The organism is Parasphingorhabdus sp. (genome assembly GCF_041748495.1).
Classification (GTDB): Bacteria; Pseudomonadota; Alphaproteobacteria; order Sphingomonadales; family Sphingomonadaceae; genus Parasphingorhabdus.
In genome coordinates, this window is sequence record NZ_JBGTDD010000009.1 from 1 (window position 1) to 40379 (window position 40379).

47 protein-coding genes are annotated in these 40379 nt (G+C 58.1%); 26 read left to right on the plus strand and 21 right to left on the minus strand.

Features of this window, described 5'->3' with window-relative positions:
• The 3 genes from ACEW8J_RS00590 to ACEW8J_RS00600 form a co-directional block, all read left to right on the plus strand.
• On the plus strand, positions 1–669 hold a 669-nt coding region (locus ACEW8J_RS00590; RefSeq protein WP_373489687.1), incomplete at its 5' end, for a retropepsin-like aspartic protease.
• 230 nt (positions 670–899) lie between these two features.
• On the plus strand, positions 900–1652 hold the full coding sequence (locus ACEW8J_RS00595; protein WP_373489688.1) for a carbonic anhydrase: 753 nt from the start codon (positions 900–902) through the stop codon (positions 1650–1652).
• Between the two features lie 315 nt (positions 1653–1967).
• Positions 1968–2789 carry a transporter gene (locus ACEW8J_RS00600; RefSeq protein ID WP_373489689.1) on the plus strand — a complete coding sequence of 274 codons (822 nt, stop codon included), beginning with the start codon at positions 1968–1970 and terminating at the stop codon, positions 2787–2789.
• A 333-nt stretch (positions 2790–3122) separates the two neighbouring features.
• Here ACEW8J_RS00600 and ACEW8J_RS00605 read toward each other — a convergent pair whose 3' ends face one another.
• Together ACEW8J_RS00605 and ACEW8J_RS00610 are read right to left on the minus strand one after the other, a co-directional pair.
• The gene (locus ACEW8J_RS00605) at positions 3123–3773 is read right to left on the minus strand and encodes a glutathione S-transferase (protein ID WP_373489732.1); all 651 of its coding nucleotides are present in this window, start codon (positions 3771–3773) and stop codon (positions 3123–3125) included.
• 5 nt (positions 3774–3778) lie between these two features.
• Positions 3779–4717: a rhodanese-related sulfurtransferase gene (locus ACEW8J_RS00610; RefSeq protein WP_373489690.1), complete on the minus strand. Its 939-nt coding sequence runs from the start codon at positions 4715–4717 to the stop codon at positions 3779–3781.
• 81 nt (positions 4718–4798) lie between these two features.
• Here ACEW8J_RS00610 and pdeM point away from each other — a divergent pair, with 81 nt between their 5' ends.
• The 5 genes from pdeM to ACEW8J_RS00635 are packed head-to-tail and all read left to right on the plus strand — an operon-like array spanning position 4799 to position 10495.
• A complete protein-coding gene (gene pdeM / locus ACEW8J_RS00615; protein WP_373489691.1) occupies positions 4799–5527 on the plus strand; it encodes a ligase-associated DNA damage response endonuclease PdeM in 729 nt (242 codons plus the stop codon).
• A gap of 17 nt (positions 5528–5544) precedes the next feature.
• Positions 5545–6687 (plus strand): 8-amino-7-oxononanoate synthase, encoded by a 1143-nt coding sequence (locus tag ACEW8J_RS00620; protein ID WP_373489692.1) that lies wholly within the window; start codon positions 5545–5547, stop codon positions 6685–6687.
• Positions 6684–7313 carry a dethiobiotin synthase gene (gene bioD, locus ACEW8J_RS00625; RefSeq protein ID WP_373489693.1) on the plus strand — a complete coding sequence of 210 codons (630 nt, stop codon included), beginning with the start codon at positions 6684–6686 and terminating at the stop codon, positions 7311–7313. Before ACEW8J_RS00620 ends, bioD begins: the two co-directional genes overlap by 4 nt.
• Complete coding sequence (locus ACEW8J_RS00630; protein WP_373489694.1) at positions 7310–8575, plus strand: adenosylmethionine--8-amino-7-oxononanoate transaminase; 1266 nt, start codon at positions 7310–7312, stop codon at positions 8573–8575. Before bioD ends, ACEW8J_RS00630 begins: the two co-directional genes overlap by 4 nt.
• Before the next feature lie 57 nt (positions 8576–8632).
• Positions 8633–10495 (plus strand): cation:proton antiporter, encoded by a 1863-nt coding sequence (locus ACEW8J_RS00635; protein WP_373489695.1) that lies wholly within the window; start codon positions 8633–8635, stop codon positions 10493–10495.
• Here ACEW8J_RS00635 and ACEW8J_RS00640 read toward each other — a convergent pair whose 3' ends face one another.
• Positions 10496–11179: a YggS family pyridoxal phosphate-dependent enzyme gene (locus ACEW8J_RS00640; RefSeq protein WP_373489696.1), complete on the minus strand. Its 684-nt coding sequence runs from the start codon at positions 11177–11179 to the stop codon at positions 10496–10498.
• Between the two features lie 35 nt (positions 11180–11214).
• Between ACEW8J_RS00640 and ACEW8J_RS00645 the strand changes: the two genes are divergently transcribed.
• Positions 11215–11790, plus strand: a complete 576-nt coding sequence (locus ACEW8J_RS00645) for a thiamine phosphate synthase (protein ID WP_373489697.1) — start codon at positions 11215–11217, stop codon at positions 11788–11790.
• Between the two features lie 9 nt (positions 11791–11799).
• On the opposite strand, the gene ACEW8J_RS00650 is transcribed toward ACEW8J_RS00645, so the two are convergent.
• Positions 11800–12543, minus strand: coding sequence for a hypothetical protein (locus tag ACEW8J_RS00650; RefSeq protein ID WP_373489698.1), 744 nt, complete (start codon positions 12541–12543; stop codon positions 11800–11802).
• A gap of 350 nt (positions 12544–12893) precedes the next feature.
• Between ACEW8J_RS00650 and ACEW8J_RS00655 the strand changes: the two genes are divergently transcribed.
• From ACEW8J_RS00655 to holA, 4 genes are read left to right on the plus strand one after another with little or no spacing between them, the layout of a single operon-like run.
• Complete coding sequence (locus tag ACEW8J_RS00655) at positions 12894–13343, plus strand: DUF3576 domain-containing protein (protein WP_373489699.1); 450 nt, start codon at positions 12894–12896, stop codon at positions 13341–13343.
• A gap of 27 nt (positions 13344–13370) precedes the next feature.
• Positions 13371–15905: a leucine--tRNA ligase gene (leuS, locus tag ACEW8J_RS00660; RefSeq protein ID WP_373489700.1), complete on the plus strand. Its 2535-nt coding sequence runs from the start codon at positions 13371–13373 to the stop codon at positions 15903–15905.
• Positions 15902–16423: an LPS assembly lipoprotein LptE gene (gene lptE, locus ACEW8J_RS00665; RefSeq protein WP_373489701.1), complete on the plus strand. Its 522-nt coding sequence runs from the start codon at positions 15902–15904 to the stop codon at positions 16421–16423. Before leuS ends, lptE begins: the two co-directional genes overlap by 4 nt.
• Positions 16420–17448: a DNA polymerase III subunit delta gene (holA, locus tag ACEW8J_RS00670; RefSeq protein WP_373489702.1), complete on the plus strand. Its 1029-nt coding sequence runs from the start codon at positions 16420–16422 to the stop codon at positions 17446–17448. The genes lptE and holA overlap by 4 nt, the downstream gene beginning before the upstream one ends.
• A 12-nt stretch (positions 17449–17460) precedes the next feature.
• On the opposite strand, the gene ACEW8J_RS00675 is transcribed toward holA, so the two are convergent.
• On the minus strand, positions 17461–17985 hold the full coding sequence (locus ACEW8J_RS00675; protein WP_373489703.1) for a DUF4402 domain-containing protein: 525 nt from the start codon (positions 17983–17985) through the stop codon (positions 17461–17463).
• Between the two features lie 135 nt (positions 17986–18120).
• Here ACEW8J_RS00675 and msrB point away from each other — a divergent pair, with 135 nt between their 5' ends.
• Positions 18121–18519 (plus strand): peptide-methionine (R)-S-oxide reductase MsrB, encoded by a 399-nt coding sequence (gene msrB, locus ACEW8J_RS00680; RefSeq protein ID WP_373489704.1) that lies wholly within the window; start codon positions 18121–18123, stop codon positions 18517–18519.
• An 87-nt stretch (positions 18520–18606) separates the two neighbouring features.
• Positions 18607–20721, plus strand: coding sequence for a transglycosylase domain-containing protein (locus tag ACEW8J_RS00685; protein WP_373489705.1), 2115 nt, complete (start codon positions 18607–18609; stop codon positions 20719–20721).
• Positions 20722–20730: 9 nt separating this feature from the next.
• Here the strand turns inward: ACEW8J_RS00685 and ACEW8J_RS00690 are convergent, their stop codons facing one another.
• From ACEW8J_RS00690 to ACEW8J_RS00700, 3 genes are read right to left on the minus strand one after another with little or no spacing between them, the layout of a single operon-like run.
• Positions 20731–21477: a M48 family metallopeptidase gene (locus ACEW8J_RS00690; protein WP_373489706.1), complete on the minus strand. Its 747-nt coding sequence runs from the start codon at positions 21475–21477 to the stop codon at positions 20731–20733.
• On the minus strand, positions 21464–21910 hold the full coding sequence (locus ACEW8J_RS00695; protein ID WP_373489707.1) for a YcgN family cysteine cluster protein: 447 nt from the start codon (positions 21908–21910) through the stop codon (positions 21464–21466). The genes ACEW8J_RS00690 and ACEW8J_RS00695 overlap by 14 nt, the downstream gene beginning before the upstream one ends.
• Positions 21898–22530 (minus strand): SCO family protein, encoded by a 633-nt coding sequence (locus ACEW8J_RS00700; protein ID WP_373489708.1) that lies wholly within the window; start codon positions 22528–22530, stop codon positions 21898–21900. Before ACEW8J_RS00700 ends, ACEW8J_RS00695 begins: the two co-directional genes overlap by 13 nt.
• A 95-nt stretch (positions 22531–22625) precedes the next feature.
• On the opposite strand from ACEW8J_RS00700, the gene ACEW8J_RS00705 reads away from it, so the two are divergent.
• On the plus strand, positions 22626–23279 hold the full coding sequence (locus ACEW8J_RS00705; RefSeq protein ID WP_373489709.1) for an ankyrin repeat domain-containing protein: 654 nt from the start codon (positions 22626–22628) through the stop codon (positions 23277–23279).
• Between the two features lie 7 nt (positions 23280–23286).
• Here ACEW8J_RS00705 and ACEW8J_RS00710 read toward each other — a convergent pair whose 3' ends face one another.
• The 11 genes from ACEW8J_RS00710 to ACEW8J_RS00760 all read right to left on the minus strand — a co-directional run bounded on the left by ACEW8J_RS00710 (position 23287) and on the right by ACEW8J_RS00760 (position 30421).
• The gene (locus ACEW8J_RS00710) at positions 23287–23805 is read right to left on the minus strand and encodes an MmcB family DNA repair protein (RefSeq protein ID WP_373489710.1); all 519 of its coding nucleotides are present in this window, start codon (positions 23803–23805) and stop codon (positions 23287–23289) included.
• A gap of 80 nt (positions 23806–23885) precedes the next feature.
• Positions 23886–24593, minus strand: coding sequence for a cell wall hydrolase (locus tag ACEW8J_RS00715; RefSeq protein ID WP_373489711.1), 708 nt, complete (start codon positions 24591–24593; stop codon positions 23886–23888).
• A gap of 202 nt (positions 24594–24795) precedes the next feature.
• Positions 24796–25107 carry a DUF1491 family protein gene (locus ACEW8J_RS00720; RefSeq protein ID WP_373489712.1) on the minus strand — a complete coding sequence of 104 codons (312 nt, stop codon included), beginning with the start codon at positions 25105–25107 and terminating at the stop codon, positions 24796–24798.
• A gap of 19 nt (positions 25108–25126) precedes the next feature.
• The gene (locus tag ACEW8J_RS00725; RefSeq protein WP_373489713.1) at positions 25127–25582 is read right to left on the minus strand and encodes a PaaI family thioesterase; all 456 of its coding nucleotides are present in this window, start codon (positions 25580–25582) and stop codon (positions 25127–25129) included.
• 33 nt (positions 25583–25615) lie between these two features.
• Positions 25616–26083, minus strand: coding sequence for a PTS sugar transporter subunit IIA (locus ACEW8J_RS00730; protein ID WP_373489714.1), 468 nt, complete (start codon positions 26081–26083; stop codon positions 25616–25618).
• Between the two features lie 128 nt (positions 26084–26211).
• Positions 26212–26784 (minus strand): ribosome hibernation-promoting factor, HPF/YfiA family, encoded by a 573-nt coding sequence (hpf, locus tag ACEW8J_RS00735; RefSeq protein WP_373489715.1) that lies wholly within the window; start codon positions 26782–26784, stop codon positions 26212–26214.
• A gap of 47 nt (positions 26785–26831) precedes the next feature.
• Complete coding sequence (gene dnaQ, locus ACEW8J_RS00740) at positions 26832–27530, minus strand: DNA polymerase III subunit epsilon (RefSeq protein ID WP_373489716.1); 699 nt, start codon at positions 27528–27530, stop codon at positions 26832–26834.
• A gap of 27 nt (positions 27531–27557) precedes the next feature.
• On the minus strand, positions 27558–28163 hold the full coding sequence (gene coaE, locus ACEW8J_RS00745) for a dephospho-CoA kinase (protein ID WP_373489717.1): 606 nt from the start codon (positions 28161–28163) through the stop codon (positions 27558–27560).
• Positions 28163–28981: a shikimate dehydrogenase gene (gene aroE / locus ACEW8J_RS00750; protein WP_373489718.1), complete on the minus strand. Its 819-nt coding sequence runs from the start codon at positions 28979–28981 to the stop codon at positions 28163–28165. The genes coaE and aroE overlap by 1 nt, the downstream gene beginning before the upstream one ends.
• A complete protein-coding gene (locus tag ACEW8J_RS00755) occupies positions 28978–29583 on the minus strand; it encodes a nucleoside triphosphate pyrophosphatase (protein ID WP_373489719.1) in 606 nt (201 codons plus the stop codon). Before ACEW8J_RS00755 ends, aroE begins: the two co-directional genes overlap by 4 nt.
• Positions 29576–30421: a pyruvate, water dikinase regulatory protein gene (locus ACEW8J_RS00760; protein WP_373489720.1), complete on the minus strand. Its 846-nt coding sequence runs from the start codon at positions 30419–30421 to the stop codon at positions 29576–29578. Before ACEW8J_RS00760 ends, ACEW8J_RS00755 begins: the two co-directional genes overlap by 8 nt.
• Positions 30422–30703: 282 nt before the next feature.
• Here ACEW8J_RS00760 and hemE point away from each other — a divergent pair, with 282 nt between their 5' ends.
• The 6 genes from hemE (at position 30704) to ACEW8J_RS00790 (ending at position 35047) form a co-directional block, all read left to right on the plus strand.
• On the plus strand, positions 30704–31756 hold the full coding sequence (hemE, locus tag ACEW8J_RS00765; protein ID WP_373489721.1) for a uroporphyrinogen decarboxylase: 1053 nt from the start codon (positions 30704–30706) through the stop codon (positions 31754–31756).
• Positions 31753–32196: a CopD family protein gene (locus ACEW8J_RS00770; RefSeq protein ID WP_373489722.1), complete on the plus strand. Its 444-nt coding sequence runs from the start codon at positions 31753–31755 to the stop codon at positions 32194–32196. The genes hemE and ACEW8J_RS00770 overlap by 4 nt, the downstream gene beginning before the upstream one ends.
• 145 nt (positions 32197–32341) lie before the next feature.
• Entirely contained in the window at positions 32342–33598 is a 1257-nt protein-coding gene (rho, locus tag ACEW8J_RS00775) for a transcription termination factor Rho (RefSeq protein ID WP_373489723.1), read from the plus strand.
• 13 nt (positions 33599–33611) lie between these two features.
• Positions 33612–33911: an antibiotic biosynthesis monooxygenase gene (locus ACEW8J_RS00780; RefSeq protein ID WP_373489724.1), complete on the plus strand. Its 300-nt coding sequence runs from the start codon at positions 33612–33614 to the stop codon at positions 33909–33911.
• Positions 33904–34632 (plus strand): YjbE family putative metal transport protein, encoded by a 729-nt coding sequence (locus ACEW8J_RS00785; protein ID WP_373489725.1) that lies wholly within the window; start codon positions 33904–33906, stop codon positions 34630–34632. The genes ACEW8J_RS00780 and ACEW8J_RS00785 overlap by 8 nt, the downstream gene beginning before the upstream one ends.
• Positions 34633–34666: 34 nt before the next feature.
• A complete protein-coding gene (locus ACEW8J_RS00790; protein WP_373489726.1) occupies positions 34667–35047 on the plus strand; it encodes a hypothetical protein in 381 nt (126 codons plus the stop codon).
• A 50-nt stretch (positions 35048–35097) separates the two neighbouring features.
• On the opposite strand, the gene ACEW8J_RS00795 is transcribed toward ACEW8J_RS00790, so the two are convergent.
• Complete coding sequence (locus ACEW8J_RS00795; RefSeq protein ID WP_373489727.1) at positions 35098–35499, minus strand: nuclear transport factor 2 family protein; 402 nt, start codon at positions 35497–35499, stop codon at positions 35098–35100.
• The gene (locus tag ACEW8J_RS00800; protein WP_373489733.1) at positions 35496–36194 is read right to left on the minus strand and encodes a dienelactone hydrolase family protein; all 699 of its coding nucleotides are present in this window, start codon (positions 36192–36194) and stop codon (positions 35496–35498) included. The genes ACEW8J_RS00795 and ACEW8J_RS00800 overlap by 4 nt, the downstream gene beginning before the upstream one ends.
• Positions 36195–36327: 133 nt before the next feature.
• Here ACEW8J_RS00800 and ACEW8J_RS00805 point away from each other — a divergent pair, with 133 nt between their 5' ends.
• From ACEW8J_RS00805 to rsmG, 4 genes are all read left to right on the plus strand, one after another.
• Positions 36328–36600, plus strand: coding sequence for a DUF6489 family protein (locus ACEW8J_RS00805; RefSeq protein ID WP_373489728.1), 273 nt, complete (start codon positions 36328–36330; stop codon positions 36598–36600).
• 18 nt (positions 36601–36618) lie between these two features.
• Positions 36619–37914 carry a tRNA uridine-5-carboxymethylaminomethyl(34) synthesis GTPase MnmE gene (mnmE, locus tag ACEW8J_RS00810; protein ID WP_373489729.1) on the plus strand — a complete coding sequence of 432 codons (1296 nt, stop codon included), beginning with the start codon at positions 36619–36621 and terminating at the stop codon, positions 37912–37914.
• Positions 37915–37988: 74 nt separating this feature from the next.
• The gene (mnmG, locus tag ACEW8J_RS00815; RefSeq protein WP_373489730.1) at positions 37989–39854 is read left to right on the plus strand and encodes a tRNA uridine-5-carboxymethylaminomethyl(34) synthesis enzyme MnmG; all 1866 of its coding nucleotides are present in this window, start codon (positions 37989–37991) and stop codon (positions 39852–39854) included.
• On the plus strand, positions 39851–40379 hold a 529-nt coding region (gene rsmG, locus ACEW8J_RS00820; RefSeq protein ID WP_373489731.1), incomplete at its 3' end, for a 16S rRNA (guanine(527)-N(7))-methyltransferase RsmG. The genes mnmG and rsmG, both read left to right, overlap by 4 nt.

Sequence of the window (40379 nt, forward strand, 5' to 3'; positions counted from 1 at the left end):
ATGGTCGACATGGTCTATGTGCCGCGCCTGACTCTGGGCCAGAAAAGCTATGAAGGGCTGATTTCCCCGGTGCTGGCGGCGCAGCATATCGGCGCCGATGGCATATTGGGCCTCGACGGCCTGCAGAATCAGCGGATCCTGTTCGATTTCGTGTTGAACCAGATCGTCATCGAGGATGCGGATCAGGAGCGCAGCCGCCCGACATCGCGGGAAATCGTCGTCACCGCCAAGCGGCGGTCCGGCCAGCTGATCTTCACCGACGCCACGATCTCGGGCGTCAAGGTCAATGTCATTGTCGACACCGGTGCGCAGATTTCCATCGCCAACAAGGCCTTGCAGAAGCGCTTGCTGAGCCGCGCCAGGGAATTGGGCGATGACAAGCTGCTGATTGCCGTCACCGGACAGACGCTGGGTGTCGAATTTGGCCGGGTCCGCGATTTCCGGATCGGCAAGGCGCGCTTTGCCAGCCTGTCGGTGGCCGTTGCCGACGCCCCGCCCTTTGCCCGCTTCGGGATGGCCGACCAGCCGACCCTGCTGTTGGGGATGGATGTGCTGCGCAAGTTCGATCAGGTTGCGATCGACTTTCCGAAACGGAAAATCCATTTTCTGACCCCGAGAAATGCCCGGCTGCATGTCGACGAGCCGCCAACCGGCCGGATCAGATCCTGAACCGGTAGCGCTGCCGCACGTGGCGGTTGTTGGGATCAGCGGGTTGGTTGGTGGTCTTGTAGCGTCACAAGCCGCAGGCTGTGGGTGGAATGTGGCCGTAATTCTCAAGCTAGGTTCCAGGCTTGCATTGGCAACGCGGGCCTTGCATTTCCCGGCAAAATGACCCGCCAGCTTGCCAATTGCGGTGCGCTCTGCTTAACTATGGTCAATGGATTTTAGGAGAGTGACCCATGAAAGCAACCGATGAAAACAAGACTGGCCTGACCCGGCGAACCATGCTCGGCAGTGGCATGGTCGGGCTGGCAGCCGCTTCGGGTGCCAGCCTTGGTGGCGCAGCTTATGCGGCCGATCCGGTGGATCCGGCCAATCCTGCTGCATCCGAACTTTCTCCTGACCACGCATTGAAGATGCTCAAGCAAGGCAATCGTGACTTCCTGGCGGGCAGGACGCCAGCGACAGATCCTGATGGTCGCCGCCGGCTTGAGATCGCGCGGTCGCAATCTCCCTTCGCGGTCCTGGTGTCCTGTTCAGACAGCAGAGTGCCGCCCGAGCTTTTGTTCGGGCGAGGCCTGGGCGAGTTGTTCATCATCCGCAATGCCGGAAACACGATCGACACGGTCGCGATGGGAAGCCTGGAATATGCGGTGGCGGAGTTGAAGGTGCCTCTGGTGGTCATCATGGGTCACGAGCGCTGCGGTGCGGTGGCGGCTGCGGTATCGGTGGTCGAACAGGGAACCATTTTCCCGGGCAGTATCGGCCAGATGGTGGAACCGATCATCCCGGCGGTCCTGCAAGCACGGCGTAACAAGGCAGAGGATCTGTTGGACGCATCGGTGCGGACCAACGTGCAGCGAACGGTGACGCGGCTGCGCGAGCATGCAGAACCGATGATATTGGAACGGGTGCAGTCCGGGCAGCTGAAGATTGTCGGGGCGCGATACGATCTCGATGACGGAAGCGTTGACTTCTTCGATGAAGGCTAGGCGCTGCCAGCTCGAATTATCGTGAAATTACAGCAGAAGTAGCAACAATCCGCGATATTTATTGAACCTGTATCCCGGTTTCTCCTGCCTCTGTTCGGGCCATAAGCCCGCACCCGATTCAGTGCGCCACAGGCATGTGCAAATGGCCGGGCCCTGGCAATGGCGGACAGGAGACCGCTTGAATCGGGGGCATGTTGCAACTGTACCTGTCATAGATGATTCAAAACAACATGGATTAAACCGCCGCCCTCGTTCGTTCCCTCCCCATACAGGCAAGCACGCAGGTGCTTTGCGATATCTTGATGGAGTGAACCAATGATGCGCCTTTTTGTTACTCTGCCAATTCTTCTCGCCACTGCCAGCCCTTCGCTCGCTCAGAATGCGCCCGTTCACGAGCCTCAAGAAGATAGCATCGCCAGAGACGAAACGCGGTTCGAGCTGCTCGCTGGCGTTGACCATGTGCAAGGGGACGTGGGCGAAGACCTCGACTATGAAACCGTCTTCGCTACCACCGGCGTGGCAATGACGAGCGGCCGGTTCAGCGCGTCCGCTTCCATACCCTATATCTCTTCCACCGCGCCGCGGGAGGTGATCATCAATCAGGGCGGGCTTTTCGGTACGCCTTTGCTGGCTTCGGATAGCACCCAGACAGGACAGGTGAAGCGCGAAGGCATCGGCGACCTCTCGCTCAATGCGGCCTATCAGCTGCCCGTCTCTGGTGTGAACGCCAGCATCGGAGCTTCCGTCAAAATTCCCACAGCCTCACGGGACAAGGGGCTGGGGACCGGCAAGCTTGATTATGGCGTGTCCGGCCAGCTCTCGAAGAAAATCGGTCCAATCGTGCCATTTGTCGGCGCTGGCTACACGATCATCGGCGAGCCGGATAATTTTGAAACGCGAAACATTGTCTCAGGAGCTGCCGGGAGCCATGTCCTGCTTGGCAAGAGCAGTTCGCTGACGGCCTCTTATTCCTATGAACAGTCGGCTGCATCCAGCATCGGCGACAGCCAGAGCATCAATATGGGATTGGGAACAAATCTTTCGCGCTCGGTCCGAATTGGTGTTGATGGCGCTGTCGGTCTGTCGGATGCCGCGCCGGACACGAGAGTAGGACTGAAGCTTCGCGTGGGAATCTGAACTGGGCTTTGCTTGATAAGCGCTTTCCTACAGCTTCCCCCGTCTGATATACCGGCACCATGACTGTGCAGCATCTTGATCTGTCTGGTTTGCCCGTCCGCGCATCTGCCAGGAAAGCCCTTGGACTCCTGGGTGGCTGTTCCATCGCCAGGAAGGAGTTGCAATCTATGGCAAAATAGCCCGTTTCAGCAGTCACCGGTTTTTCCGCTTCAGGGGGTGTGACCCTGTGTAACCTTCGAATTATTTTATCGCCGGCCAATCGCGTGTTTGATGATATTATCGCGACGGTCATTTGCCGGGCCCAGGCGCAAAGACCAGATCCTGACCAGCCGTCTAAACGGTCGTGTCCAGACCGAAAACCGGTTCCGGATCGCCGCTTTGCCATTGCGGATATTTTTTCATCGTGGTGGCAAACAGCGGCGAGGCCAGATGTCCGGCAAGCCATTGCTGCAAGGCGGGCAGCGGCAAAGCATCGAACCAGTCTCGATCATGGTTGGCGAACTGGCGGACAAAGGGAAATATCGCGTGGTCGGCCAGACTGGGGCGTTCCCCGATCAGCTGTCCTGACGGTTGAACCAGGCGGTCGAGTTTCTCGAGAAAGGCCCGCCCGGCGGCGCGATGCTCCAGCGGATCGACATTGTCGTAGCGGACGGGATATTTATAGCGGTCGAGAGCATGTTTGAACGGGCCATCGGCTTCCGCGATCAGTTCAGTTTCCGTCGCGGTCCGCTGCAGCCAGTGCTGCGGGTCGTTACGGTCCAGCGCCCAGTGCATGATCGCCAGGCTTTCGTCGACAACCTGTCCGTCGGGCAAGGCCAGCACCGGCACCGTGGCCTTGGCCGAGACGGCAATCATGGCTTCGGGCTTGTCGCGCAGCACCACCTCGCGCAGGCGGACCGGCGTCTCGCTGACCAGCAGCGCCATCCGCGCCCGCATCGCATAGGGACAGCGCCGGAAACTGTAGAGGATCGGCATTTCGGCCAGGCCGGTCATGCCGTGCCCAGATGTTGCCTGCCCTGTTCCGCGGCCTTCTCGACCTGGCGCTGGCGTTCGCGATAGCGGGCGCGCTGTTCGTCGCTGCGCTGGTCGATGCAATGCGGACAGGCTTCGCCGGGAATATAGTCTACCGAGGCCCGGTCCGCGGCGTTCAGCGGCATCCGGCAAGCATAGCATTGGTCATAATCGGCTTCGACCAGCCCGTGGCCGACGGCGACCCGCTGGTCGAACAGGAAACAGTCGCCCTGCCAGAGGCTCTCGGTTTCCGGTACATGTTCGAGATATTTGAGGATGCCGCCCTTGAGATGGCGGACATCGTCAAAGCCCTGCGCCCGGACATAGGCGGTCGCCTTCTCGCAGCGGATGCCGCCGGTGCAGAACATGGCGATCTTCCGTTCAGCCTTCGAATCCTGGCGAAGCTGCGCGGCAAAATCGTCAAACCAGGCCGGAAAGTCGCGGAAGGACTCGGTCTTCGGATCGATAGCCCCGTCGAAAGTACCGATCGCCACTTCATAGGCGTTGCGCGTATCGATCACGATCGTGTCCGGGTCAGCGATCAGATCGTTCCAGTCGGCCGGGTCGACATAGGCGCCCTTCTCGGTGGCGGCGTCGACCCCCTCGACGCCCATCGAGACGATCTCCTTCTTCAGCCGGACCTTCATCCGCAGGAAGGGCATCGCGCTGGCCTCGGAATATTTGACCTCGAGATCGGCGAACCGCGGCAACGCCCGGAGACCGGCAATCACCCGGTCAACGGCATCCGGCGCACCGGCGATGGTGCCATTGATCCCTTCGGGCGCCAGCAGGATCGTGCCCTTGAGACCCTGCTCTTCGCAAAGCGGCAGGATCTGCAGGCGCAGGGCGGCAGGATCATCGACCACGGCAAAATGATAGAGCGCGGCGACTTTTACGGAAGATAGGGATTCGGTCATGGCAGCGCATATAGAGCGGTTGCCGGGAAAATTCCAACCCGGCAGCTTGCATCGCGGGAAAGTTCATCGCATAGCGGCCCCATGGTTCCCCTTCTGTTCGCCCATCATCGCTTCGCTATCGTGGCCCCCGCCGCGCTTTACTGGCCAGCGAAAAATGCCCTGCTGGTGGCGGATCTCCATCTGGAAAAGGCAAGCTTCTATGCAAGGCAGGGCCAGATGCTGCCGCCTTATGACAGCCAGGCAACATTGGCAGAGCTGGCGGGCCTGGTCACCGCCACCGGTGCGCAGACGGTCTTCTGCCTCGGCGACAATTATCATGATGACGGCGGTGAAGCACGGCTGGAACCGGAAGCGGCAAAGCGGTTGGTCGAGCTGACCAGCGCACTGGATTGGATCTGGATCACCGGCAATCATGACCGCGATGTTGCCGGATTGTGGGGCGGTTCGGTGGCCGACGAGTGGACCGGTGACGGTCTGGCGCTTCGGCACGCCGCTACAGCGGATAGCCGTTTACCGGAAATATCCGGCCATTATCACCCCAGGTTCCGGATTGCGGTGCGCGGCCGGCATGTTTCGCGGCGCTGCTTCGTGCGAGGCCGCCATCATCTGATCCTGCCGGCGTTCGGTTCCCTGACCGGCGGCATGGCGGCACAGGATCCGGCGATCGAGGCCTGTGTCGGCGGACCGGCGGAGGCGATCATCGGTCTGAAAGACCAGCCGGTGCACTTCCCCTTGCCCTTTGTCCACGCAGAAAAAGACCGGATCGACGACCGACAGCTTGCATTGCCTCTGGCCACCGGCCGCCGGTAAATGCTAGCGGGCCGCTGATGGATCGTTTCAAACCCTTTCGCGACCAGCTCGCGGCGCTGGACACAGCAGGCCGCAAGCGGCGGCTGTCCCTGCCTGCGGGCAGAGATTTTTCATCGAATGATTATATGGGGCTGGCCCGCAGTCCGTTTCTGAAGGCTGTCGCGCAAGCCGCGATTGCCAACGGCATCGCGCATGGATCGGGCGGTTCGCGGCTGCTCGGTGGCAACCATCCCGAACATGAAGCGCTGGAGGCCTTTGCCGCGACCCATTATGGCGCGGAAGCCAGCCTGTTCTTCGGCTCCGGATTTGCCGCCAATAGCGCTTTGTTCGCGACCCTGCCGCAGACGGGCGATCTGGTTCTGTACGACCAGTTGATCCATGCCAGCGTCCATGACGGCATGAAGCTGGGCCGCGCTGCGTTCAAAGCCTTTCGCCACAATGATTGCAACGCTGTCGAAGCAGAAATTCTCGCTTGGCGCGGGTCCGGCGGCACCGGCACCATATGGATCGCGGTGGAGAGCCTGTACAGCATGGACGGCGACCGGGCACCGCTGGCCGACCTCGCACGGATCGCCGAAGCGCATGACGCGATCCTGGTGATCGACGAGGCGCATGCGGTCGGGGTTTTCGGTGATCGCGGCATCGGGCTTGCAGGCACGCTGGGCCAGCGCGAGAATGTCCTGATCTTGCGCACCTGCGGCAAGGCGCTGGGCGGTGAAGGCGGATTGCTGACCATGCCGGCGATTTTGCGGGACTTTTTCATCAACCGTGCCCGGCCGTTCATCTTTTCCACCGCGCCCAGCCCGCTGACGGCGCATCTCGCTCATCAGGCGATTGTCCATCTTGCCGAGAATCCATCGCTGCAGAGCGCGCTGGCAGACCATGTCGCGCTGGCTCGCGGCTGTTTTGCCGGTCTCAACCTCAGCCATGGACAAGATAGCCAGATATTCCCGGTCGTGCTCGGCGACGATGACGTAGCCGTGGCCGTGGCGACCTTGTTGCAAACCAAGGGATTTGATGTGCGCGCCATTCGTCCTCCGACCGTTCCGGCCGGGACTGCGCGCCTGCGCATTTCGCTGACGCTGAACGTGACGCAGGAGGATATCCGCAATCTCGCATCGACGTTGTGGGAAGCGCTGGCGCTGGCTGAAGCGGCATGAGCGGGACGTTTGTCGTCACCGGGACCGATACCGATATCGGCAAAACCGTTTTTGCCGCCGCGCTCACGGCTGCCCTGGGTGGCAGCTACTGGAAACCGGTTCAGGCAGGCCTGGCAGACGGAACTGACAGCGAGACGGTAGCGCACATCGGTGGTATCGCGCCTGCCCGCATTCTGCCCGAACGCTATCGTCTGGGAATCCCTGCCTCTCCGCATTATTCGGCAGCGCGGCAAGACATTGCAATGGACCTGCAAGATTTCGACCTCCCCCGAGTTGAAGGCCCGCTGATTATCGAAGGTGCGGGCGGCGCGCTGGTCCCGGTCAATCCGAAGCTGCTCTTTGCCGATCTGTTTGCTCATTGGGGCCTGCCCGTGATCATCGTTGCTTCCACCCGGCTGGGGACAATCAATCACAGCCTCATGACGGTCGAGGCTTTGCGCAGCCGGCATATACCAATTCACGGGATGGCTTTTGCCGGTGCGGAAAATGAAGATAGCGAGGAGTCCATCTGCCGGATTGGCGGCGTGCGCCATCTTGGCCGGCTGCCGTGGATTGATCAACTCTCGCCTGTGACGCTGAAGACTGCCTTTGCTACGCATTTCAACCTTGTGGACTTTGTGACATGAGCCTCAATATCTGGCATCCGTTCACGCAACATGGTCTCGGCGAACCGATCCGGGAGATTGCGCGGGCCGAGGGTGCGGCGCTCTATCTGGCCGACGGCATCCGGATCATCGACGCGATATCAAGCTGGTGGGTGCAAACCCATGGCCATTGCCATCCCAAAATTGTCGCGGCGATTCAGGATCAAAGCGCCAGACTGGACCAAATGATCTTTGCCGGCTGGACCCACGAACCGGCGCGCAAGCTGGCCGAAGGTCTGGCGGATTTTCTGCCTGGTTCGCTGGATCATATTTTCTTCTCCGACAGCGGATCGACGGCGGTCGAGGTCGCTCTCAAGATGGCGCTGGGCTATTGGCACAATCTTGGCCAGCCGCGTCAGAAAATCCTGGTCATGGAGCATAGCTATCATGGTGACACGATTGGCGCGATGTCGGTCGGCGCGCGCGGCGTGTTCAACCGGGCCTACGCACCACTGCTGTTCGACGTCGGCACGATACCCTTTCCCGAGGCCGGGACGGAACAGGACATGCTGGACCAACTGGAGGTCTTTTGCAGCGACAGCACGGATCCACCGGCGGCGCTGATCGTCGAACCGCTGATTCTCGGAGCCGGCGGCATGAAGATCTACAGTCCGGCGATATTGGCCCAGATGGCCGCGATCTGCCGCGTCCATGACGTGCTGTTCATTGCCGACGAAGTGATGACGGGCTGGGGCCGCACGGGCACGATCTTCGCCTGCCAACAGGCAGGTGTCGAACCGGATATATTGTGCACGGCCAAGGGTCTGACCGGCGGTGTCATTCCGCTCGCCGTGACCGCCGCCAGTGATGCCATTTATCAGGCGCATTTTTCAGACGATCGCGCGGAGATGTTCTTCCACTCCAGCAGCTTTACCGCCAATCCCATTGCCTGCGCCGCAGCCAATGCCAATCTTGCTATCTGGCGTGACGAGCCGGTTCAGGACCGAATTGACGCGATTATTGCTTCGCATCGGGCCTTTTCGGATCAGCTGAAGCGAAAATCGAATATCAGCGGATTGCGCCAGTGCGGGACCATATTGGCGCTGGAGATTGACGATGGTGCAGGGGATTATATGTCGGATCTGGGTCCGATGCTGCTCGGCTTTTTCCGTGATCGCAACATATTGATCCGACCTTTGGGCAATACGATCTATATCATGCCGCCTTATTGTATCGACCCCGCCGACATGGAGACGATATATGCTGCGATCGAGATGGCGATCGACCATTTCACAACATCCTGACCCTCAAGCTGGTGAAAGTTTTTTGCATAAGCCGATAAAACTCGCCAAGGACAGCATATGGAAGTCATAGATTCGCTCATGGTAAAGATCGCGCTGATCGGTCTGCTGGGTATCGGTGCCCAGTGGATTGCCTGGCGGACGGGTCGTCCCGCGATCGCGCTGATGCTGATCGTCGGCATAATTGCGGGACCAGTGCTCGGCATCATCGATCCCGAGCGCGATTTTGGCGCGTTGCAGGAGCCGATCATCAAGCTCGCGGTTGCGGTGATATTGTTTGAAGGCGGACTCAGCTTGAACTTCCGTGAATTGAGACAGGCTGGTGGTGCTGTTATCGCGATGGTGTTTGTTGCCGGTCCGATTGCCTGGGGTCTGGGAGCGGCAGCAGCGCATTATGGCGCCGGCCTGTCCTGGGAAATTTCAGCCTTGCTTGGCGGCATCATGATTGTCACCGGGCCGACCGTGATCGGGCCGATGCTGCGGACACTGCGCGTGCCGTCGCGGGTACGCAATATTTTGAAGTGGGAAGCCATTGTCAACGATCCGATAGGTGCGCTGCTCGCCGTCGGCATCTATGCCTATATCACCTATGAAGGTGCCAATGCCAATATCGCCGTGATCAGCATGGACGTGCTGGCCGCAAGCTTCATTGCAGGACTGCTCGGCGCCGGACTTGGCTTCGCGCTTACCTGGCTGTTCCCGAGAGGGCTGGTACCGGAATATCTGAAGGCACCGTTCCTGTTGGTGACGGTAATCGCGGGTTTTGTGATCGCCGACCTGATCAAGCATGAGACCGGCCTGATCACCGTGACGGTGATGGGCATTGTGATGGCGAACCGGCAAATCTATTCGAGTCAGGCGCTGTACCGATTCAAGGAGGATCTGGCGGTACTACTGATTTCCGGTGTGTTCATCATTCTTTCCGCGACTCTGGACTGGGAAACGGTGCAGCAGTTCCGGCCACAATTCATCATCTTCCTGCTCTTGCTGCTGTTCATCGTTCGCCCGATTTCGGTGCTGGTGGCGTTGTTGTTCAGTTCGTTGCCATGGCGCGAACGGCTATTCATCGCCTGGATCGCGCCGCGCGGTATCGTCGCGGTCGCGATCACCGGGCTGTTTGCTATTCGGCTTGTCGACTATGGCTTTCCCGGAGCGGAAGCGCTGATTCCGCTCAGCTTTGCAGTGGTCATTGCGACGATTTTTGCGCATGGTTTTTCAGCCGCATGGGTCGCCGAGCGGCTGGGGATTTCAGAAGGTAAAGGCGAAGGTGTTCTGATTGCCGGTGCCAATCGATGGTCGATAGCGCTGGGCAAAATGCTGAAATCGCTAGATATCGCGGTCCTGGTCACCGACAATAGCAGATTCGCGTTGCGCCGCGCGCGCAGTGAAGGCCTGGCGATCCATCATGGTGACGTGCTTGACGAAGCCCATAATGACAATATTGACATGGGTGAATTTCAGCATCTGATCGCCGCCACCGACAATGACAGCCAGAACCAGCTGATTACCGCCGATCTCGGTCCGGAAATGGGCTATGAACAGATAAGCCGGCTGGCCAATGACAGCCAGAGCAGAAGCCGGGTTGGCCATGGTCGGCTGCTATTCGAATCCGGTGCGGAATTTGGGGGCTTGCAGGACCGCGATCAGGCAGGCTGGCGATTCAGCAAAACCAATATCACCGAGAAATTCACTGCGGACGATTATCGCAAGAATCTGGGGCCGGATGAAGAACCGCTGGCCGTATTGAAACCGAACCGGCGGCTGCTCTTCTTTGCCACCGATTCCCGGCCAGTGATCGAAGTCGGTGATGTGGTGATCAGCTTTGTCGCTGCGGACACCCCGGCAGAACGCAAAGCCGACCGAGCGGCCAAAGACAACGAAAAAAATGGTGACAAGCAAAGCGAAAAGAACGGCGAGCGCTGATCACGCGCCGACGCGCGCGCCGAACAGGGCCGTACCAACCCGGACATGGGTGGCGCCAAGCTTGATTGCGCTTTCGAAATCGGCCGACATTCCCATGCTGATAGCCTGAAGGCCGCAGTCGCGGGCCAATTTGGCGAGCAAGGCAAAATAGGGCACCGGATTGGCATTGTCCGGCGGAACCGCCATCAGGCCAAGGATGGGGATATTGGCAGCGCGCGCCTGGTCGAGCAATTGCGGGACGACAGCGATGTCGCAGCCGCCTTTTTGCGACTCCTCGCCAATATTGACCTGTATGAAACAGGAAATACGGCGGTCCTGCCGGCCCATTTCCCTAGCCAGCGCCTTGACCAGTGACGGCCGGTCGAGTGAATGGATATAATCGAACAAGGCCACCGCTTCGGCCGCCTTGTTCGATTGCAACTGACCGATCATATGCAACTCGATATCGGGATATTCCGATTGCAGGGCAGGCCATTTTCCAGCTGCTTCCTGCACCCGGTTTTCGCCAAAAATTCGATGGCCCGCCGCCAGCAGCGGGCGGATTTCGTCGTCGCTGCGGGTTTTGGACACAGCGATCAACGCGATATCGTCCGGCTTACGGCCCGCTATTCGGGCGGCCTTGTCAATCTTTCCCACTATGGTTTTCAGTGCCGGATTCGCCAAATTGGTAACTCTCTCAATCATTCTCTTTCGCCAAGCTTGCGTCTATAGACCTGCTTATGTTGCGAAACCAGCCCTGCCCCCTCTTGCCGGACCCCGCTGCTTCGGACCTGCCGCGGATTTGGCTGTTTACCGACGAGCGAAATGATGCGTTCCTCGAGCGTGCGATCATGCGGTTGCCGCGCAAGAGCGGGATTGTCTTTCGGCACTATCATTTGCAGGATGGCTCGCGCCAGGCACGATTTGACCAGATCAAGAAACTCGCCAGGCGACGTGGACATATGGTGATTCTGGCCGGAACACCGGCCTTGGCAAGGCGCTGGCGCGCCGATGGTGTGCATGGCCGTATGGCGCGACGATCTGGCAAGGGCCGTCTGCTGCACAGCGCCCCGGTGCATGATGCCCGGGAAATCCGGCAGGCCAACCTCGGAGGTGCGGATATTTTTTTCCTGTCGCCGATTTTCTCGACCCGTTCCCACCCCGGGCTGCGTCCGCTGAATCCGCTGCAAACCCGGCGCTTGACCGCTCTGTGTGACGGTGCGGTTATCTATCTTGGGGGCATGAACCGGCAGCGTTACCGGACGCGCAGAAGCCATCGGACCCATGGGTGGGCCGCGATCGACGCATTTAGCTGATTGCAATGTCTAGAAGCGGAACTGGGTTCCAACATAGACCGCCTGGCTGTCCTGACGACTATCGGTCAGTGGTGCCATCCGGTCGCGTTCGTTGTTGATCCGCACGCCAGCGGTCACATCGAGATTGCGGGTAAGCGAGTAGCTGCCGCCGACATCCAGAGTATAATCCTTCTGGCTGGCATCCAGAGCGCGTGGCGCGGCGTTGATCGGCGCGCTGGCGTCGATCGACATGCGCGGATTGAAGCGGCTCTTCTTGCCGGAATCATCATCTTCCAGCCCTCTTTTGCCACCAATTTCCGACAGATCGGGTAAAGTGCCGCCCAGTTTCCTTACCGGAATAGCGAAACTCTTCAGCCCTTTGGCCGTGCCAAGGCTATAAGAGACGGGAGCGATTTTCGCTGCGGTCATCACACCCGATCCGGGTGCGGCAGAGAGGATATTTTCACGTATGGAAACCGCGCCGGCAGCCGACTTCTGGCGAACAACAACGGTCACCGAACGGTCACCGTCACGCATGCCACCCGATGGCGTGAATTTGAAACTCGCGTTTCCGCGCAAGGCGCTGAGATTATATTTGGCCGCCAGCTCAGGGTCGGCACCGGCCACAGTGAAGGACCCGATTGATCCGAGGGTTTTCAGGGACACAATTCCATCATCGCCGGAAAGCACTTTCGCCAGTGCCGGAGTCATGGCAAGACCGGAAATCGCGAGTCCCGTCGCTAACCATCCGAAATGACTGACCTTTTTCGTCATGATGAAGTTGCTTCCCCTTTGTATGACCTTCGATATAACAAAATCTGCCAATCTGCACGAGTCAACATGTTGTTTTTGTCCGATTTTCCCAAACTAGCGGCATTCTGTTGCAGATCGGTTACGCTTTTGTCCAGACATCGGGTGCTGCCCTAGCAAAAAGAAGATGAACCGAAGATGATTTTTCGACCATTCAACTGGGGTTCAGTCGCTGCTACACAAGAGCAAAACATGCGCTTGTGCTTGCCCCTCGCGGCAAAGCATTTATAGAGAGCGCTGAAATGATTTCACGTCCGGAACAAATCCTGCAAAAAGGTTTTCGTATCGGCGCAAAATACAACCAGGAGCGCTTCATGTCCCGCCTCAAACCATCTGTCTTCTTGCGATCCACAACCGCCGGCCTGTTGGCATTGTCGCTATTGTCTGCCTGTGGTGGCAAGGAGCGGCCCAGAGCTGATCTTGCTGCCTCTCAGGTCACGACCATTGGTGTGAACAGCTATTTGTGGCGGGCGTCGCTGGATGCCCTGTCCTTCATGCCTCTGACCCAGACCGACAGCAATGGCGGCGTGATCCTGACCGACTGGTATGTGAATCCGCAAAATCCCGGCGAGCGGATGAAAATCAATGTATCGATTCTTGATCAGGATTTGCGCGCTGATGCCTTGCGGGTCGCGGCATCGCGCCAGGTTTCCAGCAGTGGAACCTGGGTGGATGCGCCGGTCGAGGCCGCAACCACGCAGAAGCTGGAGCAGATCATCCTCACCAAGGCTCGTGACTTGCGGCGCGGCGCGATCACCAACTAGTTTTTCCTGCCGTTTAATGGGGCCGCAATGACCGATCAGCGATTCAATCCACTGGCGGCGGACAAACGCTGGCAAGCGCGCTGGGCCGAATCGCGAATATTCGAGGCAGATGACGCGAGCAGCAAGCCGCGTAGCTATGTCCTCGAAATGTTTCCTTATCCTTCGGGCCGGATTCACATGGGTCATGTCCGCAACTACACCATGGGCGACGTGCTCGCCCGGTTCCGGCGAATGCAGGGCTACGAAGTGTTGCACCCGATGGGCTGGGACGCCTTCGGCATGCCGGCAGAAAATGCCGCGATGGAAAAGAAGGTCCATCCCGGCGAATGGACCAGAGCCAATATAGCTTCCATGCGCAGCCAGTTGAAAACCCTGGGTTTTGCCTTCGACTGGAGCCGGGAACTGGCAACCTGCGATCCGCAATATTATGGCCACGAACAGGCTCTGTTCATTGACCTTTTCGAAGGCGGTCTGGTCTATCGCAAGGAGTCGGCGGTCAACTGGGATCCGGTCGATATGACCGTGCTCGCCAACGAGCAGGTGATTGATGGCAAGGGCTGGCGTTCGGGTGCCCCAGTCGAGAAACGCAAGCTCAGCCAGTGGTTTCTGAAGATCACCGACTTTGCCGAGGATTTGCTCGCCGGACTGGGTGACCTCAAGGGCTGGCCGGAAAAAGTAAGGCTGATGCAGGAAAACTGGATCGGCAAGTCCCAGGGCCTGCAATTTCATTTCGACCTGACCGAACCGCTGGATGGGATCGCCACCGTCGAGGTTTTTTCGACCCGGCCGGACACGATTTTCGGTGCCAGCTTCATTGCATTGGCGGCCGACCATCCGCTCACCCAAAAGCTGGCGGGCTCCGACACGGCGCTCGCTGCCTTTGCCGAAGACTGCAAGGCTGGCGGCACGACCGCCGCCGAGCTGGAAACGATGGAAAAGAAAGGTTTTGATACCGGTCTCACCGTCACCCATCCGCTTGATCCGGATTGGCAACTACCGGTCTATGTCGCCAATTTCGTGCTCATGGATTATGGCACCGGCGCGGTTTTCGGCGTGCCTGCACATGACCAGCGCGATCTCGACTTTGCCCGCAAATATGGATTGCCGGTCAAGCGCGTCGTGTCTGACGGCGAGGAAACGGACGCCGGCTATGCAGGCGACGAAGCGTATACCGGTCCCGGCAAGGTCGTGAACAGCGCCTTTCTCGACGGCTTGACCGTCGAGGCCGCACAGCGGATGATTATCGAGCGCGCTGACTTGGAAGGCTGGGGCAAGGCCCAGACCACCTGGCGGCTACGCGACTGGGGCGTGTCCCGGCAACGCTATTGGGGGACGCCGATCCCGATCATCCATTGCGACGATTGCGGTCCGGTGCCGGTACCGAAAGACCAGTTGCCGGTCGTGCTCCCAGAAGACGTCGATTTTGAGACACCTGGCAATCCGCTCGAGCGGCACGTCAGCTGGATGCAGGTCGACTGCCCGAAATGCGGCAAGGCGGCGCGGCGGGAAACCGATACGCTTGATACTTTTGTCGACAGCAGCTGGTATTTCCTGCGCTTTGCCAGCCAACCGGACGACCGGCCGTTTGATCCGGATGTGGTGAAGCAATGGCTGCCGGTGACGCAATATATTGGCGGCGTGGAGCACGCCATTTTGCACCTGCTTTACGCGCGCTTCTGGACCAGAGCGCTGGCCAGCATCGGCAAGCTGGATTTTGCCGAGCCATTTGAAAGCCTGTTTACCCAGGGGATGGTGACACACGAGACCTATCAGCATGGTGATGGCAGCTGGCTATCCCCGGATGAGGTGCAGAAAAACGGCGCTGACTGGGCAGTGATTGCCGACGGATCGCCGGTGACCCCCGGCCGGGTCGAGAAAATGTCGAAGTCGAAGAAAAACGTCGTCGACCCCGACCCGATCATCGAACAATATGGTGCCGATGCGGTGCGCTTCTTCATGCTCTCCGACAGCCCGCCCGAGCGCGACCTGCCCTGGTCAGAAGCCGGAATTGAAGGCAGCTGGCGCTTTGTCCAGCGGCTCTGGCGGCTGTTCCTGTCCGTCACCGATGCACCCGATGCACCGGATATCGAGGACAAGACGCTGCAGCGCAAATTGCACCTGACCATTGCCGGGGTGGCGCAGGATGTCGAAGCACTGTCTTTCAACAAGGCGGTGGCCAAGATTTTCGAACTGGTCAATCTGATCGAAAAATCGACACCGTCGGCGGACCGCAACCAGGCAATCAGGACATTGGCCCGGATCGTCGCGCCGATGGTCCCGCATATCGCCGAGGAAGCCTGGGCGTTGCTGGGCGAGACCGTGCTGATTGCCGATGCGCCCTGGCCGGAGGTCGACGAAAGCCTGCTGGTCGAAGACGAAGTCACGATCGCGATTCAGGTGCGCGGCAAGTTGCGCGATACGCTGACCGCTGCCAAGGGTAGCGACAAGCAACAACTCGAAGATCTTGCCCTCGCCTCCGATAAGGTGCAGCGTGCGATTGACGGAGCGGCAATAAAGAAGGTGATTGTGGTGCCCGACCGACTGGTCAATATCGTTATATGACGCGCATGATCGCCCGGATCGCGACAATCGTGGCCTTGTCCACTTTAGTGACGGGGTGCAATCTGCGTCCGCTCTATGCCGGAGGAACCAGCGGTGTTGTGGCCAGCGAACTCGGCAATGTCGAGATTGAGCCGATCGCCGGCAAGGCGGGATGGCTGACGCGCAATGCGCTCAAGGACCAGCTCGAGGCTTTTGAAGGGGAGCAGAGCAAATACCGGCTGATCGTGGTGCTGGAAGACAAGATCGCCGGATTCGGCGTGCGCAGCAACACCCGTATCACCCGCGAGCGCAGATCATTGCGCGCCCGCTATCAGCTGGTCCGACTGTCCGATTCGGTTGTTGTGCTTGATGCGACAGCGGGTTCGGATGCCGGGATCGATGTTGTGTCATCGGAATATGCGACGCTCGCTGCGGAAGATACCGCGCTGGAAAATCTGGCAACCCGCGTGGCCAATCAGATCATCACCCGGCTTTCACTTTACGCCCGGACCGAGGCCAGCGCTTCCCCGAACCCATGAAGGTCAAGCCGGAAGAGATTGTCAGACGCTTTCAGAGCGCTTCCGATCGTTTTCGCCTGATCCTGCTGTGCGGGCCCAATGTCACCCGCTGCCAGGCGCTAGTGGAAGAAATGGTGAAACCGCTGAGCCATGCCGCAGAGCGGGTCGACCTGACCATCAGTGATATCAGCGACAATCCTGCCCGGCTGAACGATGAGGCCAATTCGGCTTCCCTGTTTGGCGACAAGCGCTTCATCATCTTGCGGCTGAACAGCGGCGAAGCAGTCAGGGCCACGGCCGCAATCGAAAATCTGTTGGCGAGCGAGACCGTTGGCGATCCCGTGTTCATCATCGCCCCCGGCATGGGCGACAAGACTGCGCTGGCGAAAACCATCACGGCAGCACCGGATGGACTGATTGCGACCTGCTATGAAACGACGCCGGAACAGGCCGCCGCCGCGATAATGACCATGGCGAAGGTTGAAGGCGTACGGCTGAGCCGGGAAATGGCGCAGGATATCGCCGCCTTGACCAGCAATGATCTGGTGCTGGCGCGCATGGAAGTGGAGAAGGTCGCACTTTATCTGGATGCCACGCCGGAAAATCCGCAGGAGGCCGACGCCGATATTCTGTTGCTCCTTGGTGCCGAGAATGACGAAGAGGATATCAATCTGCTGATCCATAGCGCGCTCAACGGGGATGCGGCCCGTCTGGCGCAGGAACTGGCCGCGGCGCGCGCGCAGGGCATCAGCGAAATCGGACTGATCCGGATCATGCTACGCCATCTTGCGAAACTTGCCGAGCTGCGCAGCAAGGTAGATCAGGGCCGGAATAGCGACTCGGTTGCCGAGCATCCCAGCGTCTTTTTCAAGGAACAGAAGCATTTCAAGCGGCAGCTGCGGATCTGGTCCTCCGCTCATATCGCGCGCTTGATCGAGCGGGTTCTGCAACTGGAGATCGCGCTGAAAAGCAGTGGTCAGCCAGATCAGGTGCTGCTCGAAGAAGAATTATTGCTCATCGCCCGGAAAGCGGCGAGCGGTCGTTAGGCCTAGCCGGGTTCACTCATAATCGGCGGTGATCGCAATCCGGCCACGAAACCGGCCGCTGCTATCGCCGCGAACACGCAGCTGTCCGCCAAATGCAAAAGTCAGCTGTCCCGTCTGATCCAGCCTGACCAGCGGCGGCAGGTTGGTTTCCAGCCTTTCCAGTTCCGCGGTCGATCCATTGGAGGCACTTAACTGGATCCGCTCCGGCAGGTAGATCCTGACGCTCCGGCCCGGTTCGCCGGTCAATCGCCCTTCTCCGTGTAGCGCCATCCCACCCAGATTGGCGATGCTGCCGCTAATGTGACGGACACCCGACTGGGGATCGATGCTGACCACGCCGCCATTGCCGTTGAGCACGGCAAGTCGCGAAAAATCGAGATCAGTGGTAATTTCAATCTGCAAGGGAATTTCCGGCCTCCCGGAAGCCGTGCTGGAAGGATTGGAGGGTTCCGAGCCGGTCGCGCAAAGACGGCATTGGGCATAGGATTCTGCTGGCAGAAACGCCAGACAGGCGGTCAGTAGCGCTCCGAAAAGCATGAATCTTGTCGACCTATTCATGCCCGTAATATTACCTATACATGCCTAATATCCGGTTAAGCATTAGAACTATCGGGCGCGATTGCATGCGCCAGATCTCTTGACCGACAGCCATCAAGCGCCCATTTAGCAGATATGGAAAAAACAATCTTGAGCGACGAACAGTGGCGGCAACAATTGTCGCCTGAACAATATCATGTGCTGCGCGAAGCCGGCACCGAGCGGCCATTTACCGGAGCGCTGAACACCGAATATCGCAACGGGGAATTTTTCTGCGCGGGGTGCGGCAGCAAATTGTTTGAATCGCAAAGCAAGTTTGACAGCGGCTGCGGCTGGCCGAGCTTTTCCGTCCCGGCCGATCCGGAAGCGGTCACCGAACTGGAAGACAATAGCCTCGGTATGCGCCGGGTCGAGATACGCTGCTCCACCTGCGACGGCCATCTCGGCCATGTTTTCCCCGATGGTCCCACCGACACCGGACTTCGCTATTGCATGAACAGCGCTGCCATGTCCTTTGAACCCAAGCCAGAATGAATTTTTCCTGTGCTTCCCCATTCAGCGTGCAGTAAGGCGTCAACACGCTAGAAATTCCACCATTCAGCGTATAACGGACGGATCAATATGGCACGGGGCAAAAAGCGCAGCAACAAGCAAGGGCCGGTGCGCATATGGCTGTGGCGGCTGTTCAAGACCGGGCTGGTGGTCGGGTTCCTCGCAGCGATCGCGCTGGTGGTTGCGGTTCTGGTGGTCCGATCCTCTCTCCCCGGCTTCGAGGATCTAAAATCCTCTCCCAATGGCCAGATGATCCGGGTGCTCGACGTGAATGGTACGGAACTGTTTTCCATGGGGCCGAGCTATGGCGAGTGGTTGCCCTATGCGGAGATCCCGGTTGTCATGAAAGATGCGATGATAGCTGTCGAGGACCGGCGCTATGCGAACCATCCGGGCGTCGACCCGATTGGCATAGCGCGCTCGATCCGGGTCAGAATGCAACGCGGTCACTGGGCCCAGGGCGGGTCGACCATCACCCAGCAACTGGCGCGCAACGTGTTTCTGAACAACAACCGGACCTTTGGCAGAAAAGGGCGCGAGATATTGCTGGCGCTGGCGATGGAACGAAAGTTTTCCAAAGAGCAGATTCTCGAGCTTTACCTGAACAAGGTCTATTATGGCGGCGGCGCTTATGGCATTGATGCCGCGTCTCGGCGGTTTTTCGCGCATAGTGCGCGAGATTTAGGCCTGGGCGAAGCAGCGATCATCGCCGGTCTGGTCAAGGCCCCGTCCCGCTACTCACCGACAGCCGACGCCACCGCGGCGATCGACCGGGCAACCGTGGTGCTGGAGGTGATGCAGGATGCCGGCGCAATTACAGCAGCCGAAGCGGCAAATACCAATCCGGCATCGGTGAAGCTCGCTCCCGAACCACGCCAGAACAGCGTGCGTTACTTTACCGACTGGGCGCTGCCGCAGCTGGACTTGTTGATCGACGAGACCGTGGAACCGATCGAAGTGTGGACCACGCTGGATCTTGACATGCAGCGCGCCGCCACGGCGGCTATCCTGTCCCGCGTGCCGGCCGGTGCGCAAGGTGCGCTGGTTGCGATCGACCGCGACGGTGCGGTGCGCGCGATGGTCGGCGGGACGGATTATGTCACTTCCAATTATAACCGGGCCACCGAGGCTGTCCGGCAACCGGGGTCGGCCTGGAAAGTGTTTGTCTATATGGCGGCGCTGGAAGCAGGCTATGCGCCTGACGACATGGTGACCGACGAGCCGATCACGATTGGCGACTGGACACCCCGCAACAGCGGCAACAGCTATGCCGGCGACATTGATGTCCGCACCGCTTTCGCATTTTCCAAGAATACCGTCGCAGCGGCGATCGGCAATGATATCGGGACGTCCTCGATCGCCAATATGGCGCGCCGGTTTGGCATCACCACCCCGATCAACACCAACCCGTCGATGGTATTGGGTACCTCCGATGTGCGGCTGATCGACATGACCCGTGCCTTTGCCTCGATCAGTGCCAAGGGCATCGCGATCACGCCCTTCGGAATCACCAAGGTACAGACGATGAAGGGGGATCTTCTGTATCAGAGCAAGTTCGACGGCAGCCGCGTGCTTGTCGATCCCTGGGTAGCGGCAGGCATCACCGATCTCATGCAGACCGCGGTGAATACCGGCACCGGCCGCGCCGCACAGATCGGCAGACCGGCTGCTGGCAAGACCGGCACCACCAGCAGCAACAAGGATGGCTGGTTTCTGGGCTTTTCCAGCGGTCTGACCACCGGTGTATGGATGGGCCGCGATGATGCCAAGCCAGTCGGCGGTCTGCAGGGTGGCCGGGCTCCGGCCACCGCATTCGCCCAATTCATGAAGACCGCAGTGGCCAAGCGCAAAGTGGAGCAATTCGATACCGAACTGGTGCTGCCGGAATGGCAATTGGAACCGGATGAAGGCGAGCTTTTCGGAGAACCGGAAGACGGTATCTATGTCGATGAAAATGGCATGCCGATCGAAACCGGTCGCGGGATCGAATATGATCTGGAAGATGGCGAGGCCGCCGACAGTCCCCGACTCGATCAGGACTGGATCGACAACGTGCTAGGCCGCGGCGGCGATCCGGCTCCGCGCAAACCGGAACCGGTTCCGGCGAAGAAACCAAAGCCCACTGCGCCGCCAGGCCAGCCCGAACCCCTGATTCCCGAAGCTGCCCGCATAGAACCGCAATAGCAGTCCGGTTCAGTCGGCCGGCGGGGATTGCCGTTCCGCGCCGACCATATGCAGGCCACGGCCATGATCCTTGAGCCAGCGATCTGCTACCAGACGATCCGATTCATAGATCTGGTCCAGCAGGGCGTAGAATCGCTTGCTATGGTCCATATGCCTGAGATGCGCCACTTCATGCGCCACCACCGACCGCCGCACATGGGGGGGCGCCATGACCAGCCGCCAGCTCAATCGGATTGACTGCCGACCGGAACAGCTGCCCCAGCGCCGCCGGGCGTCGCCGACCGCCAGACGCGGCAGACCGGTGTCGGCGCGCGCGCAATAAAATTCGAGATCTTCGGCATATATCGCCCGGGCCTGGGCCTTGAGCCAGCGCAGGATTCGGGATTCGATATGTTCGGCGGGTCCGCCCAGCCGGATTTCATCTTCGACGAGCTGCGGGGCCCGCGCAAATTCCGGGGACCAGCATATGATATAGGGCTCCCCCAGAAATGCGATCTGGCTGCCCTCCTCCAGCGGCACGGGAGGCACGGCTTCGGCGAAGCGGGCGTGCAGCCATTCGGATTTGGACTGGGCGAAGCGCAGCGCCTGATGTTCCGACGCATGCGTGGGCACGGTCAGGCGGATGACGCGTTTGACCGTGTCCGCCGAAACAATGATCGACCGCGCCTGTTTGGATCGTCGCAGGTGGAGCGGGTAGCTTACCCCGTCGAGCTTGATGGCGAGCGTTTCCGGACGCGATGAACTAAAAAGGCGCATCGATAATATGCTGTTCAAGCGGGCCGGCCTTGCTTTCGGGGATGACCTTCCCGCGGATCGACCGGCCAGCCGCGTGGATCGATTCACGGTCACCGGAGACCAGGTAATGCCAGGCCGGCAATGGCAGATTGCGAGCGCGCAATTTATAGGAACAGCTGTCCGGCAGCCAGTCAAATTCCTCGAGCTTGTTGCGGGTCAGTCGGACGCAATCCGGCACGTGAAATTTCCGGTGCCGGTAGTCGCTGCACCGGGCTTGCTGCAGATCGAGCAATTTGCAGGCGATATTGGTCATGTAGATCTGACCGTCATCCTCGTCTTCGGCTTTCAGCAAGCAGCATTTGCCGCAGCCATCACAGAGGGCCTCCCACTGTGCGCGATCCAGCGATTCGAGCGGTTCTTCCCAGAACGGCCGAACAGAGCCTAGCGCACCCATCGGGCAATTTCATCCGCGACTTGCTGTGGTGTACCATCGAAAGACAGCAGCGCCAGCGGCTCTCCCTGCGGTCCGAACAAATAAGCCTGACGGCTATGATCCACGAGATATTCGGTCGCACCTTCGTCTTTCCGGATATCATAAATGATCAGATATTTTTTCGCGACCTCAGCGATGTCGTCAGGGGTGCCGGTGAGACCAATCAGGCGCGGGTGAAAGGCGGAAACATATTGTTTCAACACGGCTGGTGTGTCGCGTTCGGGATCGACCGATATGAAAATTGGCTGAATTTTATCGGACAGTGCCGGATTGGCTGTTTCAGCCTGCTTCAGTCCCAGCATGATATTGGCGAGATCGATCGGGCAAACGTCCGGGCAATAGCTGTAGCCGAAATAGATGATGCGATACTGGCCCCTGAACTCGGCGTCCGACGTTTTGCCGCCATCCTGATTGGTCAGGGTGAATGATCCACCGATATTGGCACCCGCGAGCGGCGGCTCGCTATCAGTCGAGAGGCTCCCCTCCGGTGCGGGATTGCAGGCAGCCAGCAGGGTCAGCAACCCAGCGGCCAGGATCATTTTTGCATTTTCTTTGAAATTGTTCATTACCGGGCCAGACATGGTCTGCTAGTTGACCAATTTCAACAGATAATTGACAAGCAGCAGAGACAGCGGAGTTGGGCAAAGACGATCCGCTAACAGAAATGGGGCGAAAAATGGTCAGTAAAGATTCTTCAGGCGCATGTTCGGGCGGCAGGTACCTGTTTTTCCTGCGTTATATATGGATCGCTGTGGCTGCGGTTTCCTTTTCCGTTCCGGCCTCGGCCCAATTTTCGGCCAGCTATAATTTCCTGAAAGCGGTCGATGACCGCGACGGTGAAGAGGCCAACAAGTTTCTCAATCAACCCGGCACGGTGATCATCAATACGCGCGACAACTCGACGGGACGAGGTGCCCTGCATATCGTGGTGGAACGCAAAGACGCGACCTGGCTGGCCTTTCTGCTGCAGAAAGGCGCCAATCCCAATATAAGGGACAAAGAAGGCCTGACGCCGCTCATGCAGGCCACCCAGTTGCGCTTTCTGGACGGCGCCAAAATCCTGCTATCACAAAATGCCGATGTGAACGGCACAAACAAGCAAGGTGAATCTGCTCTGATTCGCGCGGTCCAGCTTCGAGATTCGGAAATGGTCCGGCTGCTGCTGGCCAGTGGTGCCGACCCGGACCGGACCGATACGCTTGCCGGCTTGTCCGCACGGGATTATGCACAGCGGGATCGGCGGGCGGCTGGCATATTGTCTGAAATCGAAAAAGCCGACGCTGACAAGACGCCCGAAACAGAAGGCCGGTTCTTCGGACCGGAAGGCTAAGCCGCGATCATGAACCGCCAGGATCGCCCAGGCCGTAAGCTGGGCTGATCCAGCCTTCGGATATTGCAGCACGCTGCATGGCGCGGCGGGCCAGCCGCATCGTCTCGGTCTTGCGCCGCGCCGGGGCGAGGGCGTTGGTCGCAGCCGGACGCACCATTTCCGCATCATAGGCATCGGCAATGATCAGACCGGTGCGATCGGGCAGGAAATCCGGTCCATGAACCGGCGTTGCATCGAATCCGATCGGCAGGGCCCAGTAGAACCGGTCACAATATTCCAGATATTCGGTCCATTTGGCATCACCCAGCAAATCACTGCGCGCTACCTTGATCTCGACAATGACAATCTGTCCCCTGGCATCAATGCCCATCAGGTCCGCCCGCCGACGGTTCCGCAAACAGACTTCGGGAAGCACCATGATATCGTGCCGCGCAAACATGCGGGCCACACCGCGCGCCACAGCCTGAGCGCCGGTCATCTGCCCGGCTGTCGCTAGCAGAGCGAACGAATCATCCCTGATTATCATGGCCCATGGCTAGAACATAAAAAGAACAAAATAAAGGCCCCCTTGGCGGGAGCCTTTACAATTTCAATCTTTGCGCCGGCCTAGCGGTAGAATATATGATTATCGATTGTGGCCAGACGCTGGTGCCGCCAGCCTGGCGACACATAGCGCGCGTGGAAGAACAAAGCGCCCTCGACCGAGCTTTCCCAGCCGTCGTTCATCGCGATTTTCGCAATTGCGACCGCATTGCGCCAATGCTGGTGTCCGGTTCTGATCGGAGGCATTTTCCCGCCGCGCACGAAGGAAAACTGACTGCGCTGGAAAACCACGCCGCAAATGCTGTTTGGAAATCGGGGCGATTCGACTCGCGCCAGTACCACGCGGGCTACAGCCAACTGACCTTGCAGCGATTCGCCCTTGGATTCGAAATAGACTGTCCCGGCGAGACATTTCATTTCTTCATCCAGCGAGCCGCCCACCGATTGCTGACGGACCAGCTGGTGCAGGGAGGCAGCCCCATCATTGATGAAGTCGCCGTTATCGCCATAGCCGGACTCGAAATCGCCATTGGCGATATCATCGGTGCGGACTACATCCTGGGGAATTTCGGCAACAACTTCCTGTTGCTCGCCAAAAATGATGGAAGGGTTGGATTCGTCATTGTCCAGCAGGGCTGGATCGACGAAAATCTCGGATTCAAGTGTCTCATTGCTTGCTTCCAAAGCAAAGGACGCATCGGTGACGAACAAGGCCGCGACCGCAGTAAGGGCAAGCGACAGGGCGCCTGTTGCACGAAAAATTTTTCTCATTAACCTATAACATTATGCGGTGAGTCCAGAGCCATCATGACATTTCCGTCAAAACCGCCTAAAACAGATCAAAAAACCAAAGCGAAGATCTGTTCCTGTTCTCCCCGTCTGCGTGTTTACTGCCTGTCATTCCGGACAACCCAGCGGCAACCTGCGCATCAAAGTTGAGCGGCAAATATGGTCCTGGCTAATAAAGTCAAGTTTACTGACCCATTTCGGCGATGAGCCGTTCCGCATCCGGGATGTCCAGTTCAATTAACCACATATCGGGGTCAAAACGGAATCGCCGCTCAATATATTCCGATAATATTCTTTTGTTATCAGTATCTTGAGGCCATATTTGCTGCCAATTGGGCTGACCATCGAGCGACGGCATATTCTCCAGGAGCCTAGGGTTTCCTCCCTTTTCCACGCATTGGATGAGGATCGTTCCGGATATTCTGTCGCCCTTTTTCATTACCGCACCGAAACCACCATGCTGGCTCACCAGCCTGAGCAGCGTGTGAACCTTCATTTCCGCCGACAGTCGGGGTTCAATCATCCTTTTTATACCCCGGCAGGGACGCCAGCGGGATATGCGACCGCATGAACGTCCCGGTGCCACGGGCTATTTCTTCGCCTTCGCTATCGATGAGTCGGGCATCCGCAACAAAGACCCGGCGTTTGCCACTGACCCAGCGGCCTTCGGCCGTGACCGGCCCGGACTTCAGCGGTTTGGTGAACAGCAGATTGAAGGCGGTTGTCAGGATGAACCGGTCTGACACCAGGCTGTTGGCAGCATAAAAGGCGGCATCGTCGAGCATCTTGAAATAGGAGGTGCCATGCACCGCTCCGGCGGCATGATAATAGCGTTCGTCGACATCGAAAAAAATGCTGGCCTTGCCGGCTTCGACAATTTCGAGGCGGGAATTGAACAGCTTGTTGATTGGCGCTTCCGCATAGAGCCGTTCGAGAGCCCGAAAATGTTCGAGGGCCCCGGGGTTTTCCAATCTATTTTCGGTTTCCTCTGTCATCGCCAGCGATCAAGCCGCCTGCTGTTCGGGCTGCTTGTTCAACAGCGCATATAGGGCGTCCTGTCCGGATGCACCGCGGAGCTTTGCCACCATCTGCTCGTCCCGCAAGAATCGGGAAACGGCGGCCAGCGCCTTCAGATGTTCGACACCGGTCTTTTGCGGGGACAACAGGGTGAAGATCAGGTCAACCGGCTTGCCATCATGCGCATCGAAGGAGACCGGTTCGGCCAGGCGCAGGAAAATCCCGACACAATGGTCGAGGCCAGCCAATTTGGTATGAGGGATCGCGATTGAGCGCCCGAAACCGGTCGAACCAAGCGCCTCGCGGGCGACCAATCCGGTCTGGATCGCTTCGGCATCAAGCCGATAGCAATCCTGACCAATGCGAGCGATGGTCCGCAAAATATCGTCCTTGTCGGCAACCTGCGGATAATCCCGGACGGCAGCGAGATCCAGTCTTACGGACAAATCGGTCATCAAGCTTTCCTTCTGTCCCGGCACACCTTAGCGCATTCAGCAAATATGCCAGAATTCGGGCTTCATTATGCGCCGGAACGACCGTCAGAACGTTCCGCGATCCAGCCGTCCGGAGCGATGCGGCGCTATCAGCTATGGGGCTCTACCCAGCCAATCGTGCCGTCGGAACGGCGATAAACCATATTATGGGCGCCAGTGCCAGAGTTTTTGAACAGAAGCGCGCTGGTATTGCGCAAATCCATCATCATCACCGCGTTGGAAACGCTGGCTTCGGGAATATCGGTGCTGGTTTCGGCGATGATCGGAGGCGCCTCGCCGTTCATTTCACTTTCTTCTTCCTCCTCGTAGGATTCGAAAACCCGATAGGCCGCCTCTTCCTGCTTCGCGGCATATTGCGCCTGAACATGATGGTCGTTCAACCGGCGCATATAGCGCCGCAGCTGTTTTTCAATCTTGTCCGCAGCCTGTTCGAACGCCTGATGGGCATCGCCTGCTTCGGCATCCGCTTTCAGCATCAGGCCCTGCATCACATGCGTCACAATATCGCATCTGAAATGGGCGTGCGGTGCTTTGCTGACGGTGACATTGGCGGATATGGCCTTGGCAAAATATTTTTTGGCAATCGCATTCATCCGATCGTCGGCATGGGTTTGCAACGCATCGCCGGTGTCAACCTGATGTCCTGAAACACGAACTTCCATTTCCATTCTCCTTTGCTTTCTGCACCAACGCAAAAACAGCGATACAGTTACATCTTCGTCCAGAGAGGGTTTTCAATGCCCTCGATAAAATCCCTGTGCCGGGCCAGTTCGTCTGCATTCGCATGATGCTCACGCGCGGCTATGAATATTTTACGCTCTACCTGCTGTGATATGGATCGCAGGCTGGCAATGGGGTCGTGACGGGGTCCATTTTCTGCCAAGCCGAGACCGATCTGGCGGCCGCCGGTCAGCTCTATATAAAGCTGGGTCAGCAATTCGGCATCCAGCAGCGCGCCATGTTTCACCCGGTGGCTGCGATCGATACCGTAACGCGAGCACAAGGCGTCGAGCGACAATTTTGCGCCGGGATGCTTTGATTTGGCGATCGCCAATGTGTCAATCATGCGAAAACGGGAGATCGGCTGGTAACCGCAGAGGACCAGTTCAGCATTGAGAAAATTGAAATCAAACTGCGCATTATGGGCGACAAGCTTGGCATCGCCCAGAAAGTCCAGCAGCTCTTCGGCTCCTGCGGCAAAGAACTTTTTGTCGGACAAGAACATGTCCGAAAGTCCATGCACATTCTCGGCCGCTTGGGGCATCGCGCGCTCGGGATTATAATAGCTGTGAAAGGTCTGGCCGGTTTCCACTCGATCAATCATTTCGATACAGCCGATTTCCACCATCCGGTCACCATTCTGGGGATCAAATCCGGTTGTTTCGGTGTCGAAAATTATTTCGCGCATAAGCATGATATCGGACTGAATATTGGGTTACGCAAGGGAAGCTTTCAGTTTTCGGACAAGATTTTGCACCTCCCGACGGGTTTCTGCGAGGGGCAAGGATGTATCGATCACCGAATCGGCCCGTTGCTGCTTGTGCGCATCCGGCATTTGCAGCGCCTTTATCTGTTCGAACCGCTCCTCGCTCATGCCCGGACGCTTGAGAACGCGGCGCCGTTGATGGTCGGCACCCGCCGATACTACGACGATATGGTCGACACCTTCACTACCGCCTTTTTCAAACAGCAGCGGGATATCGAACAGGATCAGCGGTCGGTCGGAAAATGTTTCGAGAAAATCCTTACGCATTTCCTGCACTGCCGGATGAATCAGCTGTTCGAGCTGCTGCAGGGCGGCCGGATCACCGAGCACCGCTGCCCCCAGTTTCTGCCGGTCTACCCCGTCTCGGGTCGTACTACCCGGAAACAGAGCTTCGATTTCATTGACAAGCGCACCGTCCGGACCCTGCAATTGATGGACAGCGGCATCCGCATCGAACAGCGGGACGCCTTCGTCGACGAACATCTGCGCGACGGTGGATTTTCCCATCCCGATCGAGCCGGTCAGACCGATGATAAATGGCCGGTCCCGTTTCATCAGGCGACCAGCAATTTTCTGAGTTCGTCATCATGTTCCATCGGCGGCGTGGCGCCGAAAAACAGCTCGAACGCCAGGGCGGCCTGGCCGATCAGCATGTCGAGGCCATCGACCACCGCCAGGTCCCGCTTTTTGGCGGCACGCAGAAGTCCGGTTTCCAGCGGCGCATAGACAAGATCATAGACCAGTGCATCGGTCGGCAAGGGAGCAAGATCCACCGCGAGCGGCGGTTGACCGGTCATCCCGAGCGGGCTGGCGTTGATCAGCAGGTCAGCCTCCGGTAGCCGTGCGTCCATCGGCAATATGCTGCCCTTGACCGACGATTGCATCAACAGGCCCGATGCCTTCAGACCGCTCCGCGCGATGATCGTGATTTCACCAATCCCTGCCTGTTTGAGAGCGAATATGACGGCCCGTGCCGCACCCCCCGCGCCGATCAGAATCGCATGTTTTCCGGACCAGTCGCTGTCGGCAATCGGCGCCAGAAAACCGGCGGCATCGGTGTTCGTGCCGATCAGGCTGCCATCAGCCTGCCGGACGACGGTGTTCATCGCCCCGATTTTCTGACGAACGCCGCCTGGATCGGCGACCAGATCGAGCATGGCAATTTTATGCGGTATCGTCACATTGCAGCCGCGCCACGCCGGATCTGCTTGTCTTTGATCAATATAGCCGGACAATTCGACAGGAGTGACGAGGAAGGCGCGATAGTCGGCCTCCATCGCCAGCCGGTCGAGCCAGAATTTGTGGATCATGGGAGATTTGCTGTGGGCAATCGGATCACCGATCACCTCGGCATAGGGCATGTCTTTGGTCATGACGGCAAAATAGCCCGGACGCGAAGATAGTCCAGCACCGGAATCAACGGCAGCCCCATGATCGTGAACTGACTGCCGGTAATCGCGGAAAATAGCTGCGCGCCCCTGCCCTCTATTTCATAGCAACCGACGCAGTGCCGGATATTGTCCCATTCTGATTCGACATATTGCTCGATGAATGAGTCGCTCAGGGGACGCACCGACAGGGTCGCAATATCGATATGCCGCCATAGCGGCGTCCCCTGTTCCGCAATCACCGCCGCGCTGATCAGCTTGTGCTTTTTGCCGGCCATCAGTTTCAATTGTGCCATCGCCTCGCCAGGATCGGACGGCTTGTCGAGCATCCGGCCATCTTCCAGCGCCAGGACCTGATCGGCTCCCAGGACCATCGCATCGCTGATCCGTTGCGATAGCCGGACCGCCTTGGCTTCTGCCAGAGCATCGGCGAGATTGCGGGCAGTCACGCCTTCGCTCTTCAACCCGTCCTTGAGCGCATCTTCGTCGACATTGGGTGATATCGCCTCGACGGCAACACCGGCAGCGGTCAGCATGGCCAGTCGCGCCTTGCTGTTGGACGCCAGAATCAGGCGCGCCTCAGTCATCGCCGGCGATCTGCCGCAAATCGCCAACGCCGCCGTGACGCTCGTTGTAGAGATTGATAATGGCCGCGGCCGATTCCTCGATCGACCGCCGGGTCACATCGATCATCGGCCAACCGTTGTCGGCGAACATCCGGCGAGCATATTGGGTTTCTTCCTTGACCTTCTCTTCATTGACATAATCGGTTTCCGGGGCTTGATTCAGTGAGAGCAAACGGTTGCGCCTGACCTGCACCAACCGCGATGCGCCGGTGATCAGACCGACAACCAGCGGATTTTTGAGGTGATAGAGCGAATCGGGCGGGGGCGATTCCGGCACGATGGGAATATTGGCGGTCTTGTAGCCGCGATTGGCGAGATAGATGGACGTGGGTGTTTTCGAGGTTCTCGACACGCCGGCAAGCACGATATCGGCTTCTTCCCAATTTTCCCACCCCACGCCATCATCATGGGCGATGGTGAACTGGATCGCCTCGACCCTGGCAAAATAGGCGGCATCCAAGATGTGCTGGCGGCCCGGTCGAGCCTTGGCTTCCTGTCCGAGCATGTTGGACAAGGCATCGGTCACGGTATCAAGCGCCGGAACCGACGGCAGGCCCAGATGCCGGCATTCGCGTTCCAGCTTTGATCTGATGTCGCGATTGACGATGGTGAATATCACCAGCCCCGGATTGTCCGCCACTTCGCTCAATATCCGGTTGAGATGCTTTTCCGAGCGGACCATAGGCCAGAAATGCTTGATAATCTCGACCCCGTCAAACTGGGCCAGCGCCGCTTTGGCAATATTTTCCAGAGTCTCCCCGGTTGAATCAGAGAGCAGATGAAGGTGGAGCCTGTTCATGCGCTAAGCTTTGTGATTTCAGAGGGGATAAAGCAAGGGATGAAAGCGGGGATAAGTAGTTGCGCGACATCCATCCCCGATTCCGGCAATTCCATCCACAGCGAACCAACATTGATCGATTCGATCCACAGTCTGTGGATAGCGGGGATGGAATTTCAGAATCGGTTTAATTTGCGTTAACCTCGAACTGTCAATCTGTTTGTATTTACGGCGCTGGCAGGTTACCGCCTTTTCCACGCTCTATCATCAACAACAATCTATAATAACTACTAAGATAATATAATGGATGACCATCGCTCTATGCCGAACGGAACCGAACCGCAGAAAATTTTGCTCCAGACATTGCTCGGCAAGAAAACCGAACAGACGCCGGTCTGGCTGATGCGTCAGGCAGGCCGCTACTTGCCGGAATATCGGGAATTGCGGGCGCAGAAGGGCGGGTTTCTGGAGCTTTGCTATGATGCCGAGGCAGCGGCGGAGGTCACTATCCAGCCGATCAAGCGCTTTGGTTTTGATGGAGCAATTCTATTCTCGGACATTTTGATCGTTCCGCATGCGATGGGCCAGAAGCTCTGGTTTGAGGCAGGAGAAGGACCCCGACTGGCACCAAAGTTGCTGGACGCGTCTTTGGCCTCTCTGGAGCGGGCTCCTGAGCATTTTGAGGCGATATATGCAACGGTTCGCAATGTCGCCGCGCAGCTCGGTGATGAGACGACCTTCATGGGCTTTGCCGGCAGTCCGTGGACCATCGCGACTTATATGGTCAATGGCCAGGGCAGCAAGGACCAAGCCGCGACGCGCCGTTTTGCCTATCAGGATGAAGCCGCTTTTTCCGAACTGATCAACGCGATTGTCGACAACACGGTCACCTATCTGCTCGGCCAGATCAAGGCGGGTGTCGACGCCGTGCAATTGTTCGACAGCTGGGCCGGATCGTTGTCACCAGCACAATTTGAAAAATGGGTGATCGCGCCCAACGCGGATATTATTTCGCGTCTGAAAGCCGTCCATCCCGATCTGCCGATCATTGGCTTTCCCAAGGGAGCCGGTGCCAAATTAATTGCTTATGCCAGCGAAACCGGCGCCAGCGCCATTGGACTGGATGAAACGATTGATCCTGTCTGGGCGCACAAAAATCTGCCGGCAGATCTTCCCCTGCAAGGCAATCTCGATCCGCTGGCCCTGATTGCTGGTGGCGAAGCGCTGGAAACTTCCGTCCGTCATATTCTGCAAATATTTGAAGATCGGCCGCATATTTTCAATCTCGGCCACGGAATATTACCGGACACGCCCATTGAACATGTTGAAAAGCTGCTTACACTTGTGAGGCAATGAATGAAATTCTATCCATGCTCTATCTCTGGTTAAAAGCGGCCCATATCATTTTCGTCATTTTCTGGATGGCGGGATTGTTCATGATGCCCCGCTTTTTCGTCTATCATCAGGAATGCGCTGTCGGATCGGACGAGGATCGCAAATGGATCGATCGCGAAGCCAAGCTGCGCAAGATCATTCTCAACCCGTCATTGATCATCACCTGGCTGCTGGGGCTGCTGCTGGCTTATAATATCAGCGCCTTCAGTGATGGCTGGCTCCACGCCAAATTGTTCGTGGTGCTGTTGCTCAGCGGCTATCATGGCTGGATGATCGGCTACGGAAAAAAATTGGCCAGGGGCGAGCGGACAATGACCGACAAGTCCTTGCGGCTGATCAATGAAGTGCCAGGAATCGCGGCGGCACTCATCGTCATTCTGGTGATCATCAAACCATTTTGATCGGTCTGGTTGACAGTGAAATGACAAAGGCGTAATTAAACGTCAAAGCCCGTCCGGGTTAATTTTCATGTGAATCGAAGACAGCATCAGGCTGCGCGCATGCGAAATGAATGAATAATCTCCTGACATATCTGGATAAAACTCCATGCATTTAAAAGAATTGAAACAAAAATCGCCCGCTGACCTGGTCTCAATGGCTGAGGAGCTGGGCGTCGAGGGTGCGTCCACCCTGCGCAAGCAGGATTTGATGTTCGCGATCCTGAAAGAGCTGGCGGACAATGACGAACAGATCATGGGTGTCGGCACGATTGAAGTGTTGACCGATGGTTTTGGCTTTCTCCGCTCCGCGGACGCGAATTATCTCGCTGGACCCGACGACATTTACGTCTCTCCCAACCAGGTACGGAAATTCGGCCTGCGTACCGGCGATACGGTCGAAGGCGAAATCCGGGCCCCGCGCGATGGCGAACGCTATTTTGCACTGACCAAGCTGATCTCGATCAATTTCGATGATCCCGATGCGGTTCGTCACCGGGTGAATTTTGACAATCTGACACCTCTCTATCCCGATGAGAAGCTCACGCTCGACAGTCTCGACCCGACCGAGAAAGACAAGTCCGCTCGCGTGATCGATATCATCTCGCCGCAGGGCAAGGGCCAGCGCGCCTTGATCGTTGCGCCGCCGCGGACCGGCAAGACCGTATTGCTGCAGAATATTGCCAAGGCGATCACCGACAATCATCCGGAAGTCTATCTGATGGTTTTGCTGATCGACGAGCGTCCGGAAGAAGTGACCGACATGCAGCGGTCGGTGAAGGGCGAAGTGATCAGCTCGACCTTTGACGAGCCCGCCACCCGCCACGTGCAGGTCGCCGAAATGGTGATCGAGAAAGCCAAGCGGCTGGTCGAACACAAGCCTGATGTGGTTATCCTGCTCGACTCGATCACCCGTCTGGGCCGCGCCTATAACACCGTGGTGCCAAGCTCGGGCAAGGTGCTGACCGGTGGTGTTGACGCCAATGCGCTGCAACGCCCGAAGCGTTTTTTCGGTGCCGCGCGAAACATCGAGGAAGGCGGCTCGCTGTCGATCATTGCCACTGCGCTGATCGATACCGGCAGCCGGATGGACGAAGTGATCTTTGAAGAATTCAAGGGCACCGGCAACTCGGAAATCGTGCTGGATCGCAAGGTTTCCGACAAGCGGATCTTCCCTGCGCTCGATGTCGGCAAATCCGGTACCCGCAAGGAAGAACTGCTGGTCGAGGACGAGAAACTCAAGAAAATGTGGGTCCTGCGCCGCATTCTCATGCAGATGGGTACGATCGACGCGATGGAATTCCTGCTCGACAAGATGAAGGACTCCAAGTCCAACGACGACTTCTTCGACAGCATGAATCAGTAAACCGGGCCGTCCGGTGATTGTCGAGCACGCTGTTTTGCGCGTCCGGCCAGGCCAGGCGGCGGCATTCGAAACGGCGATGGCAAAAGCCAGGCCGCTCGTCACCGTGCAGCAGGGTTTCCTGTCGATTGAAGTCCGTCCGTCTTGCGATGATCCGGAAATTTATCTCCTACTGATCGGGTGGGATCGGATTGAATCGCACCGGGACGGTTTTCGACAATCTCCGGACTATCCGCATTGGCGTGCCTTGCTTCATCATTTCTATGACCCTATGCCGGTCGTGAACTATTACGGACGATCAATTTTCCATGATTGAACTTCTTTCCCTATTTGCTGCCACCACTCCTGGCCTGGGCTCGCTGGCTGATATCTGGGCGGCAATTGTCCATGATTTCTCCAATATCGGCTCGCCGGCGGCGCTCGCCGCTTTTGGTCAGGTGATCCTGATCGATCTCGTCTTTGCCGCTGACAACGCGATTGTCGTGGGCGCTCTGGCCGGCGGCCTGCCGGCGGAGCAGAGGCGCAAGGTCATCCTGATCGGGATCGGTGCAGCGCTGATCCTGCGCATATTGTTCGCGCTGATCGTGGTCCAGCTGTTGCAGATCGTTGGTCTGGTGCTGGCTGGCGGTCTGCTGCTGCTCTGGGTGGGCTGGAATTTCTACCGGCAGATCTTCCGCGAAGGACAATCTCCCGGGTCGGCGGAAATCATTGGCGACGAACAAAGCGGTGTGAAGGCCAAGAAGACGTTCTGGGCTGCCGTCTGGGGCGTAACCGCAGCCGACGTGTCGATGAGCCTGGATAATGTGCTCGGTGTCGCCGGTGCGGCGCGCGACCATCCCGGGATCCTGGTCATCGGGCTGCTACTGTCGGTCGCGCTAATGGGTCTGGCCGCCAATGTGATCGCCAAATATATCGAGCGCTACAAGTGGATCGCCTATGTGGGTCTGGCGGTGATCGTCTATGTCGCCGGCAAGATGATCTATTCGGGTCTGTTGGGGGATGAGCAGACAATTGGCGTGCTGACGTTGTTTGGCTAGCCCAGCAGACCCTCTGGTCCCCAAGGATGATTTGGTGGAAGTTGCTGTTTTCTACAGCCTGCCAGAATTATTGATTTTCGAATCCTTGCTGATCGAGAACGGGATAATGTTCCATTCGAGAGGCAGGTATCACGCCTCTGTCGATCCGATCACTCTGGCGCTTGGCGGTTTGACAGTGGGTGTACCCTATTCGCAGTTGAATCACACGATGGCCTTGTTTGACAGGCAAGGCTATTTTGATTCTACCAGATACCGATCGGGCTTTTTCAAACGCAATCCCGTGAAAGCCGCGATAACGCTGCTTTTTTGCATGTTATTAATGGTGCCGGTACCGATTTACGGTCGATCCTGCTATTTTCGTCGGCAGGCTAAATCGGAAGAGCAGCTACTGGATGTTCCGCTGCCATCGGGTTGAGCAAGAGAAGGACCAGCTTGATTATCCTGCTTCCAGCTGATCGGCCGAATCTAGCCCTTCATCGTCTCCAGCATCTTGCCCATTTCTTCCCAGACCTTGTTGATCGCCTTGAGCGGTCGCACCATCACCTTGAAGTCCTGAATCTTTCCCGCGTCATTCCAGCTGATGATATCGACGCCGTTGACGTGAACGCCGTCCAGTTCGAGTTCAAATTCCAGCATCGCCATATTGGCGCCGTCATCGACAATCTCGCGGACATAGCGGAAGCTGTCATTGGCCAACACCTGGTCGGCGGCGCTGAGATAGGCGACGACCAGGGCTTTTCCGGACTGAGGCGTATGCACGACCGGTGAATGGAAGACGGCATCGTCAGCGACTTGGTCACGAAGGGTGGTTCCATTCTTGTCCTTGAAATGGTCGTGCCAGATTTTCAGATTGCCCTGGGCGCTCACGCCAGATGCTCGGCGAAAAATTCCTCGGTACGGCGATCGGCCAGACGCGCGGCTGTGTCATTGCGCCTGTCGCCGAACTCCGCGGCAAAGCCATGGTCGAGACCTTCATAGTCATGCAGGAGTACCTTGGGATGATCATCCAGACCGGCGTGCATGGCGGCCTGGGCGTCGGCAGGGACAAATCCGTCAGCGGCAGGGATATGCAGCATCACTTCATGGGCAATCGCATGTTTCTCGCCAAGCAAGCCATCAATGCCCACGCCATAATAGCCGACCGATGCCCGGATATCGGTGCGGCAGGCGGTCATGAACGCGAGCCGGCCGCCGAGGCAATAGCCAACGCAGCCGACCTTGTGGCTGCCTATTTCGGTCTGGGCAAGATGAATGCTCGCCTCGATGTCTCGGATTCCCTTGTCCTGATCAAATTTTCCCATCAGATCCAGCGCGGTCTGGAACTCTTCCTGGACATCGGCATCAAGGTCGGTACCTTCGTTGATCCGCCAGAACAGGTCTGGCGCGATCGCCAGATAGCCCAGGCTGGCCCAATGATCGCATTTAGCCTTTATCCCTTTGTTGACACCGAATATTTCCTGGATGACGATGATTGCCGCGCTGGCCTCTCCATCGGGCCTGGCGATATAGCAGGGGAATTCTGCGTCTCCGCTCAATGTTTTCACTTGTTCCATCACGCCCATTTTCCAGCTCCTTTGCATCATCACTTGATTCTTGGGTCACAATATCCCCATATCAGCCACAGGCAAGGTCGAACATCAGCCTGTTGGGTGAGGGAGGGAACTTCGCTGCAACGGTCAAACAGAGGAAGACACTATGAAAGTCACCGTTGAACTGGATTGCACGCCGGAAGAGGCGCGCCGATTGATTGGTTTGCCCGATGTCGCAAAGCTTAATGAAAGCTACGTCCAGGAAATGTCGAAATTCCTGCAGGGTGCCAATTCGGTAGAGCAATTGCAGAATTTCACCAAGATCATCGCGCCGATGGGCGAGGCGGGGTTGAAGATGTTTTCCTCTTTCCTGACCGGTGCGATGGGCGCTGCGTCGAACGGCGGAAAATCATCTTCTCCGAAGAAAAAGTCCGATTAGCCCCCGCTTACCCCGACCATGACCGTTGATGACACCATTTTCGCTTTGTCCAGCGGGCAGCCGCCGGCTGCGATAGGAATCCTGCGGATCAGCGGACCTGCGGCTGGTCAGGCGCTCCAGCTTTTGACGGGTTATTTACCAAAACAGCGGGTCGCAACGCTTTGCAATATTACCGATATGGTTAGTGGTGAATTGCTTGATCAAGGATTGTGCCTTTGGTTTGCAGGACCGAACAGCGCCACCGGTGAGGATCTTGCCGAAATTCATTGCCATGGCGGCCGCGCCGTTATCCGTTCCATAGAACGGGCGCTCGAACAGATTGGTGGGGCGCGGCGGGCGGAGCCGGGTGAATTTACCCGCCGGTCTTTCATCCATGGCAAAATGGACCTGGCGGAAGCCGAGGGCCTGTCGGATTTGCTCTTCGCCGAGACCGAATTCCAGCGCAAAGCTGCGGTGCGCAATGCGGGTGGCGCGTTGTCGCGAAAGGTAGACGACTGGCAGCAGCGGATATTGCAACTGTCAGCGCAGGTAGAAGCGGAGCTGGATTTTTCCGACGAGGATGATGTGGCCCCGGCGCAAGCGGCAATGGTTGATCAGGCGGCACGGCCGCTGGTTCGAGAGATGCGCGACCTGTTGAAGCGCCCGCGGGCGGAGAAGCTGCGCGAGGGCATCAGGGTGGTTCTTGGGGGTCCTCCGAACAGTGGCAAGTCGACCCTGCTCAATGCACTGGTAGAACGCGAAGCAGCGATCGTGTCGGATATAGCCGGAACCACCCGCGATGTTATTGAGGTGCCGATTGCGTTGGCCGGGATCCCGTTTCTCTTCATCGATACCGCTGGTGTGCGGGAAAGTGGCGCTGAGACAATTGAACAAATTGGCATCGACCGGGCGCGACAGCAATTTGCCCTCGCCGATATCATTCTGTGGCTGGGCCCGGAAGGGCAGGGACCGCGTTCGGACATTCTCGTCGAAATCAGTTCCCGCTGCGATGATCCTGAGCATGAATCGAAGGGCGAGGACGCGTTCATTCTCTCGGCGGTCACGGGTCAGGGCATGGATAGACTGGTCGACTATCTGGTCGCGCGGGCGCAGAACCTGTTGCCCGATGGCGACCAGATCAGCGTGAACGCCAGGCAGGCGGGGCGGCTGATGATCGCTTGCGACAGTCTGGCATCGATGATCGACCAACCCGATTTTCTGATCGTCGCCGAACATCTGCGGATGGCCCGCAAGGCGCTCGACGAGATAACCGGCAAGGCAAGCACAGAAGATATGCTCGACGGTCTGTTCGGAAAATTCTGCATTGGCAAATGATTGTTCCACGTGAAACAGCACCTGCACACCGGTAGATTTTGACCTTGAAAGCCGCTTCCGCTATGGGCCGCGCTATGGAAAGCAATTTTGATATCATCGTGGTCGGCGGAGGCCATGCCGGTTGCGAGGCCGCCGCGGTTGCCGCGCGCATGGGTGCATCGACCGCCCTGATCAGCTTCACGCGTGACAGTATCGGGGCGATGTCCTGCAATCCCGCCATTGGCGGTCTCGGCAAGGGCCATCTGGTCCGCGAGGTCGATGCATTTGACGGATTGATCGGACGAGCGGCCGATGCCGCGGCGATTCATTATCGTATGCTCAATCTTTCCAAGGGCACGGCAGTGCAGGGCCCCAGGGTTCAGGCCGACCGCAAGCTGTACAAGACGGCTATCCAGCGCATGCTCGACGCGCAGCAGGGTCTGACGATAATCGAAGGGGAAGTAGCCAGCCTGCTGCTGTCCGGAACGCATGTCTCTGGAATCCGCATGGCCGACGGATCTGCCATTCAAGCCCGGGCGGTGATCCTGGCGACCGGAACGTTTCTCAATGGCAAACTGTTTCGCGGCGAAGATACGGTTGCCGGGGGGCGTACCGGGGAGGCCGCCTCGGTCTCTCTCGGTCAGCAAATCCGCGATGCCGGTCTGCCAATCGCCCGGCTGAAAACCGGAACACCACCGCGCCTCGACGCGCGGACGATCAACTGGGCGGCCTTGCCCGAACAGCCCTCGGATGAAGATGACTGGACGATGTCGCCTTTGTCGCCAGGGCGGACGGTACCGCAGACTTTTTGCGCTGTGAGTCGAACCAATGTCGCGACCCACGATATCATCCGAGCGTCGCTCGATCGCTCGCCCTTGTTTAGCGGCGCGATTGATGCGCAGGGTCCGCGCTATTGCCCGTCGATTGAAGACAAGATTCACCGCTTTGCCGATCGGGATTCGCATCGGGTCTTTCTCGAGCCGGAAGGACTCGATAGCCATCTGGTCTATCCCAATGGCATCAGCACCTCGCTTCCGGCTGATGTTCAGCTGGCTTTCGTGCGCAGTATGGAAGGACTGGAGACAGCCGAGATAATAGTCCCGGGCTATGCCGTGGAATATGATCATATTGACCCCCGAGCCCTCGACCGGTCGCTCAAGGTCAGCGATCTCGAAGGCCTCTATTGTGCTGGCCAGATCAATGGCACAACCGGCTATGAAGAAGCGGCCGCGCAGGGACTGATCGCAGGTATCGGCGCCGCTTGTGCGGTGCAGGGCAAGGATGCGCCGGTGCTGGACCGAAGCACCAGCTATATGGCGGTGATGATCGATGATCTCGTGCTGCAAGGCGTGACCGAACCATATCGTATGCTGACGGCGCGCGCCGAATATCGACTGCGCTTGCGTGCCGACAATGCTTCCACCCGATTGACCCCCACCGCCTTGGCCTTGGGTTGCGTATCGCCGGCGCGGGCCGACTGGTTCAGTGAGCGACAGCAAGCGAGAAGCGTAATCCTCGCGGCCTTGGACCGAGTCTATTCCAGCGAAGATCTATTGAAACAGGGCATCAATGTGCGCCGCGACGGCACCCGCCAAAGCTTGTTCGAATGGCTGCGCTTTCCCAATATCACGATCGCGTCACTGGAGGGATTGGAGGCATTATTGGCAAGCGATGATCGCGACCTGATACTGGAAATAGAGGAGGATGCGCGCTACGCCCCCTATCTGGAACGGCAGGAATCGGAACTGCGTGATCTCCGCGCCAATGAGCAAATATGTCTGGGAGAGCATCTGGACTATGCTGTCATCGCGGGGCTTTCCAATGAAATGGTCGAGCGCCTGACAATGGCGCGGCCAGACAGCCTCGCGGCCGCATCGCGAATCCGGGGGATAACCCCTGCAGCGCTGGCGGCAATCCGGGTTCACGCCCGGCGCCGGGACCCGAAGACGCTGGCGGCATGACGGAAGTAGAAGCGCAGGCGTGGCTCCGCGCAGAATTTGATGTTTCACGTGAAACATGGGACCGTCTCGAACATTTTATTTTGATGTTACGGGGAGAAATGGAGCGCCAGAATCTGATCTCCAGGACCAGTGCCGATCAACTGTGGGGCCGCCATATTGTCGACAGCGCGCAACTGTTGCTCTATGCGCCCATTGCCGATGCGGGAAAAATATGGCTTGATCTGGGTACCGGCGCGGGCTTTCCGGGAATCGTGATCGCCATGCTGACGCCCTATCAGGTGAAAATGGTTGAATCTCGTAAACGGCGAGCGGAGTTTCTCAATGCGGTGGTCGAGCAGACCGGCATCGGTGATCATGCTGAGGTCATCGCGGATCGGCTCGAGGATATAGAAAGCTTCCCGGCTGATATTATCAGCGCGCGCGCCTTTGCCCCGCTGGATCGGCTCATCGCACTTTCGCACCGCTTTTCCACAGAAAAGACGGTTTGGCTCTTACCAAAGGGTAAAAATGCGGTAAGGGAGTTGA

Coding starts and splice junctions, on each gene's coding strand:
- ACEW8J_RS00700 (WP_373489708.1), bottom strand. CDS start 22,530: ATGTCTGGCCCGGTAATGAACAATTTCAAAGAAAATGCAAAAATGATC.
- ACEW8J_RS00650 (WP_373489698.1), bottom strand. CDS start 12,543: ATGACGAAAAAGGTCAGTCATTTCGGATGGTTAGCGACGGGACTCGCG.
- ACEW8J_RS00675 (WP_373489703.1), bottom strand. CDS start 17,985: ATGCTTTTCGGAGCGCTACTGACCGCCTGTCTGGCGTTTCTGCCAGCA.
- bioD (WP_373489693.1), top strand. CDS start 6,684: ATGAGCGGGACGTTTGTCGTCACCGGGACCGATACCGATATCGGCAAA.
- rho (WP_373489723.1), top strand. CDS start 32,342: ATGCATTTAAAAGAATTGAAACAAAAATCGCCCGCTGACCTGGTCTCA.
- ACEW8J_RS00705 (WP_373489709.1), top strand. CDS start 22,626: ATGGTCAGTAAAGATTCTTCAGGCGCATGTTCGGGCGGCAGGTACCTG.
- lptE (WP_373489701.1), top strand. CDS start 15,902: ATGACGCGCATGATCGCCCGGATCGCGACAATCGTGGCCTTGTCCACT.
- ACEW8J_RS00610 (WP_373489690.1), bottom strand. CDS start 4,717: ATGACCGAATCCCTATCTTCCGTAAAAGTCGCCGCGCTCTATCATTTT.
- ACEW8J_RS00760 (WP_373489720.1), bottom strand. CDS start 30,421: ATGAACAGGCTCCACCTTCATCTGCTCTCTGATTCAACCGGGGAGACT.
- ACEW8J_RS00595 (WP_373489688.1), top strand. CDS start 900: ATGAAAGCAACCGATGAAAACAAGACTGGCCTGACCCGGCGAACCATG.
- mnmG (WP_373489730.1), top strand. CDS start 37,989: ATGGAAAGCAATTTTGATATCATCGTGGTCGGCGGAGGCCATGCCGGT.
- ACEW8J_RS00800 (WP_373489733.1), bottom strand. CDS start 36,194: ATGGGCGTGATGGAACAAGTGAAAACATTGAGCGGAGACGCAGAATTC.
- hemE (WP_373489721.1), top strand. CDS start 30,704: ATGGATGACCATCGCTCTATGCCGAACGGAACCGAACCGCAGAAAATT.
- ACEW8J_RS00630 (WP_373489694.1), top strand. CDS start 7,310: ATGAGCCTCAATATCTGGCATCCGTTCACGCAACATGGTCTCGGCGAA.
- ACEW8J_RS00635 (WP_373489695.1), top strand. CDS start 8,633: ATGGAAGTCATAGATTCGCTCATGGTAAAGATCGCGCTGATCGGTCTG.
- dnaQ (WP_373489716.1), bottom strand. CDS start 27,530: ATGCGCGAAATAATTTTCGACACCGAAACAACCGGATTTGATCCCCAG.
- ACEW8J_RS00805 (WP_373489728.1), top strand. CDS start 36,328: ATGAAAGTCACCGTTGAACTGGATTGCACGCCGGAAGAGGCGCGCCGA.
- coaE (WP_373489717.1), bottom strand. CDS start 28,163: ATGAAACGGGACCGGCCATTTATCATCGGTCTGACCGGCTCGATCGGG.
- ACEW8J_RS00770 (WP_373489722.1), top strand. CDS start 31,753: ATGAATGAAATTCTATCCATGCTCTATCTCTGGTTAAAAGCGGCCCAT.
- ACEW8J_RS00730 (WP_373489714.1), bottom strand. CDS start 26,083: ATGACCGATTTGTCCGTAAGACTGGATCTCGCTGCCGTCCGGGATTAT.
- ACEW8J_RS00690 (WP_373489706.1), bottom strand. CDS start 21,477: ATGCGCCTTTTTAGTTCATCGCGTCCGGAAACGCTCGCCATCAAGCTC.
- holA (WP_373489702.1), top strand. CDS start 16,420: ATGAAGGTCAAGCCGGAAGAGATTGTCAGACGCTTTCAGAGCGCTTCC.
- ACEW8J_RS00640 (WP_373489696.1), bottom strand. CDS start 11,179: ATGATTGAGAGAGTTACCAATTTGGCGAATCCGGCACTGAAAACCATA.
- ACEW8J_RS00720 (WP_373489712.1), bottom strand. CDS start 25,107: ATGAAGGTTCACACGCTGCTCAGGCTGGTGAGCCAGCATGGTGGTTTC.
- ACEW8J_RS00710 (WP_373489710.1), bottom strand. CDS start 23,805: ATGATAATCAGGGATGATTCGTTCGCTCTGCTAGCGACAGCCGGGCAG.
- ACEW8J_RS00685 (WP_373489705.1), top strand. CDS start 18,607: ATGGCACGGGGCAAAAAGCGCAGCAACAAGCAAGGGCCGGTGCGCATA.
- ACEW8J_RS00755 (WP_373489719.1), bottom strand. CDS start 29,583: ATGACTGAGGCGCGCCTGATTCTGGCGTCCAACAGCAAGGCGCGACTG.
- leuS (WP_373489700.1), top strand. CDS start 13,371: ATGACCGATCAGCGATTCAATCCACTGGCGGCGGACAAACGCTGGCAA.
- ACEW8J_RS00645 (WP_373489697.1), top strand. CDS start 11,215: ATGTTGCGAAACCAGCCCTGCCCCCTCTTGCCGGACCCCGCTGCTTCG.
- pdeM (WP_373489691.1), top strand. CDS start 4,799: ATGGTTCCCCTTCTGTTCGCCCATCATCGCTTCGCTATCGTGGCCCCC.
- aroE (WP_373489718.1), bottom strand. CDS start 28,981: ATGACCAAAGACATGCCCTATGCCGAGGTGATCGGTGATCCGATTGCC.
- mnmE (WP_373489729.1), top strand. CDS start 36,619: ATGACCGTTGATGACACCATTTTCGCTTTGTCCAGCGGGCAGCCGCCG.
- ACEW8J_RS00600 (WP_373489689.1), top strand. CDS start 1,968: ATGATGCGCCTTTTTGTTACTCTGCCAATTCTTCTCGCCACTGCCAGC.
- ACEW8J_RS00695 (WP_373489707.1), bottom strand. CDS start 21,910: ATGGGTGCGCTAGGCTCTGTTCGGCCGTTCTGGGAAGAACCGCTCGAA.
- ACEW8J_RS00655 (WP_373489699.1), top strand. CDS start 12,894: ATGTCCCGCCTCAAACCATCTGTCTTCTTGCGATCCACAACCGCCGGC.
- hpf (WP_373489715.1), bottom strand. CDS start 26,784: ATGGAAGTTCGTGTTTCAGGACATCAGGTTGACACCGGCGATGCGTTG.
- ACEW8J_RS00715 (WP_373489711.1), bottom strand. CDS start 24,593: ATGAGAAAAATTTTTCGTGCAACAGGCGCCCTGTCGCTTGCCCTTACT.
- msrB (WP_373489704.1), top strand. CDS start 18,121: ATGGAAAAAACAATCTTGAGCGACGAACAGTGGCGGCAACAATTGTCG.
- ACEW8J_RS00620 (WP_373489692.1), top strand. CDS start 5,545: ATGGATCGTTTCAAACCCTTTCGCGACCAGCTCGCGGCGCTGGACACA.
- ACEW8J_RS00785 (WP_373489725.1), top strand. CDS start 33,904: ATGATTGAACTTCTTTCCCTATTTGCTGCCACCACTCCTGGCCTGGGC.